Annotated in this window: 47 protein-coding genes (2 of these 47 cut by a window edge); 31 read left to right on the top strand and 16 right to left on the bottom strand. The window is 66.3% G+C overall.

Features of this window, described 5'->3' with window-relative positions; translation table 11 throughout:
* The 10 genes from GNK13_RS12955 to GNK13_RS12910 form a co-directional block, all read left to right on the top strand.
* Positions 1 to 741, top strand: partial view of a COX15/CtaA family protein gene (locus tag GNK13_RS12955; RefSeq protein WP_164102952.1) — the 3' portion only. It extends 336 nt beyond the left edge of the window; only the last 741 of its 1077 coding nucleotides appear in the window; its start codon lies beyond the left edge, outside the window; it ends in the stop codon at positions 739 to 741.
* Positions 738 to 1793: a heme o synthase gene (gene cyoE / locus GNK13_RS12950; protein WP_164102951.1), complete on the top strand. Its 1056-nt coding sequence runs from the start codon at positions 738 to 740 to the stop codon at positions 1791 to 1793. Before GNK13_RS12955 ends, cyoE begins: the two co-directional genes overlap by 4 nt.
* A gap of 158 nt (positions 1794 to 1951) precedes the next feature.
* Entirely contained in the window at positions 1952 to 2905 is a 954-nt protein-coding gene (locus GNK13_RS12945) for an ABC transporter ATP-binding protein (protein ID WP_235935112.1), read from the top strand.
* Positions 2905 to 3828, top strand: coding sequence for an ABC transporter permease (locus tag GNK13_RS12940; RefSeq protein ID WP_235935111.1), 924 nt, complete (start codon positions 2905 to 2907; stop codon positions 3826 to 3828). The genes GNK13_RS12945 and GNK13_RS12940 overlap by 1 nt, the downstream gene beginning before the upstream one ends.
* Complete coding sequence (locus GNK13_RS12935; RefSeq protein WP_164102949.1) at positions 3828 to 4553, top strand: SCO family protein; 726 nt, start codon at positions 3828 to 3830, stop codon at positions 4551 to 4553. The genes GNK13_RS12940 and GNK13_RS12935 overlap by 1 nt, the downstream gene beginning before the upstream one ends.
* Positions 4553 to 5014 carry a DUF420 domain-containing protein gene (locus GNK13_RS12930; RefSeq protein WP_315852987.1) on the top strand — a complete coding sequence of 154 codons (462 nt, stop codon included), beginning with the start codon at positions 4553 to 4555 and terminating at the stop codon, positions 5012 to 5014. The genes GNK13_RS12935 and GNK13_RS12930 overlap by 1 nt, the downstream gene beginning before the upstream one ends.
* A 283-nt stretch (positions 5015 to 5297) precedes the next feature.
* A complete protein-coding gene (locus tag GNK13_RS12925; protein WP_164102947.1) occupies positions 5298 to 8321 on the top strand; it encodes an outer membrane protein assembly factor BamB family protein in 3024 nt (1007 codons plus the stop codon).
* Positions 8318 to 9517 (top strand): AAA family ATPase, encoded by a 1200-nt coding sequence (locus tag GNK13_RS12920; protein ID WP_164102946.1) that lies wholly within the window; start codon positions 8318 to 8320, stop codon positions 9515 to 9517. The genes GNK13_RS12925 and GNK13_RS12920 overlap by 4 nt, the downstream gene beginning before the upstream one ends.
* Complete coding sequence (locus tag GNK13_RS12915) at positions 9471 to 10373, top strand: DUF58 domain-containing protein (protein ID WP_203545362.1); 903 nt, start codon at positions 9471 to 9473, stop codon at positions 10371 to 10373. The genes GNK13_RS12920 and GNK13_RS12915 overlap by 47 nt, the downstream gene beginning before the upstream one ends.
* Before the next feature lie 196 nt (positions 10374 to 10569).
* A complete protein-coding gene (locus tag GNK13_RS12910; protein ID WP_235935109.1) occupies positions 10570 to 10845 on the top strand; it encodes a GlsB/YeaQ/YmgE family stress response membrane protein in 276 nt (91 codons plus the stop codon).
* A 187-nt stretch (positions 10846 to 11032) separates the two neighbouring features.
* Here GNK13_RS12910 and GNK13_RS12905 read toward each other — a convergent pair whose 3' ends face one another.
* Positions 11033 to 12484 carry a DUF1501 domain-containing protein gene (locus tag GNK13_RS12905; RefSeq protein ID WP_164102943.1) on the bottom strand — a complete coding sequence of 484 codons (1452 nt, stop codon included), beginning with the start codon at positions 12482 to 12484 and terminating at the stop codon, positions 11033 to 11035.
* A 16-nt stretch (positions 12485 to 12500) separates the two neighbouring features.
* Positions 12501 to 14924, bottom strand: a complete 2424-nt coding sequence (locus GNK13_RS12900) for a PSD1 and planctomycete cytochrome C domain-containing protein (protein WP_164102942.1) — start codon at positions 14922 to 14924, stop codon at positions 12501 to 12503.
* A gap of 239 nt (positions 14925 to 15163) precedes the next feature.
* On the opposite strand from GNK13_RS12900, the gene GNK13_RS12895 reads away from it, so the two are divergent.
* Positions 15164 to 16060: a DUF4349 domain-containing protein gene (locus tag GNK13_RS12895; protein WP_164102941.1), complete on the top strand. Its 897-nt coding sequence runs from the start codon at positions 15164 to 15166 to the stop codon at positions 16058 to 16060.
* Between the two features lie 488 nt (positions 16061 to 16548).
* On the opposite strand, the gene GNK13_RS12890 is transcribed toward GNK13_RS12895, so the two are convergent.
* Positions 16549 to 17511 (bottom strand): PfkB family carbohydrate kinase, encoded by a 963-nt coding sequence (locus GNK13_RS12890; protein ID WP_164102940.1) that lies wholly within the window; start codon positions 17509 to 17511, stop codon positions 16549 to 16551.
* Between the two features lie 221 nt (positions 17512 to 17732).
* On the opposite strand from GNK13_RS12890, the gene GNK13_RS12885 reads away from it, so the two are divergent.
* Positions 17733 to 18950, top strand: a complete 1218-nt coding sequence (locus GNK13_RS12885) for a pseudouridine synthase (protein ID WP_164102939.1) — start codon at positions 17733 to 17735, stop codon at positions 18948 to 18950.
* Complete coding sequence (locus GNK13_RS12880; protein WP_164102938.1) at positions 18947 to 19852, top strand: dihydroorotate dehydrogenase electron transfer subunit; 906 nt, start codon at positions 18947 to 18949, stop codon at positions 19850 to 19852. Before GNK13_RS12885 ends, GNK13_RS12880 begins: the two co-directional genes overlap by 4 nt.
* Before the next feature lie 11 nt (positions 19853 to 19863).
* Here GNK13_RS12880 and GNK13_RS12875 read toward each other — a convergent pair whose 3' ends face one another.
* A complete protein-coding gene (locus tag GNK13_RS12875; RefSeq protein WP_164102937.1) occupies positions 19864 to 20979 on the bottom strand; it encodes a hypothetical protein in 1116 nt (371 codons plus the stop codon).
* 384 nt (positions 20980 to 21363) lie between these two features.
* On the opposite strand from GNK13_RS12875, the gene GNK13_RS12870 reads away from it, so the two are divergent.
* The 3 genes from GNK13_RS12870 to GNK13_RS12860 all read left to right on the top strand — a co-directional run bounded on the left by GNK13_RS12870 (position 21364) and on the right by GNK13_RS12860 (position 26599).
* Positions 21364 to 21621 (top strand): membrane or secreted protein, encoded by a 258-nt coding sequence (locus GNK13_RS12870; RefSeq protein WP_235935107.1) that lies wholly within the window; start codon positions 21364 to 21366, stop codon positions 21619 to 21621.
* Positions 21622 to 21761: 140 nt separating this feature from the next.
* Positions 21762 to 24185, top strand: coding sequence for a BatA domain-containing protein (locus GNK13_RS12865; RefSeq protein WP_164102936.1), 2424 nt, complete (start codon positions 21762 to 21764; stop codon positions 24183 to 24185).
* Positions 24182 to 26599 (top strand): vWA domain-containing protein, encoded by a 2418-nt coding sequence (locus GNK13_RS12860; protein WP_164102935.1) that lies wholly within the window; start codon positions 24182 to 24184, stop codon positions 26597 to 26599. Before GNK13_RS12865 ends, GNK13_RS12860 begins: the two co-directional genes overlap by 4 nt.
* 78 nt (positions 26600 to 26677) lie before the next feature.
* Here the strand turns inward: GNK13_RS12860 and GNK13_RS12855 are convergent, their stop codons facing one another.
* A complete protein-coding gene (locus GNK13_RS12855) occupies positions 26678 to 28372 on the bottom strand; it encodes a serine/threonine-protein kinase (protein ID WP_164102934.1) in 1695 nt (564 codons plus the stop codon).
* Between the two features lie 354 nt (positions 28373 to 28726).
* Here GNK13_RS12855 and flhA point away from each other — a divergent pair, with 354 nt between their 5' ends.
* The 4 genes from flhA to GNK13_RS12835 all read left to right on the top strand — a co-directional run bounded on the left by flhA (position 28727) and on the right by GNK13_RS12835 (position 33485).
* On the top strand, positions 28727 to 30790 hold the full coding sequence (gene flhA / locus GNK13_RS12850; RefSeq protein ID WP_164102933.1) for a flagellar biosynthesis protein FlhA: 2064 nt from the start codon (positions 28727 to 28729) through the stop codon (positions 30788 to 30790).
* Positions 30791 to 30847: 57 nt separating this feature from the next.
* Complete coding sequence (locus tag GNK13_RS12845; protein WP_164102932.1) at positions 30848 to 32008, top strand: flagellar biosynthesis protein FlhF; 1161 nt, start codon at positions 30848 to 30850, stop codon at positions 32006 to 32008.
* A 259-nt stretch (positions 32009 to 32267) separates the two neighbouring features.
* Positions 32268 to 32552 carry a hypothetical protein gene (locus tag GNK13_RS12840; RefSeq protein ID WP_164102931.1) on the top strand — a complete coding sequence of 95 codons (285 nt, stop codon included), beginning with the start codon at positions 32268 to 32270 and terminating at the stop codon, positions 32550 to 32552.
* Between the two features lie 147 nt (positions 32553 to 32699).
* Entirely contained in the window at positions 32700 to 33485 is a 786-nt protein-coding gene (locus GNK13_RS12835) for a FliA/WhiG family RNA polymerase sigma factor (RefSeq protein WP_164102930.1), read from the top strand.
* Between the two features lie 123 nt (positions 33486 to 33608).
* Here the strand turns inward: GNK13_RS12835 and GNK13_RS12830 are convergent, their stop codons facing one another.
* Entirely contained in the window at positions 33609 to 34547 is a 939-nt protein-coding gene (locus tag GNK13_RS12830) for a diacylglycerol/lipid kinase family protein (protein ID WP_164102929.1), read from the bottom strand.
* A gap of 8 nt (positions 34548 to 34555) precedes the next feature.
* Positions 34556 to 35392, bottom strand: coding sequence for a phosphatase PAP2 family protein (locus GNK13_RS12825; RefSeq protein WP_203329047.1), 837 nt, complete (start codon positions 35390 to 35392; stop codon positions 34556 to 34558).
* 133 nt (positions 35393 to 35525) lie between these two features.
* Here GNK13_RS12825 and GNK13_RS12820 point away from each other — a divergent pair, with 133 nt between their 5' ends.
* From GNK13_RS12820 to GNK13_RS12770, 11 genes are all read left to right on the top strand, one after another.
* Positions 35526 to 36362, top strand: coding sequence for an NYN domain-containing protein (locus GNK13_RS12820; protein WP_164102927.1), 837 nt, complete (start codon positions 35526 to 35528; stop codon positions 36360 to 36362).
* Positions 36363 to 36705: 343 nt separating this feature from the next.
* Positions 36706 to 38310 carry a glycine--tRNA ligase gene (locus tag GNK13_RS12815; RefSeq protein WP_164102926.1) on the top strand — a complete coding sequence of 535 codons (1605 nt, stop codon included), beginning with the start codon at positions 36706 to 36708 and terminating at the stop codon, positions 38308 to 38310.
* A 95-nt stretch (positions 38311 to 38405) separates the two neighbouring features.
* The gene (locus GNK13_RS12810; protein ID WP_164102925.1) at positions 38406 to 39032 is read left to right on the top strand and encodes a Na+/H+ antiporter subunit E; all 627 of its coding nucleotides are present in this window, start codon (positions 38406 to 38408) and stop codon (positions 39030 to 39032) included.
* A complete protein-coding gene (locus GNK13_RS12805; RefSeq protein ID WP_164102924.1) occupies positions 39029 to 39298 on the top strand; it encodes a monovalent cation/H+ antiporter complex subunit F in 270 nt (89 codons plus the stop codon). The genes GNK13_RS12810 and GNK13_RS12805 overlap by 4 nt, the downstream gene beginning before the upstream one ends.
* Positions 39295 to 39606: a monovalent cation/H(+) antiporter subunit G gene (gene mnhG, locus GNK13_RS12800; protein ID WP_164102923.1), complete on the top strand. Its 312-nt coding sequence runs from the start codon at positions 39295 to 39297 to the stop codon at positions 39604 to 39606. Before GNK13_RS12805 ends, mnhG begins: the two co-directional genes overlap by 4 nt.
* Before the next feature lie 108 nt (positions 39607 to 39714).
* Entirely contained in the window at positions 39715 to 40836 is a 1122-nt protein-coding gene (locus GNK13_RS12795) for a hydrogenase subunit MbhD domain-containing protein (RefSeq protein WP_164102922.1), read from the top strand.
* Positions 40833 to 41360, top strand: a complete 528-nt coding sequence (locus tag GNK13_RS21500) for a sodium:proton antiporter (protein ID WP_203329046.1) — start codon at positions 40833 to 40835, stop codon at positions 41358 to 41360. The genes GNK13_RS12795 and GNK13_RS21500 overlap by 4 nt, the downstream gene beginning before the upstream one ends.
* Positions 41345 to 42985 carry a complex I subunit 5 family protein gene (locus tag GNK13_RS12785; protein ID WP_164102921.1) on the top strand — a complete coding sequence of 547 codons (1641 nt, stop codon included), beginning with the start codon at positions 41345 to 41347 and terminating at the stop codon, positions 42983 to 42985. The genes GNK13_RS21500 and GNK13_RS12785 overlap by 16 nt, the downstream gene beginning before the upstream one ends.
* A complete protein-coding gene (locus GNK13_RS12780; RefSeq protein WP_164102920.1) occupies positions 42982 to 44478 on the top strand; it encodes a complex I subunit 5 family protein in 1497 nt (498 codons plus the stop codon). Before GNK13_RS12785 ends, GNK13_RS12780 begins: the two co-directional genes overlap by 4 nt.
* On the top strand, positions 44475 to 46310 hold the full coding sequence (locus GNK13_RS12775; RefSeq protein WP_164102919.1) for a complex I subunit 5 family protein: 1836 nt from the start codon (positions 44475 to 44477) through the stop codon (positions 46308 to 46310). Before GNK13_RS12780 ends, GNK13_RS12775 begins: the two co-directional genes overlap by 4 nt.
* Before the next feature lie 253 nt (positions 46311 to 46563).
* Complete coding sequence (locus tag GNK13_RS12770) at positions 46564 to 47565, top strand: c-type cytochrome domain-containing protein (protein WP_164102918.1); 1002 nt, start codon at positions 46564 to 46566, stop codon at positions 47563 to 47565.
* Here the strand turns inward: GNK13_RS12770 and GNK13_RS12765 are convergent.
* The 9 genes from GNK13_RS12765 to gcvT form a co-directional block, all read right to left on the bottom strand.
* Positions 47552 to 49957 (bottom strand): carboxylesterase family protein, encoded by a 2406-nt coding sequence (locus tag GNK13_RS12765; protein WP_164102917.1) that lies wholly within the window; start codon positions 49955 to 49957, stop codon positions 47552 to 47554. The genes GNK13_RS12770 and GNK13_RS12765 overlap by 14 nt on opposite strands.
* Positions 49958 to 50037: 80 nt before the next feature.
* Entirely contained in the window at positions 50038 to 50694 is a 657-nt protein-coding gene (locus GNK13_RS12760; RefSeq protein ID WP_164102916.1) for a hypothetical protein, read from the bottom strand.
* 4 nt (positions 50695 to 50698) lie between these two features.
* Positions 50699 to 51241 (bottom strand): RNA polymerase sigma factor, encoded by a 543-nt coding sequence (locus GNK13_RS12755; RefSeq protein ID WP_203329045.1) that lies wholly within the window; start codon positions 51239 to 51241, stop codon positions 50699 to 50701.
* Positions 51242 to 51247: 6 nt separating this feature from the next.
* Positions 51248 to 51952, bottom strand: coding sequence for an FHA domain-containing protein (locus tag GNK13_RS12750; protein ID WP_164102915.1), 705 nt, complete (start codon positions 51950 to 51952; stop codon positions 51248 to 51250).
* 455 nt (positions 51953 to 52407) lie between these two features.
* Positions 52408 to 53196 (bottom strand): lipoate--protein ligase family protein, encoded by a 789-nt coding sequence (locus tag GNK13_RS12745; protein WP_164102914.1) that lies wholly within the window; start codon positions 53194 to 53196, stop codon positions 52408 to 52410.
* Positions 53178 to 54635: an aminomethyl-transferring glycine dehydrogenase subunit GcvPB gene (gcvPB, locus tag GNK13_RS12740; RefSeq protein ID WP_164102913.1), complete on the bottom strand. Its 1458-nt coding sequence runs from the start codon at positions 54633 to 54635 to the stop codon at positions 53178 to 53180. Before gcvPB ends, GNK13_RS12745 begins: the two co-directional genes overlap by 19 nt.
* Positions 54628 to 56013, bottom strand: a complete 1386-nt coding sequence (gene gcvPA / locus GNK13_RS12735) for an aminomethyl-transferring glycine dehydrogenase subunit GcvPA (RefSeq protein ID WP_164102912.1) — start codon at positions 56011 to 56013, stop codon at positions 54628 to 54630. The genes gcvPB and gcvPA overlap by 8 nt, the downstream gene beginning before the upstream one ends.
* 74 nt (positions 56014 to 56087) lie before the next feature.
* Positions 56088 to 56483 carry a glycine cleavage system protein GcvH gene (gene gcvH, locus GNK13_RS12730; RefSeq protein ID WP_164102911.1) on the bottom strand — a complete coding sequence of 132 codons (396 nt, stop codon included), beginning with the start codon at positions 56481 to 56483 and terminating at the stop codon, positions 56088 to 56090.
* Positions 56484 to 56567: 84 nt separating this feature from the next.
* A protein-coding gene (gcvT, locus tag GNK13_RS12725; protein WP_164102910.1) for a glycine cleavage system aminomethyltransferase GcvT crosses the window boundary here: on the bottom strand, positions 56568 to 57671 show its 3' portion. It continues 30 nt past the right edge of the window; only the last 1104 of its 1134 coding nucleotides appear in the window; the start codon falls outside the window, past its right edge; the stop codon is at positions 56568 to 56570.

The raw sequence follows: 57671 nt of genomic DNA, 5'->3' as shown, positions 1-57671 counted from the left end.
ACGGCCGCGACGTTGGTGGCGGTGATTGCCCAAGGAGTGCTGGGCGGGCTGCGGGTCGTGCTGGATCAGCGGACTTTGGCGATGCTGCACGGTTGTCTCGGCCCCGCGTTTTTCGCCCTCTGCACGACGCTGGCCGTCGTCACCTCGCGGTGGTGGTGGCGAGTCGGGGAAGGCGAGCCGGGCGAAGCGGCGGCGAGGGGCCGCAATTCTGTGGGGCGCAATTCTGTCGGACGCAATTCTGTTGGACGGGGGATGGTGTGGGCGGTCGGGGTGCTGGCGGTGCTCTGTTATCTGCAGTTGCTGCTCGGGGCTCAGTTGCGGCATGTCCAGGCGACGACGTCTCCGGTGGGATTCAGCCACATTGTGACGACCCACGTGGCCACAGCCGGAATAGTTGCCCTGGTCAGCGTCGCTGTCGGCGTTCGGCTCGGGCGGTGCGACGATTTAGCGCTGTCGCGACCGGCCCGAGGGTTGATAGGATTGGTGGCGTTGCAGATTGGACTGGGGCTCTCGACGTGGGTGGTCAACTATGGATTTCCCTTTGGCAGCGATCGCTGGCCATGGGCGGCCCGGTATGTCATCCAGTCCAAGGGGTTTGCCGAGTCGCTGATCGTGACCGGGCACGTCGCGATCGGATCGCTACTGATTGCCTGCAGCGTAATGCTCTGGCTCCGCGTTTTGCGGCGGTTCCGCCACGGGCCGATCGAGTCGGCGGCGGGAATCAAACGGGTAATGATATGAGCGAAGACGCACTGGTACTCGATCGACCGCAGAATCGCTCGCTGAGGAAAGAATGCATGGCTAGCGTCGTCACATCCACCGTCACCACACCTCACCCCGCGGCGGCGCATGCGGTGAAGCCCGTTCAACTGGCAGTAAAGCCGGTCGAAGCGGCGGCGGAAACGGTCTCGGCCCGAAGTCACTGGGCGGCGGACTTGCTGGAGCTGACGAAGCCCCGGATCGTGACGATGATCCTGATCGTGACGACGATGGCCGCGGTCGTTGCGGCCGGTCGCGATCTGCAGTTCCTGCCGCTCCTGCATTTGATCCTGGGGACGGCGTTGGTTGCCGGCAGCGCCGGAGTGCTGAACCAGGTTTTGGAAAAGCAGCTCGACGGGAGCATGGCGCGGACGCGGTTTCGCCCGCTCCCGGACGAGCGGATGGGCCGCACGCTGGCCACTCTGTACGGAATGGCGCTGATCGTCGTCGGCACCGCCTATCTGAGCCTGACCGTGGGAGCGATTCCCGCGGCCTTGGGAGTGGCGACATGGCTTCTGTATGTCGCCGTCTACACGCCGCTGAAGACCCGGACTCCCTGGAACACGACCGTCGGGGCGATCGCTGGAGCATTGCCGATGCTGATGGGTTATACTGCGGCGGGCGGCTCGCTCGGCGACGTCCACGGGTGGTTGCTGTTCGGCGTCTTGCTGTGGTGGCAGTACCCGCACTTCATGGCGATTGCCTGGATGTACCGGTACGACTACGGAGCGGCCGGGCTGCGGATGACGTCGGTGGTCGACCCGAGTGGGCGGAGCTCTGGACGCCAAGCCGTGTGGGGCTCGGCGCTGCTGATGCTGACGCTCGTGGCGCTGGTCGTGCCGGTGACTTGGGGGCCGAGCGTGTGGGGCTGGATCGCCGCGGTGGCGATGGTCGCTGTGACCGCGAAGTTCCTGGTCACTTCCTGCCAGTTTGCTCGCCAGCCCGATGACATCACCGCGCGGCGCCTGTTGCGGGCTTCGCTGGTGCAACTTCCCGCCGCGATGATCGTCCTGGTCCTCACCGCGCTGGTTTAGAGTTTCATCCGCATCAACTGCTGATCGTGGCCGCGCACCGAAGCTCTCGCAGGCCCTCCCCGGCCCTGAGAGGCCGACCCTCCCGGGGGGAGGGTAACTGTCCCGCCTGAGCCGTCCCGCCTATCCCGCCGATACTGCCCCTCTCGGGTGATTCCTTCGTGACGCACGACCCTTCGATTCTGATTTCCGACGTCTCCCATCGATACGGTTCGCGCGAGGCGCTGGCTGGGATCGATCTGGAGATTCCCGCCGGCCGGATCTTCGCGCTGCTCGGACCCAACGGCAGTGGCAAGACGACGCTGTTCCGGCTGATCTCGACCTTGATGCCGCTGCAGAGCGGGCGGATCGTGGTCGCGGGAGCGGACGTAAGCGGCGATCCGCTGGAGGTTCGGAGGCGGATCGGGATCGTCTTCCAGGCCCCGAGCTTGGACAAGAAGCTGACGGTCGACGAGAACATCGCCTGCCAGGCTGCCTTGTACGGGCTCCGCGGCGAAGCGCTTCGCCAGCGTCGCGACGAGGTGCTGCGAGCGGTCGGGTTGGTGGATCGCCGCGGCGACCTCTGTCAGACGCTCTCGGGCGGGATGAAGCGCCGCGTCGAATTGGCCAAAGGGATGCTCCACCGCCCGCAGGTGTTGCTGCTCGACGAGCCGAGCACCGGGCTCGATCCGGCGGCCCGGCTCGATCTGTGGGAGTCGCTGACCGAGATGGCGCAGAGCGGGATGACCGTGCTGCTGACCACGCACCTGCTCGAGGAAGCCGACAAAGCCGACGCGATTGCGATCCTTTCTGGTGGCAAGGTGATCTCGACCGGGACGCCGGAGCAGCTGCGTGGCGAGCTCGGTGCGGGGCTGGTGACCGTCGTCAGCGACAATCCGGGCGAGACCGAGCGGATCGTCCGCGACGAACTGGGGCTGGCCGACGTGCAGCGGGTCCAGCAGCAAGTGCGGATCCGCAGCGAGTCGCCCGCGGCCCTCGTCCCGGCCCTGGCCGAACGGCTGGGCGAGGCGGCCACGACGATCAGCGTCGGCCGACCGAGCCTGGAGGACGTATTCATCGCCAAGACCGGTCACCGGTTCTGGGCAGCCGAAGCCGAAACGACAGAGGCTCACTGATGAGCACCACCGCAGAAAATGCTGACATGAGCGAACCCGCACTCCGCCCCGAGGCCCTTTCGCCCTCGGCCGCCGCAGCGGTCCCGGAGACCCGAGCGGCGAGCCCCGATCGCCCCAGCGGATTCGCCGCCGCCTGGATGCTCGCCCGCCGCGAGTGGGTCCGCTTCTTTCGCCAGAAGAACCGCGTCGTTTCAGCGGTCATCCAGCCGCTGCTGTTCTGGGTTCTCTTTGGAACCGGCCTCCGCGGCTCGTTCGAAGGGGCAGGGGAGCAAGGCTTTCTCGAGTACTTCCTGCCGGGCACCGTGGCGCTGATCGTGCTGTTCACCGCGATTTTTGCGACCATCTCGGTGATCGAGGACCGCCGCGAAGGATTCATGCAAGCGGTGCTGGTCGCTCCGGTGGGACGCTGGCCGATTCTGCTCGGCAAGATTCTCGGTGGAGCCGCGATCGCTTGGGTTCAAGCGATCGTGTTTCTCGCTTTGGCCTACGCGTTCGGGACGATCGAGCCGGCTTGGACGTTCCTTCCGCTGCTCGGGTTGCTGGCGATTCTGGCCCTCTCGATGTGCGCTCTGGGGATGATCGTCGCTTGGCCGATGGACAGCACCCAAGGATTCCACGCCGTGATGATGCTTGGGCTGATGCCGATGTGGCTGCTCAGCGGCGCCTTCTTTCCGATCCCCGCCCTCGGGCCCGAGGCGACGATCGGCCAGGTCGCGCTGAGCTGGGTGATGCGGCTCAATCCGCTCAGCTACACGCTGGCCGAAATGCGGCGGCTGCTCTACCCGGCGGTCGATTTTGCCAGCCGTGGTTGGGCTCCCACACCGACCCTTGCGTGGGCGGTGAGCGTAGGATTCCTGGTCGTCACTTTCCTACTCGCCGCGTACTTGATGCGGGGCAGCCGAAAAGCGGACTTGGTGGTCTGATGCGAACAGCACTCAACGTCGTGATCATTCTCGCGGTCGGGCTGGCGATCGGCCTCGGGATGCGGTTTTTCCAAACGCCGCTGCCGACTTCCGATCAGGCGGTTGCCGAAGGGGAAGCTTTGGAACGCGTGGTCGCGGTCGACGCGGCTGCATTCGATACGGCGGACGGGGAGGCGACTGACGGGGAGGCGACTGACGGGGACGCGCCGGCGTCGGCGAGCGATTCCCCAGCGACCGGCGAGAGCGAGTGGCTGACCAGTTTCACGTTGACCGAGCGGAGCGGCGAGCAGGTCTCGAGCGAGTCGCTCCAGGGCCAGCCCTACGTGGCGAGCTTCTTCTTCAGCACCTGCCCGAGCATCTGCGTGATGCAGAACCAGAAGATCCAGCAGCTGCAAACGGAGTTCGAGGATCAGGGAGTGCGGTTTGTCGGGATCTCGGTCGACCCCGAAACCGACACCCCGGAGACGCTCCGCGAGTACGCCAAGCGGTTTAAGGCGGATGAGGACCAGTGGCTGTTTTTGACTGGCGACTTGACCTACATCCGCCGCGTCGGTGCGGAAGTTTTCGAAGTCGCCGCCGAAGAGAAATTTCACACCGAGAAGCTGATCCTGGTCGACGAGAGCGGCGAGATCTCGGGCTACTACTCGTGGCGTGAGGATCGCGAGTTCGAGGAGCTGAAAGCGGAGATTCGCAAGATGCTTGCCCGCGGCAAGGGGACCTCTTGATGGAATGGTTGGCGGCCAACCTTCCGCATGCCACCGCTTCGCTCAACGCCGTAGCGACCGTGCTGCTCCTCGTCGGCTTGAGCAAGATTCGCCAAGGCCGCATCGCCGCGCATCGCAATCTGATGCTCGCCGCACTGGTTGTCAGCTCCGTGTTCTTGGGGCTGTATTTGCTGCACAAGGTCGCGCTGTTCGAGACGACCGGCTCGTACAACAAGCCGTTCCCCCGCGACCCGGCGATCGCCTCGGCGACCGCCCGCGGCGTCTACCTGGCGGTGCTGGCCACGCACATTCCGTTGGCGATGACCGTCCCGGTGCTGGCGATCTGGGCCGCCGTGTTGGGCTTCAAAGACCGCCGCGCCGCTCACCGCCGCGTCGTCCGGTTCGCTTTCCCAATCTGGCTGTACGTCTCAGTGACCGGAGTGATCGTGTACTTCATGCTCTACCAGCTGTACGCCACGTAGGCCGTGCGCAGCCTTTCCCCTCAATCGTACTCGTACTCGTACTCAGCGCAGCGGTACTCGTACTCGTACTCGATGCGCTGCGGTTAGAGTTGTGCTAGCTGCGAGTCCGGGAAAATCATCAGCCGCCACGCGCTAGCGTCCGGTTCTTGCGGCGTTTTCGAGAACCGGGGGCTAGCGCCCGGCGGCTGATAAATAGCTCGAGAACCGGGGGCTAGCGCCCGGTGGCTGATGCAATGGCCTTGTACGAGCACGATTGGGAACTCCAGATAGGGCAAAACACCACATGTCCGGCGAGCAATTGGTCACGATCCGTCGCTGCGGTCCGGTTTGGGAGGCCGAGATGCTCCGCGATCGGCTCGAGGCCGCCGGAATCCGCGCGTTTGTGCAAGGGGCGGAGACCGGGCGGAGCCTGAGTTACGTCGGCGTCGCCCTCGGAGGAGTCAAAGTCCAAGTGGCAGTCGACGACGTGGCGGCGGCGGAGCAGGTGCTGCTCGAGGACGAGCGGCAGCGAGCCACGGCCGGGCGGTGGCGGTGCCCGCGGTGCGACGAGATCAACGAGCCGGCGTTCGACGTCTGCTGGAGCTGTGCGATGCCGCGGGAGGAAGCTCTCGCGATCGAGGGTGAAAGCGTCGCGGAGCCGGAGGGGCCAGCCGACGAGCGCGCGGCCGGAGTCCCCGGAGATGTTTTCGCCACGCCGCAGGAGCGGCCCCGTGAGACGGCCAATCCGTATCAGGTGAGCGGTCCCTTTCGCTCGACTGTCGAAGAGCAAGAAGGGCGGAACGGACTGGGCGTCGTGGGGCTGCTGACGTTGCTGATCCTCGCTGCGGTGATCCTGTATCTCCTGCTGTTGCTTACTCCCCGGGCCGCCGCGGCGGAACCGCCAGCAGAAGTCGCGTCGCTGACTGCGGCCCAGCGGCTGGCGCTCGAACAGATCGACCAGCTGATCGCAGCCGATGCCGTCGACGAGGTCGTGCCGCTCGTCGTGCGGACGATCGACGAGGCCGAGGGGCGGATGGTGGCGACCGAGCCTGCTGAAGAGTTGGAGGCGGAGTTCGTCCGGTACGTCCCGCTCCAGCTGTTCCTCCAAGACCGGCTGCTCCGCTGGGGCCAGTCGCATCCGGCCGTGTTGGCCCGGTACCGCGAGCGGACCGATGCGGCGGCGCGGACGCGGCTCGACGCGGCTCGTAGCTCTCGTAGCCTCGAACAGGCAACACGGACAGCCGATGCGATTTTCGCCACCAGTTACGGCGACGAAGCGTTGCTGCTGGTCGCCGACCTGGCGCTCGAGCGAGGCTGGAACTGGACAGCGATCGGAGCGCTGCGGCGGATCGATGCTCGCTGGCAAGCCTGCGACACCGGCGAGCGAGCCTCCGAAGTGGCGGCCGTGGGATGGGAGATGTGGCTGCCGCGGATCGCCGAAGCGGATCTCGAAGCTCACGCCGCCGTGGTCGGCGAGCGGGTGGAGCAGCCCGGCGGCTGGCCGCTCGGATGCTATCACGGTTCGGACCTCCCGCACCCGGAGATCGGCTTGCGGCTAGTCGACGCCTATCTGCGGGCTGGCGAGCGACAGACGGCGGAACGTTTGGCTGCACTCGTCGGCGAGTGGTTTCCGGAGGAGCCAGTCGTGCTCGGCGGCGCCCGCTTGCCGCTGGTCGATGCCCTCGAGCGGCTGCTCGAAGCCCCTGCCGCGGTGTCCCCACGTGCCAGCGATCCGCTGGGCCAGCAGTGGCCGACCGTCGGCGGCGACGCGACCCGCGTCTACCAGAGCGAACCGCTCGTCGATGTGCCGATGCTGCCCACGTGGACGCGGCGGATCGGAGAGGAAGAGGCTGAGCAACGGGCAGCAGCGGTGCTTGAGCGTCGCCTGCTTCCCACGGAACCCCCGATCGGCGACTTGGCCAATCTCCCGGCGACGGCGCTACCGATCATCCACCGGAGTCTCGTCCTGCTGCCGAGCCGCAACGCGATCCATGCATATGACCTCGCGAGTGGACGCTCCTGGCCGGCGGCGGCAGTTCCGTCGGCTGCTCTCCCTGCTGAGCAGCCCTCCGCCGCGGCCGAGCCATCGGAAGCATTCGAAGTCGCGGCCTCGCCGATTTTCCGGGACACCGAGGGCGTCGACGCAGCGGTCCGGGCTGCACAGCTGCCGCTCGACGGGGAGCCCCGCTTTACGCTCTCGGCGGCCGAGGGACGGGTGGCCGGTCGGTTCGGGCCACCGGAATCGGGCTGGCTGGCGGTCGCTCGGCCACGCCAGCCCCAATCCCAAGTGGTGTTGGTCGATCTCGAGCGGGAGGGTCAACTCGTCGACGGCTATCCGTTGCGAGCCGCCGAGGTGGCTGCAGCTGGCGGACAGGCAGCTCCCGGGGGGGCCGAATCCACGAATTTTGAGTTCGAGGGAGCTCCGCTCGTCGTGGGACGGCGGATGTTTGTCGGCGTGGCCGAGCGGGATGACGCCACCTTGACCTCCTCGGTCCTCTGCATCGACGTGGCCAGCGGCGAGCCGTTGTATCGCACTCCGATCATCGGTTCGGCTCGCCCGATCGTCTCCGAGCCACGGAACCGCATCGGCCAGTGTCTGGTCAGCTACCGCGAAGGGATCGTCTACTATCACGGCGACAGCGGAGCGGTGGCGGGGATCGACTCCGAATCGGGCGCCCTCCGCTGGGTGATGCGTTACCCGCGCGGCGAGCTTCTTTCGGGAGGCTATCCGCGGCGGCGGCGGAGCGAGCGGATTCAGTTGAGTGGCACGGCGGTCCTCGGTCCGCTGGCGATCGTCTCGGCGGCCGACTGCGATTCGCTGTTCGCGGTCGATCCGCTCGACGGGCGCTTGCTCTGGGCGCTCCCTCCGGGCGAAGCCGACGACGTCGATCAGATTCTCGGACAGGTCGATGGAGCGGTCCTGGCCGGAGGCGATTCGCTTCACTGGATTGCCCGAGAGAGTGGTCGCCGGCTGGCTTCCTGGCCTGCCGGTGTTTCGCGGCAGCCAAGGGGCGGTTTGCCCCGGCCGCGGCGGACCGGGCGAGCGCTGCTGGCCGGGCGCGAAGTCTACTGGCCGACGGCCGACGCGATCTGGGTGTTTGACGCGGGGCTGGCTCCGCCTGCCGATCGGCTCGCCCCGCCTACCAATCGGCTCGCTCCGCCTACCGATCGGCTCGCCCCGCTCGTTCGCCCGCTTCGCCGCATCGATCTGCGGGCCGCCGGACTGCGGGGCGGGCACTTGGCGGCCGCCGGCGGGGTGCTGGTCATGGCTTCGGCCGACACGCTCTCCGCGTTCGTCGGCCGGATCGCTTACACTGGTTCACCATGAACGTCCCACATCCGTCGCACCCTGATCGCGAACCAGCCGAGCCTTTGGAACCCGCTGGGCCGCTCGATTCCGCTGGTCGTTCCCGCCCGCAACCGCCCACCGCTTCCGCAGCCGCTGCGGCCGGTGAGGGGTTGGCTGGTGAAGGTTTAGCTGGGGGGGATGTCGACAAGCTCGCTCGGTTGGCGGAGGTCTACCGCGAACTGTCGGACCAGTTGGCCAAGCGGATCGTGGGTCAGCGGGAGGTGATCGACCAAGTCCTGACGGCACTGGTCGCCGGCGGTCACTGCTTGCTGGTCGGCGTTCCGGGGCTGGCCAAGACGTTGCTCGTGCAGAGCTTGGCGGAGACGCTACGGCTCGACTTCCACCGCATTCAGTTCACGCCCGACCTGATGCCTTCGGACATCACCGGGACCGAAGTCCTGCAGGAGGACCGCCGCACCGGGGGCCGCGAGTTCCGCTTCATTCCCGGGCCGGTGTTTGCCAACATCGTGCTCGCTGACGAGATCAACCGGACGCCTCCCAAGACGCAGGCCGCGTTGCTCGAAGCGATGCAGGAGGGGCAGGTCACGGCGGCCGGTCAGAAGCACCGCCTGCCGCGGCCGTTCTTTGTGCTAGCGACGCAGAACCCGATCGAGCAGGAGGGGACGTATCCGCTTCCCGAAGCCCAGCTCGATCGGTTCATGTTCGACATCCGCGTCGACTATCCCGACGAGGAGGAGGAGCTGCGGGTGGTGATGGAGACCACGCGGAGCGTCGCGAGCGAGCTGAGCCATGTGACCGACGGAGCGGAGTTGCTCGATCTGGCGGCGGTCGTGCGGCGGGTGCCGCTGGCCGAGCCGGTCGCACGTTTTGCCGTCGCTCTGGTCCGCTCCACCCGGCCCGAGATCGCTGGGACGCCCGAGGAGATCGGTCGCTACGTGGCTTGGGGAGCGGGACCACGAGCCGGGCAGTTTCTGGCGCTCGGGGGGAAGGCCCGCGCCGCGCTCGACGGGCGGTACGTGGTCGAACGCCGCGATATCGAGGCGGTCGCGTTGCCTGTCTTGCGGCATCGGATCCGCACCAATTTTGCTGCCGGCGCCGAAGGGGTGACCGTCGACGAGATCGTCGCCCGGGTGATCGCCCACGTCCGCCAGCTGGAAAGGACATGGGATGATGGACGAGGTCTGGAAAAAGTATTTCGAACCCCGCACTCTTGAGCGACTGCGGGGGCTGCGGCTCGCTGCCAGACGCGCGGCCGAGGGAGCCTGGAGCGGAGCCCACCGCAATCCCCGCAGCGGCCGTGCGATCGAATTCTCCGAGTATCGGCCCTACACGACCGGAGACGATCTGCGGCAGGTCGACTGGAAAGTCTACGCCCGGACGAACAAGTTCTACCTCCGCCGCCGCGAGGACGAGACGACGCTCGACTGCCATTTTTTGGTCGACGCGAGCGGAAGCATGGGCTTTGCCAGTGAAGCGGCGGCGAGCAACAAGCTGGTCTGCGCCCTGCGAATCGCCGCTTCGCTCGCCTTCGTCGCTGCCGAAAACCACGACCGTGCTTCGCTGACCAGCGTTGGCGCAGCGGTCACTCCTCGGTTGCCCGCCGGCAGCGGGCCGGGACATCTGCTCGCGATGGCGACCGCGATGGACGCCATCGAATTGGAGCCGAACGTGCGGATCGCTTCGCAGCTGGCTGCCGCCGCCCAGTCGCTGCCGAGCCGCGGATTGGTGGTGATTCTCAGCGATCTGTTCGACGATGCCGAGTCGCTGCTGAAGACGATTCGCGGGATTCGCCAGTTAGCCGCCGAGGTGCTCGCGATCCAAGTCACCGATCCGGCCGAAGCGGAGTTTCCCTTCAGCGAGACCACGGAATTCGTCGGTTTGGAGGATCAGCTCGCGCTGACCGCCGATTCCCGCGGCATCGCGGCGGCCTACCGCGAGGAATTCGCTCGCCACCGCGGAGAGCTCGCCGCGGGCTGCCACGCCGCCGAAGTCACCTTCTGGAGCCTCTCGACCAGCGATCCGCTGCACGTCCGCCTGCCGCAGTTGTTGCAGTCAGCCGCCGCGCGGTAGCGTTCGGTCAGAAAACTGATTTTCACCATTACCCTCTCGGGGGGAGGGTGTCGTGGGGGTTTTCCGACAGTGGCTATCGCCCCCCGGCTGAGGAAGCGAATTGGCACGATGCTTGCAAATATGCAGCGACGCGGCCGGAGGCAACCACCCGCCGCGCTAGCTCCGACCCATCCACACTCTTTCGCGAGATCCACTTATGGACATGCTGCTGACCCTCATCGGCTGGGCCGTGTTCGGCCTGATCATCGGTGCCATCGCTCGTCTGCTCGTTCCGGGGCGGCAATCGATCGGCCTGCTCGCCACCATGGCCCTGGGCGTGGTTGGCTCGTTCGTGGGAGGTTTCTTGGCCTACCTCTTCTTTGGTGGTTCGCCCGTCCAGCCCAGCAACTGGATCGGTTCGATCATCGGGGGCGTGGTGGCGCTACTGATCGTCGTCTACATCAGCCGACGCCACGGCGTCGCAACGCACTAAAGCCTTCTCTCCAAGAGTCGCCTTTCGCTCCGCGAAAGCAGCGTAAATGCGCAACTTTCGCGGAGCGAAAGGCGACTATGTGTCGCGACGCACTAGGCGGTTCTCGAAGACCATGAGCCGACGGCGCTAGCCGCGGGTTCTGCAGCGGAAACAATGGGCTGCGAGGCCCGAGGCTAGCGCCTACGGCTCAGCTGATCAAATCGTGGAGGATTCGGCCGTGGACATCCGTCAGACGGAATTCCCGGCCCTGAAACCGATAGGTCAGCCGTTCATGGTCGAGCCCGAGCAGGTGCAGTAGCGTCGCCTGCAGATCGTGAACGTGCTTGGCTCCGGCGGTGGTTCCAAATCCCAGATCGTCGGTCTGGCCGTGGATGTAACCACGTTTGAAACCACCGCCAGCAGCCCACATCGAGTAGGCATCGATGTGATGGTCTCGCCCGGTGCTCTCGCGGATTTCTCCCATCGGCGTCCGTCCGAATTCGCCTCCCCAGACGACGATCGTTTCGTCCAGTAACCCCCGCTGTTTGAGATCCAGCACGAGGGCCGCCGAAGCCTGGTCGACCTCTTTGCAGATCTCCGGCAAATGCTTTTCGAGGTTCTCGGTGGGGCCGCCGTGGTGATCCCAATTGGTGTGATAGAGCTGGATGAACCGCACGCCGCGCTCGACCAGCCGCCGGGCGAGCAAGCAGTTGTTAGCGTACGAGGGTTTGCCGGGAACCGCTCCGTAGAGGTCCAGCGTCTGCTGCGATTCCTGAGCGATGTCCATCAGTTCCGGAGCGCTCGATTGCATCTGATACGCCATCTCGTAGGCGGCGATGCGGGTCGTGATTTCGGGGTCTCCCACCGCGCTGAGCCGCATCCGGTTCAGCTCCGTGACCGCGTCGACGAACCGCTGTTCGGCCGCTCGATCGCGTCCTGTCGGGCTGTTCAAATCGAGGATCGGCTCGGGCCCGCTGAGGAAGGGAACGCCTTGGTGGCTCGTCGGCAGAAAGCCGCTGGACCAGAGCGCCGATCCGCCGCGCGGCCCCCGTGGACCCGACTGCAGCACGACGAACCCCGGCAGATCTTCCGCTTCGCTCCCCAGCCCGTAGGTCGCCCATGAGCCCATGCTCGGACGCCCCGGCTGCGGCGATCCGGTGTTGACGAACAGCTTCGCCGGGCCATGGTTGAACACATCGGTGCTCAGCCCGTGCATCCAGCAGACTTCGTCAACGATTTTGCGATGGTGCGGCAATAGATCGCTCAGCTCCTGGCCGCACTGGCCGTAGCGGGCGAACTTCTGCGGGCTGCCGAGCAGCGTCTCGTTCCCTTTGAGGAAGGCGAACCTCTTGCCCTCGGTGTAGCTCTCCGGTGTCGGCTCGCCGTGGTACTTGCGGAGCACCGGTTTGTCGTTGAACAGATCGAGCTGGCTTGGTCCGCCGGCCATGAACAGGAAGATCACCGCCTTGGCTCGCGGCGCGTAATGCCCCGGCCGCGGCGCCATGGGCTGCGCGGGGAGCGAAGCGGCCTGTCCGCGATTCGTTCCGAGGAGCGAGCCGAGCGCCATCGCGCCGAGCCCGACTCCACACTGCTGGAACAGTTGGCGGCGGGTCGTGTGACGCAGCAGATCGCGGCTGTGGGGGTCGTGGGAGTCCGACATCACTTACAGATACCAATCATTCGCGGGTGATGAATTCGTCGAGATTCAGCAGGACGCGGGCCAGCGCCGTCCAAGCGGCCACCTCCGCCGCTGCGGCGTTTTTGGATTCGGCCGTTCCGTCATCGGGGACGGCAGCCGTTTGGCCGACGAACGCTTGAGCACTCTCCGGGTCCGCGGCGAAGCTGGCCCGTTCGTCGCGGAGGAAGCGGAGCAGCCGAGCTGCCTCCTCGGGGCTCGGCGAGCGGGCGAAGCAGAGCTGGAAGGCGAATTCGATCCGCGCTGCGTCATTCGCTTCGTAGCGAAGGAGCCGCGCGGCCAAACCGCGGGCGGTTTCGAGCATCGCTTCGCTGTTGGCCATCGTCAGCGACTGCAGCGGCGTGTTGCTGCGGACCCGGCGGGTGCAGGTCGTATTGAACCGCGGCGTATCGAAGGTCGTCAGCATCGGGTAGGGAGCGCTCCGCATGAAGAACGTGTACATCCCGCGGCGGTAGCGATCGCCGCCGCTGCTGGTCGGCCACGACGCGCCCCGCTGCGTGAACGCGTACACGCCGCTCGGCTGGGGCGGATGGACGCTCTTGCCGCCGAGGCGACGGTCGAGCAGCCCGCTGGCCGCCACCGCGATGTCGCGGACCGTCTCCGCCTCGACGCGGATCCGCACCTGGCGGCCGAGGAGTTTGTTCAGCGGATCGGCCAGTTTGGTTCGGCGATCGACGCGCGAGGATTGGCGGTAGGTGGCGGAGCTGAGGATCGTTCGCTGCAGACGCTTGATCGACCAATCGCCGTCGATCAGTTCCAGAGCGAGCCAGTCGAGCAACTCGGGATGCGTCGGCGGCGTCCCCTGCAGACCGAAGTCGTTCTCAGTTTCGACCAGCCCGGTTCCGAACAGCCGCATCCAGATTCGGTTGGCCGTGACGCGAGCGGTGAGCGGATTCTCGCCATCGACCAGCCAGCGGGCCAAGTCGAGGCGCGTCGCCGGAGCATCGCTCTCGGGTAGCGGCGGGAGCACCGCCGGTACGTCGGGCTCGACCCGGTCGCCGTGGCGGAGGAAGTCGCCGCGGATATGCACGAACGTCTCCCGCGGCGTTTCCAACTCCTCCATCACCATCGTCGTGGGGATCTGCTTGACGAACCGCTTCTTCGCCTCCTCCAGCTTCTTCTGCTCCGCCGCGTCTCCGGCTTTCTTCGCCGCGGCGATTTCGCGGTCGAGCTCGCTCAGCCGTTGCTTCTGCTCGGGCGACTCGAGACGCAGCGCCGGAGTGGTGCTGTTGGCATCGCGACTGCTGTTGAAGAACGCGAACAGCTGGTAGTACTCGTGATGCGTCAGCGGATCGAACTTGTGCGTGTGGCACTGGGCGCAGCCGACGGTCAGGCCGAGCCACACGGCGCCGGTCGTGTTCGTGCGATCGACCACCGCTTCATTGCGAAACTGCTCGCGATCCGAGCCCCCTTCCTGGTTGACCAGCGTGTTGCGATGGAACCCGGTGGCCACCCGCTGAGCCTCGGTGGCGTCGGGGAGCAGGTCGCCGGCGAGTTGCTCGATCGTGAACTGGTCAAAGGGCTGATCGGCGTTGATCGCGTCGATCACCCAATCGCGGTAGGGCCAGATCGATCGCTCCGAGTCGACCGTGTAGCCATTGGTGTCGGCGTAGCGGGCTCCGTCCAACCAGTGCCGCCCCCAGCGTTCGCCGTAGTGGGGATTGGCGAACGCCCGGTCGAGCATTCGCTGGTACGCACCCGGAGACCGGTCGCCGAGGAAGGCCTCGACCGCTTCGACACTTGGCGGCAGTCCCAGCAGATCGAGATAGACGCGGCGGATCTGCGTCGAGCGATCCGCTTCGGGCGCGGGCTCGAGTCCCTCCTGGCGAAGTCTCCGGAGGACGAACGCGTCGATCGGCTGGCGAACCCAAGCGGCCCGTTCGCCCAACTCCTCCCGCGGCACCGTGGGCCGCCGGATCGGCTGAAACGCCCAGTGCTGGTCGTAGTTTGCCCCCGAGGCGATCCACCGCTGCAGGACGTCGATCTGCTCGGGGGTCAGCGCCAGGTTGCTGTCCGCAGGCGGCATCAGCATGTCGGTGTCGGAGGTCGTGATCCGTTCGACCACCGCGCTTTCCTGCGGGGCGTGGGGGACGACCGCCTGGTAACCGCCGAGATCCTCGTACGCTCCTTCGGGCGTGTCGAGCCGCAGCCCCGCTTCCCGCGTTCCTTCATCCGGGCCGTGACAGGCGAAGCAGTGGTTCGACAGGATCGGCAGCACCTCGCGAGCAAAATCGACCTCCGCACCCTTCTCGGGCGGCGGCTGGCGAGACGCGTCCTCCGCCGTTGCGAGGGGAGCGGCAAGGAAAAACAGCGAGGCTGCCGCTCCGAAGAAATGGATGAGCCCAGAGAAACTAGCGGCAAGCGTCGGGCGAAGGGCGCTTGGGTGTCGGTTTCTCGGCCGCACAGTGGTCTGCCAGGGTGTTGCAAACAAGAGTCTGAAGCTTCGGGGGAAGCGGAGTGGAAGGAGGATCGCCCGAAGGCAGGCGGGACGTTTTTGCGGGGGTTTTATTCTACCAGATGACTGGCTTCTCTGGCCGAGAAATCTCCCGCCGGCTCGCGGGAGTGCGATCGCCATCGATCCGCGGCGGGGAGTACAATGGCAGCCACAATGGGTGCTCTTCTTCCGCGTTTTTCGAACCCACCATGCTCCGCCCGCTCTTTTCACCCGCTCTGCTCGCGAGCCTGTGGGTTGTCAGTTTGCTCGGCGTCAGTCTGCTCGGCTGCGGAGCAGAGCAGGAGAGTGCGTCGCGAGTGGGATTCGAACGCGACACCCAGTCCGCCGCCGATTCCGCGGCCCCAGGCGAGGCGGCCAGCCAAAGCGAAGGGGCGACCGACGGCAGCGACAGCGCCGCGGCGGCCCAGCAGGCCCGGCGGATCATCTACGACACGAGACTCAGCCTGGTCGTCGAGGATTATCAAGACTTCGAAACGCAGATCGTGCGTCTGGTCGAAGAGTACGGCGGCTTCGTCGCCCACAGTGAGACGAACCGCCGGTTTCGCGATCGCCAAAGCGGGACCTGGACCGTCCGCGTCCCGGTCGACGCCTACAGCGAATTCCTTACCGGCGTGACCTCGCTCGGGTTCGCCGAATCGCGGCGGGAAAATGCCCAGGACGTGACCGAGGAGTTCGTGGACATCGAAGCGCGGATCGGCAACAAACGCGAGCTGGAGCAGCGGATCCTGACCATGCTCGAGGAGCGGACCGGCAAGTTGACCGACGTGCTGGAGATCGAGCGGGAGCTGTCGCGGGTCCGCGAGGAGATCGAGCGGATGGAAGGCCGATTGCGGTACCTGTCCGATCGCACGAGCTTGGCCACGATCACCATCGACTGCCGCGAAGAGCAGGAGTACACGCCGCCGGCCGCTCCCACATTCGCCTCGCGGGTGACCCGAGCTTGGAATGGCTCGCTCGAGCTGCTGCGGATCGTCAGCGAAAATCTGCTGGTCGTGCTGGTCGCCGTCGCCCCGTGGTTGCTGGTCGCCGCCCTTCCAGCCCTGCTTGTCTGGGTCATCGTCCGCCGCCGCCGACGACGAGTCTAAATGTCACCCTCCTCCCGGGAGGACTAGGGTAGGCTGATGAAAATGCCCAGTTTTCGGCGAAGTGGAGAGGTTACAGGGATAAAAACGGCTACAGCTGGCGACGGCGTGGCATTCTGCTCAAGTCTTCCTGCCCCGCAGGGGCCTAAACAGTCCAGCCCAGGGCACAGCGCCGCGGCAACGCCGCAGAGCGACGCCCTGGGTCACGCGTGTCCCCCACACCCAACAGCCCTGAAAGGGCGAAACACACCTCCGCGCCACGCGTCCGAGCCTGGATCGCCCCTTCAGGGCTTCGCGCGCTGGTGCGCTCCGATACCCAGGGCGGCGCTGTGCGGCTGCGCCGCGACGCTGTGCCCTGGGCTGTTCTGTTTGAGCCCTTCGGGCTGACGGGGAAGTGCCACGCAGAACCGTCTGGCCTCCGAGATCATTTTCTTCAGCCCAGGGCTAAGAAACAGCACGACCTTCCTGGGATGACCGTTTTGTGGCGGTGGCTAATCTCCGGCGGTTAGCAACTCCATCACCGCTTGAGCATCGATTCTTGGCGTCGCTCCGCGGCGACTCGCGATGTAGGCTCCGGTGCGGTTGGCGGTGGTGACGATCCGCTGCGGCGGCCAATCGAGCACGAGGCCGAGCAGGCAAGCCGCTCCGCAGGCGTCACCGGCACCGACCGGATCGGCACCCTCTTCCGCCGGGAACCGGGGGACCGGAGCGGTGTAGCGACCGTCGGCGGTGACCAGCTCCGTGCCCCGCGAGCCATGCGTCAGCACGACGGCCCGCAATTCGAACGCTTGCCGAAAACGCTCCACCAGCTCCGACGTCGGCTCGTTGGCTCCGCCGAACTCCAACTGCTCGGCGACCACCTGCAGCTCGTCTCCATTGAGTTTGACCGCGTCGGCCAATTCGCAGCTCCGCCGGAGAACGTCGGGCGAGTAAAACGACTGCCGCAGGTTCACATCGAACATCCGCACCGCTGCGGTGGCCGACTCGAGGAATTGACGAATCGTTTCGCCGCTCGCCTCGGACCGCTGAGCGAGCGTCCCGAAGGTGATTCCGGCGACCGTGGGAGCGAGTTTCGCGAGCTCTTCGTTCCAGGCCAACCGATCCCAGGCGACGTTCTCGAGGATCTCGTAGTGCGGCTCGCCGTCAGCCATCTCGACCAGCACGCGACCGGTCGGAGCCGAATCGTCACGCTGGATCCACCGCGTCTCGAAGTCGCGCTGCCGCAGCGTCTCGAGCAGCCGATCGCCCAGCTCATCGCGGCCGACGCGGCTCACCATCGCGGCACCGAGACCAAACGTCGGCCCGAGCGCATGGGCGATCAAGGCAGCGTTCAGCGGCGCCCCACCCATCACGCTGCGGTCCTCGAAACAATCAAACAAGGCTTCGCCGATGCCGATGATGATTCGCGATTGCCGGTCGTCCAACACACTGTCGGGGGTTTGAGGAGCGAGCAAATTCTTCCGACGCGTCCGTCACCCCGATCATAGCCCATGGGCCAACCGGGCTCTGGGGGTGAGGGAACCAGTCCCAGGGGGCGCCGCAAATCAGGCGCCACCGTCGGCAGCGGCTCGATTCTCCGGCGGATCTCCGCTTCCGAAGCTGCGCCCCGTCTCGGTTTTGGAACCGGATGTGTTAATCTGAGTGGCATCTCCTCATTAAACCCGTGAGTCCCACCGTGCCACGCAAATCCGCTCCTAAACGTCCTCCCACAACTGGCAAGAAAGCGACGCCGAAGCGACCCGCCGGGAGAAAACCGTCGCCGCCAACGGCGGCCGGAAAGAAGCGGACCGGCGGCGGGGAGGGCGAAGGGAATCTGCAACGGTTGCAGCGCGTTCTCGCCTCGGCCGGCTACGGTAGTCGTCGCCAGTGCGAGGAGTTGATCGTCGAAGGCCGCGTCGAGGTCGACGGCCAAGCGGTCACCGAGCTGGGGACGCAGGTCGATCCCAAAACCTCGAAGATCTACGTCGACGGAACGCTGCTGAAGCGTGAAAAGCTCGCCTACTTCGTCGTCAACAAGCCGCCGGGCGTCGTCACGACCAACAGCGACCCGCAGGGCCGCACGCGGGTCATCGACTTGGTCCAAGAACGCCAGCGACTGTTTCCCGTCGGACGGCTCGACCGCAGCAGCGAAGGGTTGATCCTGCTGACCAACGACGGCGAGCTGGCCCAGCAGTTGGCCCACCCCCGCTACGGCGTCCGCAAGACGTATCGCGTCACGGTGGCGGGCAAAGTCGACAGCGAGAAGCTGGCGCAGATGAAACGGGGCATCTACATCGCCGAAGGACGCGTGGGGGTCGAAGGGGCAAAAATCCTTCGCCATCGGGGACAGTCGACCGAGCTCGAAATCCTGCTCCGCGAGGGCAAAAATCGCGAGATCCGTCGGATCCTCGCCCGGCTCGGCCACAAGGTGCTGACGCTCCAACGCATCGCCCTCGGCCCACTGCGACTCGGCGAGTTACCCCGCGGGGCCTATCGCCCGGTCAGCTCCGATGAACTCCGCCGGCTCCGCGACGAGGTCCGTATTCAATCGAAACAGGCCGCCGCGGGTTCGACCGAGGCGGACGATGAAGCGGCCCCCAAAGCCTCAAAGGCCAAACCCTCAAAGCCCAAAGCGGGCACGCCTCCCCGCGGCGGCGCCTCGCGACCCCCGAAAAGCCAGCGTCCCAAACCGCTCGAGGGTTCCAAGACGATCGGCACGGTGATCGGCGGCGAGCAGGATCTTGGCGGCGATCGAGAAACGAAATCGCGTCGAGCTCCCCAAGCCGGCAAAGCCCAGCGGCCAACCTCGAAGCGGCCAACCTCGAAGCGGCCAACCCAAAAAGGGCCGATTCAGAAGGGGCCGAAAAAGGATCTGGGTAAGGGACCCAAGAAGGATCGAGGAGAGCGTCGATGAGCGGTGCGCTGCATGCGCCTTTCTGTGCGGATCAAGCGGTCCAGGTGAAGACCGAGGTGCGGGAGATCGAACAGGTTGCCCGCGGGACCTATCGCATTCGCTTCGCCGCCCCTGAAATCGCCGAGCGGATCTTTCCTGGTCAATTCGTGATGCTGCGGATGGCCGGCACCAGCGATCCGCTGATCGGTCGAGCGCTGGCGATGTATGACGTCATCGAAGACGCCGCCGGGCGTCCCGAGGCGATCGACGTGATCTTCATCAAGAAAGGGAAGTTCACGACGGCGGTCGCCGAGGCGGGCCGCGGTGCGGCGCTGGATGTCTGGGGACCGCTGGGCAACGGGTTTTCGATCGCTGCGGCCGAGACGCTGCTGATCGCTGTTGGCGGCGTGGGCCAAACCCCGATGCTGGCGCTCGCCGCCGAGGCGCTGGGACGCCGCAGCTTTGGGCGGCCCAGCGGATATGCCCAGCGGGTGACGATGGTCTACGGGGCCCGCTCGGGTGATCTGCTCGCTTGCACCGCAGCGTTTCGCGCCGCCGGCATCGACCTGCGGTTGTGCACCGACGATGGATCAGCCGGTGAGCGGGCTCGAGTTCCGGAACTCGTCGAGCGGCTGATCGAAGCGTTGCCGCCACCGGCGGGAGATTCAGTCTCCGGCTCGGCGCAGGGCTCGACCGCGGTGCGGATCGTCTCCTGCGGTCCAGAGATCATGATGGAGAAGGTCGCCGCGGTCGCCGCCGATCGGTCGATTCCCTGCGAAGTCTCGCTGGAAACCCCGATGGCCTGTGGGATCGGGATCTGCTTTTCCTGTGTCGCTCGCGTCCGCCAAGACGACGGAGAGTGGGACTACAAGCGGACCTGCGTCGAAGGGCCGGTCTTCGACGCGGCCCGCATCGTGTGGTGAGCCGCGGCGCTCTAGCGGTACATCGACCCGGCCGGGGTCGTATAGGGAGTCGTCGGGTAGCTGGTTGCTCCCGAAGTGCTTCCCGGACGGTAGCCACCGGTTCCTCCCGCAGTGCTTGCGCCGCCGGAGGTGCTGCCGGCACTCGCTCCGCCAGCGGTGCTCACGCCAGTCGACCCATCGCTCGCGGTTCCGACGGCCGGCAGGGCATAGCCGCCGGCGTATTGACCGGCGGCCGAAGCGCCCGAGCTGGGGGCCGCGGAACTGCCGCTCGCCGAGCTGCCGGGCAGGGCGTAGTTGCTGGTGCCCGTGCTGCTAGAGCTCCCGTAGCTGGGCGATTGGCCGTAGCTGGGCGATTGAGCCGCGTCGGCGACTTGATAAACGCTCGAGCCGGGGGTCCCGTAGGGTGACGTGGCAGCGGAACTGGTTCCCGCTCCCGCAGTGGCGCCCGCTCCCGCAGCTCCGGCATAGCTTCCCGCGTAGGGGTTGGCGGCTCCGTAGCCCGGAGTGGACGACTGAGCGTAGGGCGAGGCGGTGGAGCCGCCATAGCCGGGAGCCGAGTAACTTGGGGCGGTTGCCGCGTAGCTTGGAGGGGCTGCCGCTCCGCTAGCACCCACACCGGCCGCAGCGGAGTAGCCACCCGCGGCGTAGCCCGGGGTGCCGGCGGTCGCTTGCCCGCTGCTGCTCGCATAGCCGTTGGCCGCGGCCGCTCCGGCGGGAATCGAAGTTCCCGGAATGGTGCTGCCGGCCGTCGTGCTGCCCATCGTCGAGCTGCCCATCGTCGAGCTGCCTGGGGTGGTCGACGCGGCGAGCGAACCACCAGCGGCGGTTCCGGGCGTCGTACCCTTGGCGGCGACCGAGGCTGCCGCATCGCCGCTCGGATCGGCCGTTCCGCCGGCTTGGGAAGCGATCGCCGTGGGCGAGTAGTTGGTGCTCGGTGGCGGCGGATAGGTCGTGCTCGGTCCGCTTCCGGCGAGCGTTTCGGCCGACGGTCCTTTATTCCAGCCAAACATCCCAGCGCCGGGAAACGCCGTTCCGCTCTGGCAGCCGGTGGAGCCGATCAAGGCCAGGGCACAACCGCCCACAGCTACGCGACGGGTGAGCGATCTCTTGGCGATTCGAAGAGGCATGGCAGTTTTCCTCGGGTCGCAGCTGCGATGGTGGTAGGGGTTATATGGTTCAAGTTCGACACATCCCCGGGATGACTTCACCCGATCCGGAAGATTCGCGCGTCCGGCGGTTCGCGCACTCGGTCGCATGTGCGGCGGACCGTAGAGCGGAGCTTTCCCCCCTGTCAAGAGAAGCTGGGTGGCCGACCCCAACGGAGCAATCGATGCGGCGGGTACAGCCCGCAGTGGGCCGAGGCGTTTTGCCGGGTGCGGCCGGTTTCGCGTGGGCTGCTGCGGCGGCGACCGCCGACGACAGCTCTGGAGTGACGAATGCTCTTGAGAGGGCGTCGCTCCTTGGCGTACCCTCGCCGATTCTCTCCCTGTTCCCCTTGCCGGAGTTCGGCCATGCATCGCTCCACGATCGGTCTGTTGCTCGTCGTGGTCGCTGCGGCGAGCGGATGTCGCTCGGGACACCCCTGGGGCTTCGCGCCGCAGGGGACGATCGCCCACCAGCAGAGCGACGCGATCGTCCACGATCCGTATCCGCTGAACGACATCGCCCCGGATGACCCCGCGGCTCGCCCCCGCGATTTCCAGCATCCGCTGCCCGAACCGGTCCGCAATCGAATCGTCCCCAGCACGCAGATCTGGACCGGCCAATAAATCAGGGACTTCGGCAAGAGGAGCCGAGGGCGGAGCCGAAGCCGCTCGCCCCTGTATGGCACCCCGCTGCGTTTGCGGTCAGACTGATTGCAGGAGGTTCGCCGCGCGGCGACTCCGGGGTGCCGTAAGCGGTCGAGGTCATGCTGGTTGGAACCGATTTGAGCGGGCTCGGTTCATTCGCGGGGGAGCCATTGGCGCTGGATCCGCTGGTGTGGGGTCCCTTGGCGTTGGGGCCCTTTGCCGCAGCTGGAATGCTCCTGTGGGGGCTCGTCGCGCTGCTGCCGATCCTTTTGCATTGGCTGCGGCGGCGTCGCACGCGGACCGTCCAGTGGGGAGCGATGCAGTTCTTGCAAGCGGCGATCGCTCGCCGGGCTCAGAAATTTCAGTTTTGGCGTTTGCTGCTGCTGTGCCTGCGGGTCGCCGCCGTGCTGCTTCTGGCCGCGGCCCTCGCGCGGCCCTTGCCCGAAGACGCTGCGACACAAGGGAAGCCGTGGAGTCGGCCGCCGACGCTACGAGTTTTGGTGCTCGATACTTCCTACTCGATGCAGACGCTCGTCGATCCGCAATCCGAGCGAGTGGTCGGAAGTGAGACTCCGCGAACTCGCTTCGCAGCCGCCCAAGCCGCAGCGATCGAAATCTGCCAAACGGCGGCTGCCAGCGACGGGTTCTTGTTGCTCGCGCTGAGCGATCCGCCGCGAGCGATCATTCCGACCGTGAGTGAACGGGCCGAGCAGACTGCCGCCGAGATCCGTCGCTTGAATGCCGGCGAAGGAACCGCCGATTTGCCGGCCACGCTCGCCGCGGTCAAAGCATCGATTCGCGAGGCCGTTCGCACCGGGTGGAGCGGCCCGGTCGACGTCATCCTGTTCAGCGACCTGCAGCAGGCGACCTGGCAATCCTTGCCCGACTCGCTCCCCCAGTTAGCTAGCGGCGAGGTGGAGAGCGGCGAGGTGGAGAGCGGCGAGGAAGAGATTGCGATTCGCTTTCTCGTCTGGGATGCCGCGGAGCGTCTGCCCGGTGCCAACGCGACGGTGGGGCCGCTCGAACGCGATCCTTCCGCTGCAGCCGTCGACGATTCGCAGGTCTGGCTCTCGCCGATCATCCACCACGGCGGCGAGGCGATTCGCGGTCGGCTGGCGCAGTTGCTCGTCGATGGCCAAGTCGAGCAATCGCAAACGTTCGATTTGAAACCGGGCGGCTCGCAAATGCTACTGTGGTCGACGCGGCTCGCCCCCGGCCGCCACGCGATCGAGGTTCGCATCGGGGACGATGCGCTGGCGGTCGATAACCGTAGTCGAGCGATTGCCGAAGTCTCGCCCGCACTCTCCGTAGCGGCCTTCGGTCCGGCGGCCTCCGACACCCGCTACTTTGCTCTGGCAGCCGCTCCAGGAGGAGCCGGGCCGGTGGAAGTCCGCTCGTTCCCGCTGAGCCAACTGCCGCAGACCGAACTCGGCCGCTTCGACGTCTGGGCGCTGTGCGATCCGGTCCCGCTCGGCGAGGCGGCCCGCCGACGGCTGGCCCAGCATCTGGAGCAGGGGGGAGGCGTCGTGTGGTGGCTGGGACCGAACTGGCGGAGCGGCCAAGCCGCCGATACCCCGCCGCTCGATACCCCGCCGCTCGATGCCCCCCCGCTCGATGCCCCGCCAGCGACCGGCTGGATTGCGCTCGAGCCCCGCGAGGTGGAGACGCCCGACATCGACCCGCTCGGCTACCGGAGCCGAATCGTCCAGCCCTTCGAAGCCTTTCCTGGCTCCGGGCTGCTCTCGCTCCCAGTGTTCCGGTACTGGACGCTCGAGCTCGGCAGCGGCTGGCAGCCGGCCGTGGCGATCGGCGAGGGCGATCCGCTGATCGCGTCCCTGGCGAGCGAGGGGAGCGGTCGCCAAGTGCTGATTGCCACCCCCCCCAGCCCTGGAGCGGGTAGCCCTGGAGCGGGTGGCCCTGAAGTGGGTGGCGGGCCTTGGAACGCGCTGATCGCCTGGCCCAGCTTCGTGCCGCTGGTCCAAGAGATCCTCCGCTGGGCCGATGCGGGCGAGCCGACTTCCCGCCAGTTTATCGTTGGCGAGCGGGTCGTCGGGCGATCGCCGGAGGCACGCTTTGCGGGTCAGCTCGCGAGCGAAGCGGGAGCGACGCTCGAAACCCACGTGCAGTCGCGCTCCGGGCCAACCGTGCGGTGGACCGCAGGCGTGGCGAGCCAAGCCGGTTTCTACTGGTGGAGCGCGTCGCCGCAGGCCGCCCCCGGCGACGAGGCCGCCCCATTACCAGCCGCCCCATTACCAGCAGCGCAGCCACCCGTGATCGCCGTGAACGTCGATCCCGGTGAAGGGCGATTGGAGAAGCTCGGCGAGCTACCGGCTCCTTGGCAGCGGCTCGGCGAGTCGACTCCCGATGCGGCAGCGACACCCGCGGCAGCGGCCGAGCGCTCCGCCGCTGCCCCCGCAGCGGACCCTCCCGCACTGGAATCTCCGGGAGCGGGGCGGGAGCTGTTTTGGGGGCTGCTGCTGGTCGCCTTGGGGCTGCTGGTCGCGGAATCGCTGGTGGTGAAGATCCTGGAGGGCCAGTTTTGAGCGTTCCAAGTGGGTCACCGCCGAAGGCTTTCACCCTCTGGGCCGACTCCGCGAGCGAGCGGAGCGGCCGCGGCATCGATTGGCAGCTCGAACCGCTGGGACCGGTTCCACTGTGGGGGCTGGGGCTCTTGGCCGTCGCGCTCCTCGGTTTGGTCGTTCTCTTCGAGTTCGTGCGCCTCCGGTCCGGGCCGTTTCAGCTCGGGCCCCTCGCTTCTCGTCGACAGGGAGCGGCCGGGCCTCCGCCCCTCGCGCTTCGCCGCCGGATCGTGCTGGTGGCCGTGCGGGCGGCGACGCTGGGAGTGATCGTGTGGATGCTCGGCGGCTGGTCGATCACTCGCTTCGAGACGGAATTGCCCGACTTGGTGGTGCTGGTCGACGCGTCGCAGAGCATGGGCCTGCCGCACAGCGATTCCGCCAGCGGCGAAGGGCTCACGCGGTGGGAATCGGTCCTGGGTCTGCTCGGTCACCGCGACGGCCGCCTGCTCCGGCAGCTCTCGGAGGATTATCGCTTGCGGATCCAGCTCATTGGCGCTCCGCTCACGACTGCAAGCGACGGGGATCTGGAGTCGCTGCTCGGCGAGTTGCGACGCCAATCGCCCTCGGCGGCGAGCAGTCCGCTCGGGGACGCGCTCACCGCGGCGGCCAGCGCCCAGCGGGGACGCTCGACCGCGGCGCTGGTGATGATCAGTGACGGAGTGGTGACCGAGGGAATTGCGCTGCCGGAAGCGGCCCGCGAGATCGCTGCCGGCCATGTGCCGGTCATCACCGTCAGCACTGGCAGCCAAAACCCGCCCCCGCAGGTCGAAGTTGCCGAGCTCGTCTCCGACACGGCGGCCATGGTCGGCGACCGCGTCACCGTCGTCGCCCGCATTCGCTGGACAGGCACCGAGGGGCGGCCGATCCGCTTGCGGTTGCTCGACGAAGCGGACGGAGCAGAGTTAGCCGCCGAGTCGATTCCGACCGGACGGGCTGCCGGAACGCGCACGGTCGAGCTCCATTTTTTGGCGACTGCGAGGGGCGTTCGGCGACTGCGTCTGGAGGCCGAGCCGCTGGCCGGGGAAGTCGCTCCGGAGGACAATTTTAAGGAAGCCGTCGTGGAGATTCGCGACGAGTCGTTTCGCGTCCTGCTGGTCGAAGGGGGACCGAGTTACGAGTTCCGCTTCCTCAAGCATCTGTTGGAGCGGGCGACCGACCAGGCGGGCGAGCGCCCATTGGTCGAGCTGATCAGCGTGCTGCAGCAAGGCGATCCGCGGTACGCCGACCAAGACCGCACCGCTCGCCGCCTTCCGCCGGTCGATGATGAAACGCTCGAGCGACTGGACCTGATCATCCTCAGCGATTGTGATCCGGCAGCGTTGGGAACGCGGCTGCAGTCCCGGATCGTCGATCTGGTCACCCGTGGGGGAGCCTCTTTGGTGGTCATCGCCGGTCCCAACCATCTGCCGCAGGCACTGGCCGGTACGCCGCTCGAACGTCTCCTGCCGCTCGAGCCGAGCCGCGTCACGGCGCCCCGCACCGCTTTGGATCCACTCCGCTGGGACATCACACCGCTCGGCCGCGCGATGCCGAATCTCCGCATCGAAGTCTCCCGCGATGCCTGGTCCACCGCTCCGCCGATTTACTGGCTGGCGGACGTGCCGAGCCTCGAGGGGGCCCTCCGCCCCGGGGCCCGCGTCTTGATCGAAACGCCCCAACGGTTGAGTGGTGGCCGTCCGGCGCCGATCGTCGTCAGTCAGTTGGCGGGACATGGACAAGTCTGGCTGCAGCTGACCGACGAATCGTTTCGATTGCGGCTGGCCGACCCCAATGCGGCCCTCTACGAACGCTACTGGTTGCAGCTGGTCCGCTCGTTGGCCAAGCGAAGCGGCCTGGGGGGTGGGGACCGCACGACGCTGACGATTCGCGGCGAGCGGTTTCCGGAAGGGCGGCCCGTTCCGTTTCGGGTCCAACTGGCCGAGGCGGCGATGGCCAGCGGCGACGTGGAGATTGCGGTGAGCGACCGGGAAGGGAGGACGGTGACGGTCCGCGGCAGCGAAGATCCGGCGGCGGGCGGCCAATTCCGCGGCGTCATCGAGGGGCTCGAGGCGGGGGCGTACCGGGCCGTCCTGACGCGTCCAGCCGGCGGGGATCAGCCACCCAGCGATTCCTTCGTCGTCGAAGCCGACCCGCTGGAAATGAAACGCCCCATGGCCGACCTCACGGCGCTCGGCGACGTTGCCGCAATCACCGGAGGATCGCTGCTGGGGATCGACGAGGCGGCCGAGCAGCTTATCGAGGCGATCCCACCCGGGCGAGAGGTCCGCATCCGCCCGCTGCCGGCGATTCCGGTCTGGAACCACCCGCTGGTCGCTCTGCTCCTGTTCGCCGGACTGGCCAGCGAATGGTTGCTGCGGAGGCGGTGGGGCTCGGTATAGCGCCCTCCCCGCTCGTTCCTCGCGACCCTCCCGGGGGGAGGGTGACGATGTAGCGTGGCCTCAGCCGCCGCCGCGGGCTCAGCAGCCAACGCGGAGGGTGATTGGCAGCGCCGCGGCGGTCTTCTGTGGGGTGAGCGAAGCGGCACGCTGGAGCTGAGCGACGTACTGGAGGCGAGCGGCGCGGCGGTCGGCCGTTCCGACGATCACCAGCGGCAGCGAGGGCATTTGCTGCACCAAGCGGACCAGCAACGGTTGGCTGGCCTGGTCGAGATGTTGCAGGTTATGGATTGCCAGCACCACCGTTCGTTCTTGAGCGATCGCCGTAAGCAATCGGACGATCGCTTCACAGCCCGCCTCACTCGCAGCCTCGCTCGCGGCCGGCAGGCCCCCAGCGGCCGGTCGCGGAGCTTCGGCTGCGGGCTCCAGGGCAGCGGCCAACGGGGGGCTGACCTGGGCGAGGGCCTCTCCGGCCGCTTGCCGCCAGCCGGTGCGTAGGTCGAGTGGGACCTGCTCGATCCACTCGGCGAGCTGGTCGAGGACGGAGTCAAAGCCCTGCAGCGGTGTGCATTCCTGGCGATCGCAACGTCCCGAGAGGAGCAACCGCGGCTCCTCCGAGCGCGCATCGCTCAGCAAGCCCTGCAGATCGAATGGTTCGCTCGGGCTGGTCTCGATCACCAGCATCGTCCCTTTGCCCGCGTCGGCCCGCTGCATCGCCAGCGAGGCCGCTGCAGCGACTTGCTTGGGAACCGGGGACGCGTGCGGCTTGGTGAGTGAACGGGTCTGGCCCGAAAGCTGGCAATGGACTTCGGCTGCCGTGGGGCGGGCGACCGGAGAAACATGCACCAGGTCGATGCAGAGATCGAGGAGCTCTCGGGGGACGTCGCGTGGCAGTTGCTGGCGGATGCGGGCCGCCGCGACCGCCGAGCCCAGTCCCGGATCCCAGCTCGGCAAGCGGCCACAGATCAGTTTCGAGAGCAGGCGACCGAAGCTGAACATGTCGGCCGGGGCGGCGATTGCTTCGCCGACAATCGCTTCGGGGGGCAGGTAGGCGAAGGTTCCCGCCACGTGCTCGGGAAGCGGCATCCAGAGGGGCCGCACGAAGGGGCTCGCCAAATCGAAGTCGAGCCACCGCGGTGTCCCTCCCGAAGTCATGCACACGTTGTCCGGTTTCACGTCGCCATGGATCCAGCCCGAGGCGTGGATATGCGCCAGCCCCGAGGCGAGCTGGGCGACGACGCGCCGCAAGCGGTCGAGCGGCGGGAGCTCTCCGGCGGGCAGATTGCCGCGGACGTAATCGATTAGCGAGGGGCCGCCGAGCCGATCCATCACCGCGGCGTACCGGTCCCCAACCGGCAGCAAGTGATGCATCCGGACCACGTGCCGATGGCGGAACTGCCGCCCGCCGCGGAAATCGGCTTTGATCCGCTTTACCGCCCCGCGGGTGTCCCCTTTGGGAACTTTGATCGCGACCCGTCGGCCGCTCTCGTGGTGGTGCGCCGCGTAGACGATCGAGCCCCCACCTTCGCCCAGCTTGTGATCCAGCTCGTACGGGCCGATCGACCGCGACGGTTGGCAGGCGGCCCGCAGCCGTGCGCTGGTCGCCTCGGCGACGCTCGCCAGATACGTCCGCTGATCGACCGCACGAGGCCCCCCGCGAAGCATCGGGAAAGTCGACCACCCCGTCCACGGGCCGACCGGCTTGGGGCCTGAAAAAGTTCCGGCGACTCGGTTGCGAATCGATAGGTGAGTCCGAATCGATGGATGGGGTCGCATGTCACCGTTTCCGCAATCACGAAGTCCCTGTCGCTGCCACCGGCGGAGCGTGCGTCTTACTGGGGAGCGGATGGAAAAAAGAACGAGCGAATGCGACAAAAAAACACACGAAAAGCGAAAAAAAGTTACTATCCCACTGATCCGGGGGGAGCGCGCGGGGGTGCGCTCCAGAGGGCGCACCCGAGCGGTAGGGGAGTGTTCTGCCAAAGGGGTGGATTGGCGGGAATGGTCTCAAGTTCCCGGCGGAGGGAACCGATATGGACCGGTTCGTCGGGGTTCGGCTAAGGTCTCGCCGAGAGAAGTGACCGGACAGCGATTGTCGGTCGTTGATGCGTGTCGTTCCGAGCCCCCACCGTGCAGCAGCTCACCCGCTACCGTGACCTGATCTTGCCGCTGGCGATCATCGGCAGCCTGGTCGTGATCCTGGTTCCCCTTCCGCCGCTGTTGATGGACTTGATGCTGGCGGCCAACATCACGGTCGGGGTGATCGTGTTGCTGACGACGATCTACGTCGGCAGTCCGATGGAGTTCAACATCTTCCCGACTCTGTTGCTGGCCACGACGCTCGCCCGCTTGGTGTTGAACGTCGCCACGACGCGGTTGATTCTGACCGAGGCAGGCAAATCGGGTGCGGTCGGGGGTGTGATCAGCGGGTTCGGCGAGTTCGTCGCCGGGGACCGCATCGAGATCGGCTTGATCATCTTCGTGATCATCGTCGTGATCCAGTTCGTCGTGATCACCAAAGGGGCGACGCGGATCAGTGAAGTCGCCGCGCGGTTCGCGCTCGACGGGATGCCGGGCCGGCAGATGGCGATCGACGCCGACCTCAACGCCGGGCTGATCGACGAAAAGGATGCCCAGCGGCGGCGCGAGGAAATTAGCCAGCAGGCCGATTTCTACGGAGCGATGGACGGTGCCAGCAAGTTCGTTCGCGGCGACGCGATCGCAGGCATCTTCATCATGATCATCAACATCGGCGGCGGCCTGTATATCGGCACGGTTCGCGACGGGATGCCCGTATCCGAGGCCGCCTCGCTGTTCACCAAGCTGACGATCGGCGACGGCCTGGTCAGCCAAGTCCCGGCGCTGCTGATCTCGCTCGCCGCCGGTCTGCTGGTCACGCGGAGCGCCAAGCAGTCGAACCTGCCGCACGAATTCCTCCAGCAACTGTTTGGCAACCCGCGAGCGATGGCCATCGCCGGGCTGTTCTTGTTCCTGCTGATGGTCACCGAACTCCCCGCGGTGCCGATGGCGACCCTCGGATCCGGGTGCCTCGGGCTGGCCGTGGTGATGACGCGGCAAACCCGTCGCGAGACCGCCGCGGCCGATCAGCAAGCCGAGAACGAACGAGCCGCTGCGGAGGCACCTCCGGCTAAACGTCCCGAAGATTTTTTGACCGTCGACCCGATGGAACTGTCGCTGGGGCTCGGGCTGCTCGCCCTGGCCGACCCGGCTCGCGGCGGCGATCTCATGGAGCGGATCACCGGCGTTCGCAACCAATTGGCCGGCGACATCGGAGTCGTGCTTCCTAAGGTCCGCGTCCGCGACAACATGGAGTTGGCCGAACACGAATACGAGGTCCGGATCGCCGGCAGCCGCGTCGCTCGCGGCGTCGTCCTGCCGGGTTACTTGTTGGCGATCGATTCGGGGATGACGACCGGCGTCATCGAAGGCCAACCGACCCGCGACCCCACGTTTGGCCAGCCCGCGGTCTGGATCGAGCCGGCGCGCCGCGAGCAAGCAGCCATCTACGGCTACACGACCGCCGAGCCCGGGGCGGTCGTCGCCACGCACCTCCAGCGAATCGCCACCCAGTACGCCGACGAGCTGCTCAACCGCGACGCCACCAAGCACCTGATCGATGAACTCAAGGAGCTCGCCCCAGCGGTTGTCGATGAGCTGATCCCAGGCCAAATGAAGTTGGCCGAGGTCCAGCAGGTGCTGCAGATGCTGCTTCGCGAAGACGTGCCGATCCGTCAGCTGGGGATCATCCTCGAGACGCTCGGCGATTACGCGCCGCGGACCAAGGATCCAGTGTGGTTGGTCGAGTACGTTCGCCACCGCTTGGCCCGCACGATCAGCACGCGGTATCGCGACGCCTCGGATCGCTTGCACGTCGTCGCCCTCGATCCGCAGCTGGAAGACCGAATCGCCGAAGGAGTCGAACACACCGAGCGGGGAATGATGGTCCGGATGACCCCGGCGGCCACCGAACAGCTCTGCAAACAGATCGGCGACGCCGTCCGCAAATTGATCGCCGTCGGCCATCCGCCGGTGGTTCTGGTCAACCCCCGGATCCGACCCGGTTTGAGACACCTGACGGCGACGACCCTGCCCGATCTGCGCGTCCTCTCCTACAACGAAATCACCCAGGATACGGCGATCGAATCGGTCGGGATCGTCGGCCCCGCAGCCTGATCGGCCCACTCCCTCGACTCGATCCATCGTCCCGACAACTCGCCACCCCCGCGATCCATGCACATCCGCACCTTTCGAGCCGCCAGTCTGAACGATGCGCTGGCCCTGATCCGCGAGCAGATGGGCCCTGAAGCCGCGGTGCTCCACACCCGCGAACTCCCCACGCCGCGACTGAACCCGTTCGGCCGCAAGCGGATCGAAGTCACCGCCGGCCTCAAGCCGCTGCGGTGCAGTCCTTCTGCGGCGACTACTTCTGCGGCCGAGCTTCGGGAAAGCGAGCAGCCCCTCCCCCAGCAGCCCCTCCCCGAACCGCCTGCCCCTGAGCCTCGGCCGTTGCCGGAGCCTCGGCCGTTGCCGGAGCTTCGCGACGCCCTGATCGACATCGGGCTGCCGCGGCGGATCGCGGCGGTGTGGGCCGCGCAGGCGGTCTCGGGCTCGCACTCAGGCTCGGGCTCGCACTCAGGCTCGGGCTCGGGCTCGGAGTTAGAACGGCCGCCAGCGGCGCTCGCCCAGTACCTCGCCCGTTCGCTGCGGATCGGCAATCCGATCGAAGCGGGACGGAGCGGCCGCCGCGTGGTGGCACTGGTCGGGCCGACCGGCGTGGGGAAGACGACGACGATTGCCAAACTGGCGGCCGGTCTCCAGCTGCGGCAGAGTGCCCGCGTCGCGCTGCTGACGCTCGATACGTTTCGCGCCGCGGCCGTCGAACAGCTCGACGCGTTTGCTCGCGCTCTCGGCGTTCCGCTGGCGGTCGTCCGCACGCCGCGGGAAGTCACCGCAGCGCTCGCTCAGTTCGGCGAGGTCGATCTCGTGCTGATCGATACGGTGGGGCAGGGCCCGGGGGGCGAAGAGAAAATTGCGGCGATGGGGCAACTGCTCGCCGCGGCCCGTCCCGACGAGACCCATTTGGTGGTCGACGCCAACGGCTCCTTTGGATCGGCGGCCGATGTCTGCGCGGCTTTCAAGCCGCTGCAGCCCACGGCGGCGATCCTCAGCAAGCTCGATGAAGCCCGGCGACCGGCCCCGGCGATCGCCGCGGTCCTCGAGGGAGCCCTGCAAATCAGCTATGTGACCGACGGCCAGCGGGTGCCGGAGGACATCGCCGCGGCCGATCGAGCGCGGTTGGCCGCCGCAGCCGCGAGTGGATTGGCTGGGGGTGGATTGGCTGGGGGTGAACTGGCCGCGAGTGATCTTGCAGCGGCCGGCTGGGGAGCGTAATCAGCACCCGCCGGAAGTGCATTGGCCGCTGCCGGATCCCCCACGGGGAGCGGCGGCCGAGAACGCCCCGGCGATGAGAAAAAAAGGGCTCAACGGAATAAAAGGATTCATCAACCGAGGACTGGATGACCGATAGCTAAGTTACGACGGTTTGCCGCTCCACGGCGGAGGATGTGAGGGCGGCGAAACGGTCACGGCGAGGCAGGGAGCTGAAGCGTTTTTTCCCTTTCACGAGCGGCGTTTTTTCGGATCGTTTCGCATGGCTGTGGCATTCGGGGTATCACTCGGTGCGATCGCGATGGCGACCGTGATCTTCCGAGGCGCCTTGGGAGGAGAATCCGCGGTCGGCGTGATGGCTTCCAGTTTGATGACTTGGGCTGTTTTTACCGCGCTTGGATACGCGGGCGGAGCCGCCATGGACATCTTGGTTCGCCAGGATTTAGAGGCACAGTTTCGTCGCCGTCTGAGTCGCTTCCGCGAGGAGGTCGAGTCGGTCGGCGGGGACTCAGGAGATCAAGGTCGGACGCCGAAGCAGGATGCTTGAGCGGCCGCCTTTTGCGGAGTTCCGTTAACCCGTTCGCGGGTCGACGCGACTCCACCGGTTCGCGCGGGGTCGGCACGGATGCCGCGGCCCCTACCGCGAGCCGCATAAAACAAGAATCAATGCGATCGCCCGATCACGGAGGATTGAATGGCTGCGACAATCACATCAACCGACGAAATCCAGCAAGTGTGGACCCAGTACCGCGCCGAGCCGGATAACAAAGAGCTCCGCAATCGGTTGGTGGAACGCTACATGCCATTGGTCCGCTACAACGGCGAACGCATCTGGCAACGGCTCCCCGATGGAGTCGAGCTGGATGACCTGATCAGCGCCGGCATCTTCGGTTTGATGGACGCCATCGACGCTTTCGATCTGAACCGTGGCGTCAAGTTCGAAACCTACTGCGTGCCCCGGATCCGCGGAGCGATGCTCGACGAGCTCCGCACGATGGACTGGGTTCCCCGCTTGGTCCGCAGCAAGGCCAGCAAGTTGGCCGAAGCGACCAAGGCGCTCGAAACCAAGCACGGTCGCCAGCCGACGCAGCAAGAGCTCTGCGAGCAGCTGAGCATCAGCCTCCAGGAATTGGAGAAGATGCAGAGCGAGGCGAACGCGGTCGGGTTGGTCTCGCTGAACAAGAAGTGGTACGAGACGGACAGCTACAAAGACGTCCGCGAGATCGATGTGCTCGAGGACAAAAAGGGGGAAGACCCCACTCGCCGAGTCCAAAAAACCGACCTGATGCGGCTGGTCACCAAGGGGCTCAACCGCAACGAACGGCTGATCATCATCCTCTACTACTACGAAGAGTTGACGATGAAGGAGATCGGCGCGACGCTCGATCTCTCCGAGTCGCGGGTCAGCCAAATGCACAGCTCGATCGTCAGCCGGCTGCAGCAACAGCTCGGCTATCGGCGGCCCGAATTCGGCACCTGAGCTGGATGATCCATCAGCCGCCGGGCGCTAGCCCACGGTTCCCCACATCCTCGGGGGAACCGGACGCTAGCGCGTTGCGGCTGATTCAAACAAGGTTCGGCCACTCCGCAGGAGTCATCCGGGCTAGACCCCGGGCCCTGGGGACGTGGCGGTGTACTCGGGGCCCACGACCATCTCGAGCGCTCCCGGCAGGGCGCGAAACAGCGTCGGCTGCTGCTCGACCGCTTCGCCATCGAACGAGTACCGCAGCGGCGGCTGAGAGTTGATCACGACTTGCCGCGCCTGGCGAAACAGGACCTGCGGTGAATCGAGGTAATCCGAGGCGATGAAGCGGGCCATCAGACCCGCCAAATCCTTCGTGGTCCCGTTGCGGATCAGGACGACGTCGAGCAACCCATCTTCGGGATTCGCCCGCGGGGCGACCATCAGGTGCCCGGCGTTGGTGCGCCCGTTGGCGATGATCACATTCCAGAGATCGATCTCGATCGGCTGGTCCTCTTCGTCGAACCGCACGCTCGCATGGTAGCTGGAGAGATCGCCGAGGATGTCGATCGCCCCGCGGATGTAGCAGAGTGCTCCCCAGCGCTCCTTCAGCTCGTCGTTCAAGCAGCGGGTCACTTGATCGCTGTTGCCTCCCGCGGCGACGTTCAGGAAGTAGCGGAGCGAGCTGCGGGTCTCGACTTCGACGACGTCGAGGCGGCGGGTGGAGTCCATCAAGCAGAGCTCGGCCGCGCGGGTCAAATCGTCGGGCATCGCCAGCGTCAGGGCAAAATCGTTGGCCGTTCCCATCGGGAGGATCGCCAGCGAGACGCTCGAACCGCTGGCGACGATGCTGCCGGCGATCGCATTGACCGTGCCGTCGCCGCCCGCGGCCACCACCCGCTCGAACCCTTCGTCGGCAGCCTCCGCCGCTCGAGCCGCTGCGTCGTCATTCGATGCGGCTTCATGGACGACGACGTTCCGCAGCGATTCGAGGAGCCGGCGAACGGACCCCGCCTCATGAGCCCGTCCGGCTCGAGGATTCCAAAGGACGAGAGTGCGGGGAGTTGAACTGATCGGCATGGAGGTTCCTACGATCCCGAAAGGTGCTCGCTGTGCTCGGCCTGCTCGATTTCCGCCGCGCGTTCCTCGCTCGAAACCCGCTCGAGCCGGCCGGCGCCGACGCGGTACCGCCACGTCGCCAGCAGGTAGCAAATCGCCGCCCAGGCCGATCCGGCAAGCCACCCGGCGAGCACATCGGTCGGCCAGTGCACGCCGAGATAAACCCGGCTGGCTCCGACCAGCAACGTGGTCAGCACGCACAGCGAGAACAAATAGTAGCGAACGACCAGCTGCCGCTGGATCCGGGTGAGCATCACGCCGATCGTTAAATAGATCGTCGCGGCCATCATCGAGTGCCCGCTGGGAAAGCTGCGGGTGTAGACGTACGACCCGTGGGGGACGAGATCGGGGCGGGGGCGATCGAATGCGTACTTGAGGGCCGTGTTGAGCAGGAGCGCGCCGATCGCGGCGGTAGCCATCACCAGAAACAGATCGTGCTGGCGGCGAAGGAGCAGATAGCCGCAGACCGCCAAGCTGAGCCCGGCCAGCACCGCCACTCCGCCGAGGGCGGTGAAGTCGCGAGCCGCCTCCTCGAACCAGCGTGGGCCCAGCGGATCGGCCGGATCTTCGGCCTCCCGCAGCATTAGCAGCATCTGCCGATCGACGTGTTGGAAACTCCCCTCGCGAACCTCCTCGGCCAACTCGACAAAGAACCAGATGCCGAGGCTGGTCAGAAACAGCGCCACCAGCACCGCCGCTTCCCGGACAATCCAGCCGCTCAGCCGAGGCCACTGGGTGAGCGCATGGCGGCCAGCCGACCTCAGCCGGCCGGTGCGTTTGGACCAGCTTTCGCGGTTTCTAAACACGGTATTTAACGATCTTGCCCAGTTTGCTTGCCCAGTTTGTCCGAGTTGTACGGGCGCCGCGTCGCACGGCCCCGAGCTCCAGGGCCGCGACGGTCCGAGGCCGCGACGCGAGCGACGCAAATCGAGTGCCGTCATGTTGCTGCTGATCGACGCCTACAACCTTTTGCACCACTCCGACGCGCTCGAGCGGGGCAGGGGAGTCGGCTGGTTGCAGCGGGCGCGGCGGCGGCTGGTCCACCAGATCGCCCTCCATATCGACTCGGCGCTAGCGGCCGAAACCTGCCTGGTCTTCGACGCCCAAGACCCTCCCCGCCATCTCCCTCACGATCTCCGCATCGAGTCGATCCGGGTGCAGTACGCGGTCGATTATCCCGAAGCGGACGATCTGATCGAAGAACTGATCGCTCGCCACCCCACTCCCCGGCGGCTAACGGTCGTCTCCTCGGACCACCGCATCCAGCGGGCAGCCGCACGCCGCGGAGCGACTTGCTTTGACGCCGACCAGTGGTACGACCGGCTGCGCAACGGCGGTCCCCAGTTGGCCATTCCCTGGCCGCCCGCCCCCCGAACTGCCGGTGGCGACGCCACTGCCGGTGGCGACGCCGCTGCCGGTGGCGACGCCGCTGCCGACGGCAAGTCCCTCGGTCAGGAAAAACCCGCCGCACCGGCCACCGCCGCCGAAATCGCCCAGTGGTACGACCACTTCGCGCTCGAGCCCCCCGCCTCGCTCAGCGATCCCACTCCCGAACCCGAGCCCGCTCCCAAAGCTCCCAAAGCCAAAGCTCCTCAAGCCAAGCCCAAGCCGGTCGCTCCATCGAAGCGCGGGGCGAAGCCCAGCAAGCGAGCCAGCAAAGCGGCCGTCCCCCGACCAACTCGCTCGCCGCCAGCCTCACCGGGGAACCCCAATCGCCAACTCGACCCCAACCAATCCAACCCGTTTCCGGAAGGCTATGGCGAGGAGCTGGAGTAGGTTTCAGGGAGCAGGATTCTCTTTCGTACTCGTACTCAGCGAAGCGGTACTCGTACTCAGCGAAGCGGTACTCGTACTCAGCGAAGCGGTACTCGTACTCGTACTCGAAACCGCTGCAGGACACCGCCCGAACGCGCGCTCCGGGGAATCGAGTACGAGTACGAGTACGAGTACGAATCGGAAACCGCTCCCTGCAACCTGCCACCTGCTCCCTGCCACCTGCTATACCTCCCGCGTCTCCTCTGGCCTAAACTTGCCGGCTCTCGCTCGGCTCGGTTTTTTTGGCCGCAGTTGACCTTGATTTTTCGTTCACGTTGCAAAGGCGAAGTTCGGCATGGCCTCGATGGATAAAATTGTTTCCCTGTGCAAGCGGCGGGGATTCCTGTTTCAGTCGAGCGAGATTTACGGCGGTCTGCAGGGGTTCTGGGATTACGGCCCGCTGGGGGTCGAACTGAAGCGGAACCATAAGGAAGCCTGGTGGCGGGATATGGTCACCAGCCACAACGAGTTGCTGAAGCCGGCCGCGGCTCCCTCGGCCTATGAAATGGTCGGACTCGATTCGACGATCATCATGCACCCGCAGGTCTGGAAGTGCAGCGGGCACTACGACCTGTTCCACGACTACATGGTCGACTGTCGGCAATCGAAGAAGCGGTACCGCTACGATCAGGTCCGCGGCCGCTGGGTCGAGTTCGCCGAGACGAAGATTTTCGTCGCCACGCTGGCCGAAGCGGAGACCGAAGCGGAAGAGGTGCAGCGGCGGGCGCTGAAGTTTTTCAAGCTCCGCGGCAAAGACGCCGATCGGCTGAGCTACGACGGCGACTTTACGAGCCTCGACACGATCCAGGAGCTCGACCGCGTGCTCGGACCCGATGCCAGCGAGCTGGGGACGCTGACCGAGCCGCGGGAATTCAACTTGATGTTCAAGACGACGATCGGGGCCCTCGGCGGGGCCGACGACGTGGCTTTCCTGCGGCCCGAAACGGCCCAAGGCATTTTTGTCAATTTCAAGAACGTGCTCGACAGCAGCCGGGTGCGGGTGCCTTTTGGAATCGCTCAGGTCGGCAAGAGCTTCCGCAACGAGATCACGCCCCGCAACTTCACCTTCCGCTCGCGCGAGTTCGAGCAGATGGAGATCGAGTTCTTCTGCCATCCCGAGCAGTCGCAGGAGTGGTACCGCTACTGGCGCGACCGGCGGATGAAGTGGTACACCGATCTCGGGCTCTCGAGCGACTCGCTGGTGCTCCGCGAGCACGATCCCGACGAACTCTCCCACTACAGCACCGGGACGGCCGACATCGAGTACGCCTTTCCCTTCCTGCCGGAGGGAGAATTCGGCGAGCTCGAAGGAATCGCCCACCGCGGCGACTTCGACTTGCGGAGTCACATGGAAGGCAAACTCGATCCGGCGACCCGTCCGCTGCAGCTGGAGTTGGACGAGCATGGCAAGCCGCGGCACCGGGGCAGCGGTCGCGACTTGACCTACCGCGACGACTTGAGCGGCGAGAAGTTCATCCCGCACGTGATCGAGCCTTCGGCCGGAGCCGACCGCGGAGTACTGGCGTTCCTCTGCGAAGCCTACACCGAGGACGAAGCGCCGGATGAGAACGGCAAGCTGCAGACGCGGACGGTGATGAAGTTCCATCCCCGCTTGGCCCCGATCAAAGCGGCCGTGTTTCCGCTGGTCAAGAAAGACGGGATGCCCGAAGTCGCCCGCGAACTCTACGGCGAACTGAAGGAAGAGATGACGGTCTTCTACGACGAGAAGGGAGCCGTCGGGCGCCGCTACCGCCGGCAGGACGAAGCGGGAACGCCCTACTGCATCACCGTCGACGGCCAGACGCTCGAGGATGGTACGGTCACCGTCCGCGACCGCGACTCGCTCGAACAATGGCGAGTCCCCCGCAAGGACTTGCAGGCCGAACTCAAAGCACGCATCCATCGCTAACGTACGTCAGGCTTTCCAGCCTGACCTTTTAGCAGGTGAAGAGATGTTAGCCTGGAAAGGCTGACGTACGGTGTCAGCCGATTGATGAGGCCGGGATGAACGACTCGCCGCAGCATCGTCCGAGCCGGTTGGTGATGGTGTGGCGCGTGGTGGCGTGGCGCGTGGTGGCGTGGCGCGTGGTGCTTGCGACGCTTCCTTGGGGCGGACTCTGGTGGCTGCTCACCGAAGGCCGCCGCGACTCGTGGTGGATCGGTCTGCCAGCGGTCGCCGCGGCGAGCTACCTTTCCTGGTCGCTCGCGCCCCAGTCGTCGCAGGGGCCCCAGTCGTCGCAGGGCCCCCAGTCGTCGCAGGGGCCGGAGTCGAGGTCGCCGGTCAGCATCGGCGGGTGGCTCCGGTTGCTGCCGCTGGTGGTTGCATGGATGCTGCTCGGAGCGATCGACGTGGCGTGGCGATCGCTGCATCCCCGCCTGCCGATCCGCCCCGGCTGGATCACCTATCCGATGCGGCTACCGGAAGGGCCCAGCCGAGTCTTCTTCATGAACGTGGTCAGCTTGTTGCCGGGCACGCTCAACGCCGACGTGGACCAGCACCTGCTGACGGTGCATGTGTTCGACACGCGGCAATCGGTCGCCTCGAAATTGGCTCAGCTCGAGCAGGCCATCGCGGGGGCCTTCGCCGTGCGGCTCGGATCAGCTCCCGCCACCGAAGAGGCTCGGCGATGAGTCTGATTCTGCTCTGGTTCGCAGTCCTGTTGGTCGCGAGTTTGCTCGGCGGGCTCGTTCGAATCTTGATCGGCCCGACGGCAACCGATCGGATGCTGGCCGCGCAGCTGCTGGGGACCAGCGGCGTGGGCGTGTTGTTGCTGCTGGCCGAAGCGCTCGAGCGACCGCCGCTTCGCGACGTGGCCCTGGTCTTTTCGCTGTTGGCCGCCGTCGGAGCCATCGGCTTCGTTCGCCTCGCGGCCGACCCAGTGGAGGGTCCACCATGACTCTCCTGGACGGGCTGTCCCTGCTATCGATTGCCAGCGGCTGTTTTTTCTTCGTGGCGGGCAGTGTAGGGATGCTCCGCTTGCCCGACGCGTTTACTCGCTTGCATGCGCTGACCAAGGCCGACAGCGCGGGGCTGGGGCTGCTGGTCCTCGGTCTAGGGCTGCAAGCCGACTCGTGGTGGACCGTGCTGCGGCTGTTGCTGATCTGGTTGCTGGTGCTGCTCTCGAGCGCGACCACGTGCCATTTGATCGCCCAATCTGCTCTGCGGCGGGGGGCAGCCCTGCGGCGGGGGGACAACGACGAATGATACGAATCAAACGAATGGATGCGTGGAGGGAGGAAGACCGCGGATCGCACGGAGAACACGGATGAAGGGATCCGCAGCAAGGCTTACTCCCACCGGGAAGTCTCGACGATGAGCCCCGTGCTCTGGATCCTCGACGCCCTGTTCTGCGCCAGTTTGCTGGGGCTCGCCTGGCAGACGCTCCGCACTCGCGATTTGTTCAAAGCAATCGTGCTGTACATCGTGTTCGGTTTGATGATGGCGATGGCGTGGGCGCGGCTCGATGCGCCGGATGTTGCCCTGGTCGAAGCGGCGATCGGGGCGGGAGTCACCGGCGTCCTGCTGCTCTCGACCCTGGGCACGCTCTCGGCGGCTCGAGGGGAGGGGAGTCAGCGAGGGGGAGCGTTCGCTTCGGCAGTTCCCGTCGCGGGGCTGGTTACGGGGCTGGTCGGGTGTCTGGTCGGGGTGCTTGCAGTCGCGGTGTGGCAGCTTCCGGTCGAGTCGCCGGGATTGTCCGCAGCGGTCGAAGCGCGGCAGGAGGAATCGGGGACTTCGAATCCCGTCACCGCCGTGCTGCTGAACTTTCGCGCTTACGATACGCTGCTCGAACTCACCGTGTTGCTGCTCGCGGTGCTCGGGGCGGAAGTTTTGGCGGGCAGCGAGGCGGCGGGCAGCGAGGCGGCGGAAGGTGGAGTCGCGGCGCAGGAGACGGCCCCTCGGCAGGAGACGGGCCCACGGCAGGAGACGGGCCCACGGCAGGAGACGGGCCCACGGCAGGAGACGGGCACACGGCAGGGGCCTGACGCACAGCAGGAGCGGCCGCCGGCTGCCGATCGCGATCCGGTTCTGCGAGGCTTTGTTCGCCTGGTGGCGCCGGCGATGATCGTGGTGGCTGGATACGTGTTGTGGATTGGCGGCGAGGCGCCGGGGGGAGCGTTTCCTAGCGGCGCGGTGTTGGCGGCGATGAGCTTCCTGCTGATGCTCGCGCGAGCGGAGGAGGGACCGCGGCTTTCTCGCCGGGGCGGTCGCTGGATCCTGGTGGCCGGGTTGATCGTGTTTTGGGGAGTCGGGATTGCGATGCTCGCCGCCGAACGCCGGTTTCTCGAATATCCAGTTCCTGCAGCCAAAGGTCTTGTGTTGTTGATCGAGGCGGTCGCCGCGGTCTCGATCGCCGCCACGCTGGTCGCTCTCTATCGCGGCGGACGGTTGGTGCGGAGGCCGCGCCGCACGGTTGACTCGGAGTTCCGCTCATGACGACCGGCACGCTCTACGCGCTCTGTGGCCTGGGGCTGTTCGGGATCGGCTTGGGCGGGATCATCCTGCGGACGCACTTGCTGCACAAAATCATCGCCACCAACGTGATCAGCTCGGGGGTCTTTCTGGTCCTGGTCGCGCTGGCCGATCGAACTCGCGGCGGCCGCCCCGATCCGGTTCCCCACGCGATGGTCCTGACGGGCATCGTGGTCGCCATCAGTGCCACCGCCCTGGCCCTGGGACTTCTTCGCCGCTTCTATCGGGAGACGGGCCGCTGCCGGTTGCCCGAACCCGGGAGTCTCGCACCCGGGAGTCTCGCACCCGGGAGTCTCGAGCGCTGGAGTCCCGAACGCCGGAGTGAAGGGGGGGACGCGGAGAAGGGCAACGCGGAAAAGGGCAACGGGGAAAAGGGCAACGCGGAGAAGGGCAACGCGGAGAAGGGCAACGCGGAGAAGGGCAACGCGGAGAAGGGCAACGGAGGTGAGGCGAGCGGGGGCAAGGGGGACGGATGCCGGACCTGGTAATCGTCGCTCCGATCCTCGTCCCCTTGGTCGCCGGCGTCGTGGCCTACGTGGCGGGCCGTCTGCGAAGAGGAGTGGCGATTGCCGTCGCCGTGCTGCAGTTGCCGCTTGCCTGCGGATTGGCCTGGGAGGTGCTCCGCCGAGGGCCGCTGCACTACGAGGTGGGCGGGTGGAGCGCGCCGCTGGGAATCCAGCTCTACGCCGACGGCCTGACCGCGCTGATGATCTGCATGGCGTCGATCGTCGAATTGGCTGTGGGGGTGTATGCCCTGGGGTACTTCGAGTGGACCGAGCGGGAGTCGCAGCCATCGGACCACACGCCACCGGGGCCTTCAGCAACGGGGCCTGCCGCAACCGGGACTACCACGAGCGAGTCCGCGAAGAGGAGCCGCGGCGGCTCGTTCTGGCCCCTTTCGTTGTTGCTGGCCGGGTCGCTCAACGGGCTCTTTCTTTCGGGCGACATCTTCAATCTGTACATCAGTCTGGAGCTGCTGACCCTCGCGGCGGTGGGCTTGATCGGGTTGGCGGCGAGCCTCGATGCCTTGGCGGCGGCGCTACGGTACCTCCTGATCGCGGTGGTCGGTTCGCTGTTTTACTTGCTGGGTGTGAGCTTCTTGTACAGCCTCTACGGCACGCTCGATTGGCAGCAGCTGGCGATGCGGTTTGAGTTCGACTTTGTCAGCCGCTGTGCGATCGTGTTGCTGGTCCTCGGTCTGCTCGTCAAAGCCGCGCTTTTTCCCCTTCACTTTTGGCTTCCGGCAGCCCACGGGAGCGCCCCGTCGCCGGCCAGCGCACTTCTTTCGGGGCTGGTTCTCAAAGCGGCTTTCTTTGTGATCTTGCGGTTGTGGTTTGAGGTGTTTCCGCATCCGCGGTTGGCGCTGGCGGGGCAGTTGCTTGGTGGGCTCGGGGCGGCGGCGATTCTGTGGGGATCGTTGCAAGCGATTCGGCAGCGCCGCTTGAAGCTGTTGGTCGCCTATTCCTCGGTCGCGCAGATCGGCTACCTGTTCCTGGTCTTCGCCCTCGCCTCGGATCCCGCAGTGGCGTGGAATGCGTGGAGCGGCACGGCCTATTTCATGCTCTCCCATGCCTGTGCCAAATCGGCCGCCTTTCTCGCTGTCGGCTCGCTGCAGTTGGCCGCTCGGGGAGGAGAGATCGAAGACGTTACCGGAGCCGCCGCGGATCATCCGGTGACGGTCTACGCCTTCGCGCTGGCGGGCGTGGGTTTGATGGGGTTGCCTCCCAGCGGCGGGTTTGTCGCCAAGTGGTTGCTGCTGCGGGCGGCCCTTGAGTCGCACCAGGTGGGGTTGGCGATCGTCATGCTCGCCGGTGGCGTGCTGGCCGTCGGCTACGTTTTCCGCGTGCTGGGGCGGGCTTTTGCGGCCACCGACGGAGCGCCCCAGAGGCCGATCCCTCGGCTCATGCAGTGGACGCCGCTCGTGCTGGCGCTCGTCTCGGTTGGGCTCGGCCTGGTCGCCCTCCAGCCCCTCGAGTTGCTCCGCATCGGCGCTCCCTTCGCCCCCAGTTCCAGCGCCCAGAGCGCGGGACTCAGCGAGCAGGCGGGACTCGGCGAGCAGGCGGGACTCGGCGAGCAGGCGGGACTCGGCGAGCAGGCGGGAGCGAATCCATGAGCTGGAGCATGCTCCTGCCGTTGTTGGTCGTCGCCAGCTCGCTGGTTCCGGGCTGCCTGATCTTTCTGCTCCGAGAGGATCGAGTTCGGACCCGTTCGGTGTTGAATCTCGCCGGCGCGGTGCTGAAGGTCGTGCTGGTCGCCGCGATGGTGTGGGGCGTTTCGCAGGGAGAGACGTTCCAGCTCAGCTATCCATTGCTGCCGGGAATTTCCTTTGGGCTCAACGCGGCTCCCTTTTCGCTGCTGTTCGTGACCCTCTCGGCGGTGTTGTGGTTGTTCACCACGATCTATGCGATGGGGTACTTGAAAGGCTCGCCGCAGCGGAGCCGCTTTTTTGGCTTCTTCAGCCTTTGCGTCAGCGCCACCGCAGGCATTGCGTTGGCGGCGAACCTGCTGACGTTTCTGATTTTTTACGAGATGCTGACACTGACGACCTATCCGTTGGTGGTCCATCGCGGCACTGAGCAAGCGCTCCGCGGCGGGCGGATCTATCTTGCGTACACGGTCTTGGGCGGAGCGATCCTGTTGCTGGCGATCGCCTGGTTGCAGACGACCGCTGGAACTTTGGAGTTCGTCGAGGGAGGATTCGCCGGTTCGCTCGCGGCCCCTCAGCACGCCGCCCTCCGTTGGATTTTTGCGCTGCTGGTCGTGGGGTTTGGGATCAAGGCAGCCCTGGTTCCGCTGCACAGTTGGCTGCCCCAAGCGATGGTCGCTCCGGCCCCGGTCAGCGCGCTGCTGCACGCGGTGGCTGTGGTGAAAGCGGGCGCGTTCGGCATCGTCCGCGTCATCTACGACGTGTTCGGAGTCGAGTTCTGCATTGAGTTGGGGGTCACCCAGCCGCTAGCCATCGCAGCGGCGATCACGATCTTGTATGGGTCGCTCCGAGCGCTGTTTCAGGACAATTTGAAACGTCGCCTCGCCTTCTCCACGATCAGCCAAGTCTCCTACATCGTGTTGGGAGCCGCCGTGCTGGGGCCGACCGCCACGATCGGCGGGACGGTGCACTTGGTACATCAGGGGATCATGAAGATCACTTTGTTTTTCGCTGCCGGCAATTTGGCCGAAACGTTGGGAGTGCAGAAAGTCAGCGAGATGGATGGCGTGGGGTGGCGGATGCCGGGGACGATGGCTTCGTTCACGATTGCCGCGCTGGGCATGATCGGGTTGCCGCCGATGGCTGGGTTTATCAGCAAGTGGTATTTGGCGAGCGGCGCGCTGGAGGCCGGGCAGACGTGGGTCGTGGGGGTGTTGCTGGCCAGTTCCGCATTGAACGCCCTGTACTTTCTACCGATCCTCTACGCCGCCTGGTTTCATCCACCGCGAGCCGATTGGCCGAAGTCCGCCGACCGGGGGCGTTTTGAAACGCGGCTCACGCTGCTCCTGCCACCGATGGCGACGGCCGCGGCAACGCTCCTGGCCGGGCTGTTCGCTCAGTTGCCCTTCAGCCCCTTGGACTGGGCGCGGTTCATCGTGGCTCGGGAGTATCCGCCGTGACCTCCGTGGCGCTCCTCCTGACGGTCCTCGTTCCACTCTCCTTGGCCGCCGCGTTTGCGATCCGCAGTTGGCGGCCGGCCATCGAGCGGGTGGCCGCGGCCGCTCCGATCCCGGCGGTATGGCTGGCGGTGGTCGGCGGAGAGTCGTCGCTTGAACTGCCGAGCGTGCTCCTGGGAGCGAGCTGGGGACTGGACCCGATCGGCCGTGCGTTCCTCGGCTTCACCGCCTTCTCATGGCTCGCCTCGGGACTGTTCGCGCAAGCCTACTTCGCCCGCGGCTCGAGTCCGGTGAGCCAGCCGAGCGGGAGGCGGTTCCACTTTTTCTTTCTGCTGACGATGGCGGGCAATTTCGGCGTCGTGCTCGCAGAGGATCTGGGGAGCTTTTTGCTGTTCTTTACGCTCACCAGCTTCGCCTCCTACGGGCTGATCACGCACGACCGCAAGCCGGCCAGCCTGCATGCCGGACGGATCTACATCGTCATGGTGGTCGTCGGCGAACTGCTGATTTTTTGGGGAATTCTGCTGGCGGCTCACGAGGCGGAATCGTTCCGATTGGACGCACTGGCGGCGGGGGTGGCGGAGTCGCCGCGGAAGGATTGGATCGTCGGTTCGGTGTTGGCCGGCTTTGGGATCAAGCTGGGGGTGATGCCGTTTCACTTCTGGTTGCCGTTGGCGCATCCGGCCGCGCCGACACCGGGCAGCGCCGTGCTGAGCGGAGCGATCATCAAAACTGGGCTGCTCGGGTGGCTGCGGTTTCTCCCCTTGGGAACGGCCGCTTTGCCCGAGTGGGGAATGCTCTGCGGCGGGGTCGGGCTCGCCACGGCCATGCTCGGGGTGCTCCTCGGGCTTCCCCAACGCCATCCCAAAGCGGTCCTGGCGTACTCGAGCGTCAGTCAGATGGGGCTGCTCGCCGTGGCGATCGGTGCCGCGATGCTGGCTCCGGCGGCATGGGGAACGATCGCCACGGTTCTCTTGCTGTACGCGGCTCATCATGCGGTCGTGAAAACCGCGCTCTTTCTCGGCGTCGGTGTGGCGGCGGCTCCACTCCCGCACGTTTGGCAGCGGCGGGCGGTGCAGGGGGGCTTGATCGTTGCGGCTTTCTCACTCGCCGGCCTGCCGTTGACGAGCGGCTTCGTGGCCAAATCGGCGCTGAAGGATGCTGTCGCCGCGGCGGAAAGTTGGCAAGGTTTTTGGCTGGAGATCCTCCCGCTGACGAGCGTGCTGACGGCACTTCTGATGCTGCGATACCTTGGGCTGCTCGGGCTTCTCGAGACTCCTAGGCTGCTGAGGTCTGCGAGCGACGAATCTTGCCAGCCGCTGGCGGAGGACCGTTCACAGCCGCCGTCGCGGGACTTTGGGTGGCCGCGAACGTGGGGTCTGCTCGCGCCTTGGGGGGCGTCGGCTCTGGGGACGGTGCTGTTGTTTTTCATTTGGCGCTCGCAGCCGGTAGGCAGCTCGAAGTGGTTTGCGCTCGACGCGGTCCATCTGAGCAGCGCCCTGTGGCCGATCCTGCTGGCCTGGGCTCTGGTGATTGGCGTTCGTGTGGGGCCGCCGGTGCTGCGGTTCGGGTGGCTCCGGGGCAAGGTTCCGGCGGGCGACCTCGCTGTGCCACTGGCGACGCTCACCCGCGTGACATCGCGCGCCGGGCGACGCCAACTGCTGGCGGTTCTCGCCGCGGCGACCGCCTCGGGGCGGCGCGTGGCTCGGCGGGTTTGGCGGATTCGGGCGCGGCGGCCCTGGGAGCGGGCCGTGCGGCTGTTGGAGAGCGATTTTTCGACGGGGCTAGCGCTCGGTCTACTCGCCCTCTTGCTACTGATCCTGCTAGCGCTGTGAACGTCCGTCCGCCGTTGTGAGTGAATGGCGTGGGCCCAGGTGGTGGAAAGCGGTGGCTCGGGCGCTGATAATCAGAAGAGGCGTCCGCACGGAGTCCTCGACTTCGGGGCGTCCACCGATCTTCCTCCACGCCATTTCCTGACCTCTGCCGCTGCCGGGACCTCTGCCGCTGCGCCGGGAGAGGTGAACGGAGTGGTCCCGCCTCCTGCCCCCCCTCCAGCTTCCTTCCTCCCGACGCCTCGGTTTGCTTCCAATGGATAAAGCAGTCTGCCTGAAAGCGATCGTGCTTTTGCTTGTCGCCCTTCCCGCCCGCGGGGATGAATTGCCGGCTTCACCCGTCGACGAGGAGGGCCGGATCGTGAGCTTCGAACGCGACATCGCACCGCTGCTCGAGGCCCACTGCCTGGAATGCCACGGGGCGGAGAATCCCAAAGCCGACTTCCGCGTCGACGATCCCGAGATCTTCCTGCAGTACGTGGAGCCGGAAGATATCGAGGCGAGCACGCTGTACCTCGATTATCTGCTCTCGGAAGATCCCGACATGCTGATGCCTCCGCCGGCCCACGGCGGCCCCTTGAGCCCGGCCGACTTGGCGCTCGTCCGCGTCTGGATTGAGGAAGGGGCGGATTGGCCCGAAGGAGCGAGGGTGCAATCGGAGACGACCGAGCACGTGGAGACCGAGCACACCGAGGAGGTGGCGGTCCTGACGTCCAACGCTCCCTGGTCGGAACGGATCTGGGCCTTTCAAGGCTATTTCCACCCGGCCACCGTCCACTTTCCGATCGCGCTCCTGATCCTCGGCGGGCTGTTCGTCGTGCTCGGGATGAAGTGGGACGCCCTGGGCACGCAAGTCCCGCTCGTCTGCCTGCTGCTCGGCGCCGCCACGGCCGTGGTCTCGTGCATCATGGGGTGGTCGTTTGCCACCGAGCGAGGCTTTCCGAGCTACACCGCGGGCTTTGATGCGGAGGTCAACTCCCACCGCTGGTCGGGGATCGCCGTTGCCGTGGCTTCGGTCGTTTTGTCGGTGATCGCCGTGATCGCGGTGCGGCGGGAGAGCGTCGCGCTGAATCGCGTCTGGAAGGTCGGCTTGTTGTTGGTCGCACTCGCTGTCGGCTTGGTCGGCCACCAGGGAGGTGAGCTGACCTACGGCACCGGGTTCTATCCCAAAGCCTTCGAGCGTCTCTTCGGCGTCACCCCGGAAGAGGTCAGCGAGTCGATCCAGGAAAACCTCGAGCCCGAAGCTACGGCACGCTGACTTTGTCCCAGAAGACGTGCTGGCGATCGGCTCGCTGGCGGGCGTCTTCGAGCATCACCTGCAGTCCGCCGTCGAATTGATGCGTCGTGTTGCGGCTGCCCGAGCGGATGGTGATCGGCTGGCTGATGTCGAGGCCCATCTCCGGGGTCAGATAGACGTCGTAGCGATGGGCCGGGCCCTGGGTGATCTTGATCGCGTTACCCTCAGCGACGCGAGCTTCGACCTTGGCCGCGCGGAGGCGTTGGGCTTGGTCGTAGAGGATCGGGTTGATAGCGACGTTTTCGAGCATCTCGGGAAATTCGAGCCACCAGAAAAATTGGTCCCCTTCGCGCATCGAAACCGCTTCGATTTCCCGCGGCATCGGTGGTCGGCGATGGGAGCTGACCCGCATCCAGTCGAACAGGGTATTGATCTCTTCATAGAATCGTTCGTCGCCCCGTCCTCGGTAGAGCACGACCATCGCGTCATAGCCCGGGGCCATGTAACCATCGAGGACCGCTCCGTTGCGGATCAGCGGCGCCGGGGCACCGGCGATATCGCCGGTCAAAAAATACATCGGCAAGGTCTTGCCATTCGGTCCGTAGTGCAGCACGTACTTGCCGGCGTCGGCTCCAATCGCGATCAACCCGGCCCAGAGATCGGGATGCGCCAAACCGATGTCCCAGGCGGCCGAGCCCCCTTCGCGATGTCCCGAGAGATAGACCCGGTCGCTATCGATCGAGACCCGCCGCATCGCGTCCCGGAGCGACGCCAGCACGCGATGGTGTTCGATCGGCGTGTACTCGTAAGCCGTCTGACTCGAGCGGGACCACAGCGGAGCAATCACCACGTAGCCCTGCCGAGCCGCTTGCCCGGTTCGCATTTGCATTGCCGGATCGTACCGTCCGGCCCACCAGTCGATCTGCGCCGCGGAGGGTTCGCCGAGCGGGTGCAGCGAAACGATCGCCGGGTACTTTCGCAGCGGATGGTACTCCAGCGGCAATTGAACGGCGTACTGAACCGGTCCCCGCGAGGTCTCGACGGTCAGTTCGTAGTAACCCGGAACGCGCGTCTCGGCAGGCTCGGCCTCCGCCTCCACCGCGGAAACCGGTTCCGGGAGCGGCAGGGGAGGGGGGAGCAGGGCGAGCACTTGGGCGACGTACTGGGGCTGCCCCCCTTCGAGCTCGTTGAGTTCCTCGAGGATCGCCGTCCGCCGCTGAGGATCTTCGGTCGCGAGGTATTCGCCCACGAGCTCGCGGACGGTGATCAGCGAGCGCGCGATGGCCAAGTTCTGCAGGCCGCTCCCGGAGCCGAGCAACCAGCCCCCCAAAGCTAGCGCGACGCGGTTCTCGAGCGGCAGCGATGCATCGTCGCCGAGCCGCTCGTAGTCGCTCAGCCGCGGAAGCGTGTCGGGAGTCATCTCGGCTCGCATCGTTTCGACCCACTCGAGCAAGCCCTCACGCTGCGCGGCCGGCAACTCCTCGATCTGAGCGGCTAATTTTTTCAGCAGCTGCTCGGCCCGTCGCCCGTGGGCGAGCATTTCGTCGAGTCGGTCCTGAGCCTCGATGCGGGTCACGCGAGCCACGCCGTCGGCGGGAAAATTCTGCAGCATCGTCATCGCCAGCGAGTATTGGCCGGCGTCGCGGCGGACGAGCGCTTCGTCGAGGATCTGGCGAGCCTGCCGTTGGGTCAGCGCTTTGAGCTGCGGAGGGAGTTGCTCGGCGTCGGGGAAATCGCGAATCGTCTCCTTCAGCTCCCGCCGCGCGTCGGCAAAACGTTCCGCTTCGATGAAGAAGCTGACCACGTCCAGCCGCCGGTCGAGATCGTCGCGGGGAATCAGGTTCTCGAAGATCTCGCGGAGCTTCTCCGAGGGAAGCGAGCTCGTGCTGACGCGCATGTCCCAGTTGTAGGAGACCTTCGTCTGCAAACCGCGGATCTGCACGTAGCGGGCATTGATTTCGGTGATCCCCTGCAGGATCGACAGCGGACCGTTGGGGGTGATGATCGTGACCCACCGACGGCCGTAGGCATTGAACGGAGTCGCAGAAATCGCCGCCCCGAGCGCGGCGACTTCATTGCTGCCTCGCGAAACTTGCTGCCAGATCGGAATCCGCCGAGCCAGATCGGGGGCTTCGCTGACCTCGGCCACCATTCCCCGGTTGTAGACGAACGTCCGCTTCAGCCCATCGTCGATGACCACGACCGGAAAGGCTGCCGCCTCGGCGCCGGCTGCCGCGGCGGCGAAGGAGTTCTGGTTGAGCGAGACGATCTTCATCGTCGCCCCGCGGACGATCAAACCGTTCCGCAATCGGACTGCCGATTCCGCTCGGGCCGCCAGTGGTCCGGCCGCCGGGGCGAGCGTGAGCCAGCCGAGCAGTGCGATCAGCCAGAGGAAGCGTCGAGAAACAAACATGAGGCGACGTGCTGCGAAGGAACGGAGCGCAAGGGGGAGCGATGGCGCGAGCCCGCTATTACCAGCCTAGCTCCCAATCGCTACACCAGCCTGGGCGGAGCGACCGCGAGCCCGACATTGGCGTCCTCGGGCAACGGCGAAGGAACGCCGCTGCCGGGAATCGCCGCGCCCCCGGCCCGCGGGGTGAGCAGCTCCAAGGCGGTCTGCAAGGAATTGGTCAGCGGCCGAAAGCCCTCCGCTAGCGGATCGACCGGCTCCCACGCGGCCCGCACAACCGAACCCCACCACTCGGGCTGAGCCACCCGCGAACCGAGCTGCTCGATCGAAGCGAGCTGCGGAGTCGCGGACGGCGCGGCGGGCGTCGCCTGGCCGGCGACAGCGGCCGGCTGGCGGTCGCGGTCCCCACCGGCGAACCAGACTCCCCCGAGCAGGCTCGCCGCCAGCGTGGCGGCCAGAGCCGCGGGCCGCCAGCTCGCCGCTGGGGAATTGGCCGCTGGGGAATTGGCCGCTGGGAAGCTGGCCGCTGAAGTGGGGGGGCTGGGCGTGCGGTTGGGAGAACCGGAGGAGGATTCGAGCCGGGGCTCCGCAAAGAAGTCCTCGACGCGGAGCCAATCCTCCAGGGTCCGCTGGCACCTGTGGCACTCGGCGGCGTGCTCGAGCAGCTGCGGATCGCCCGCGGGCTCCTGGCGGAGATCGAGCAGTTCATGAAAGCGCTGGTCAAATCGTTCGCATCGCATGTCGCTACTCCGCCAGGACCTCGCGTTGCCGGAGCTGCCGGATCAAATCCACCCGCGCTCGATGAACCCACGTTTTGACGGTGCCGACTGGACACTCCATCCGCTCGGCGATTTCCGCGTAACTCAGCTCGGAGCGGTGAAAGAGGAGGAACGCCTGCCGGTGCTGGGGGCGGAGTCCCGCGAGGGCGACGTGGACCTCTTCCTCGAGTTGTTCCGCTTGCCGCTCCGCCTCGGTGGCATCGCTCGCTGGCTCGGCGGCAGCCAACAGCGGGAGCGTCAACCGTCGCCGCGAGAGCAGCGTGCGGCAGCGATTCCCGGCGATCGCCAGCAACCACGGCTCGATCGGCCGCCCCGCGTCCCAGCCGCGGAGATGGCGGGCCACCCGCGTGAAGGTCTCCTGCGTCGCATCCTCGGCATCCTGGCGATGCCCGAGCATTCGAAAGCAGAGCCGAAACACGCGGTCCTGGTACCGCCCGACCAGTTGGGCGAAGGCCGACGGATCGTCATCGAGGTAGCGGCGGACGAGGAACGGGGTCGAGTCGCTCACGGAGAATCACCCGCGTCCGCCGAAGAAGCGTTTTAGCGCCGCATCGGCCGCTTGTCGCGAATCGGCCGTGTCGGCGGTCGGCTTCCGCTTGGGAAGTTTCCCCACCGGGCGTTTCTCGGGGCGTTTGAAACCGCCACTGCTCGGTTCGTCCTTCGAGTCTTCGTCGAGCGCTATTTCCTGGCTGTCGCTCGAAGGCTGGTCGCTGGTGGCTTGGCCGCCGTGCGTCTCGTCCAATTTCAGCTGCCGCGTGTCGGGGTCGCTGGTCTTGCGGACGCGGTCGATCTGATCCGCCTCGTCCAGCCACGAGCTGATGTCGACATCCTCAAAGCGGCTGTCGGTCGCCCCTTCCACCGTCCGCGTCGCGGCGTCCTTGACGTCCCGCACCTGCGGCTTCTTGGGGCCTCCGATGGGGACCTTGATGACGATCTCGAATTCCAGCTTCCCGACTTTCAGGATGTCCCCCGGCTTGAGCACTTTGGCTCGATCCGGAGGCAAGCGTTTGTCGTTGACGATCGTCCCGTTGCGGCTTTTCAAATCCTGCACCAGAACCCGACCGTCGCGGACGGCCAGGACGCAGTGTCGTCGGCTGATGGAATCGCTCTTGGGGCGGAGTTGGCAATCGTCGCCACGACCGATCAGAAACTTTTCCGAGGCGATCGCGATCTCTTTTCCTGCATGACTTCCCGTCACCACTTTCAGAAAAACCTGCATGCCACACCTAGTTCCTTGTTTTGCGTACCTACCAGGAACCGCGCCGCAGTCGTCGAGGGCCGGGGCTCTCGAGCGAGGGCTGAGCACCGTTCGTCCACATGCCCGAGTTCAGGCGATACCCGAGTTCAGGCGATACCCGAGTTCAGGCGATACCCGAGTTCAGGCGATACCCGAGTTCAGGCTCCCGGCGGGAAAAAATAAAAACGCCGGGCCGTTACAACTCCGCCCGCCGGGGGCTTACGCAAATTTCGCCCCCCGCAGACCTACCGCAAGGAATGACTGAAAAGCATCGAATGAATAAGGAGCGATTTTTTTCGCCGTATCTATTCTAACCGCAGGGAAGCCGCAGGGTGTTACTCGGGGGTGCGAATATTTTCCCGATTTGCCTAGATTGGTGAGTTCAATCCGCCGCCACGCTTCTTGCGCCCGGCGAATCAACCGGGCTCGCCAAGGTGTCAGCGCCGCAGGTTCCAGCTGTCGGCAGCGAATCGTTCGGCGACGATTTCGGCTGCCCGGTCGCGGGCTCGGGCGGAAAGAGGAAGTGCATTCCAAACTGCCGAGAGCTCCTGCCCGGCGTGGTGGGCGATCCGCGAGGCCAGGGCATCGAACGCGAGGTTGGCGGAGCTCAGTTGGCGGATTCCCGGCAGTTGGGGAGCGAGTCGGCTGGCCGAGAGCAGCACGCTGCCGTGCTGGAGGACCGCGGCGGCAGCCCGCCGCTGGGCGCTGCCGGCGATCTTGTAGCCGGCCAGGATCAGGTCCTCGTCGGTGCGGCGCTGAAAGCAGAGGAACGGCTCGGCCCCACCTGGCGGCCCCTCTGGCAGCGGGGCGGCCGAATCGGCAAACCGCTGGACCCGCACGCCAAAATCGGCTAGCGCCGCGGTGATCGAGCGGTGCATCGAGTCGTAGACCGTGCGGACCTCGGCGCTGGCCCGGTCGCGGATCGGCACGCAGAGGCTGTAGGTGAGTTCGACGTCATGCAGGATCGCTCCGCCGCCGGTCGCGCGGCGAACGAGTGCCGCCGAACCGCTTTCCCGGTGCTCGCTCCGCGCCTCGGCCCGCTGGAAATAGCCGAGCGAGAGCGTCGGCTCGTCCCAAGCGTAGAAGCGGAGCGTCGCCGGGCCTCCGCCGTCGACCTCTTCGAGCAATGCCTGGTCGACCGCCATGTTCCAGTCGCCCGGGGCGGGGGAATCGACGATCAGGCGCCCCTCGATCCTGCCCCCCTGCGTCATGACTCGGGGGTCCACCGCATGATCGGCTTCCGCGCCGCCTGGACTTCGTCGGGGCGGCTGATGCGAGTCGAGTGCGGCGCCTCGTGGACCAGATCCTGGGCTTCGTCGGTGATCCGGAACAGAGCTTCCGCGAATGCGTCGAGCGTCTCCTTGCTCTCGGTCTCGGTCGGCTCGACCATCACCGACTCGGGCACGATCATCGGGAAGTATACCGTGGGCGCGTGGAAGCCGTAATCGAGCAGCCGTTTCGCAAGGTCCATCGCCGTCAGTCCCCGCTCCTTCTTCAGCCGCGAGGCCGAGGCGACGAACTCGTGCATGCAGAATTCGCCGAATGGGACATCGAGGATGTGCTGGACGCGGCTCCGCAGGTAGTTTGCTCCGAGGATCGCGTCCTCGCTGACCCGCCGCAGCCCTTCGCCGCCGTGCGAGCGGATGTAGAAGTAAGCCCGCAGCAGCACGCCCACGTTGCCAAAGAAGCTCCGCACCCGGCCGATCGAGAGCGGCCGGTCGTAATCGAGGCGGTAGGCGTCGTCTTCTTTGACCACGACCGGTGCGGGGAGGAACTCGGTCAGAAAATCGCGAACGCAGATCGGGCCTGCGCCGGGGCCGCCCCCGCCGTGTGGACCGCTGAACGTCTTGTGGGGATTGAAGTGCATCAAGTCGGCGCCGAAATCGCCTGGCCGAGCGATCCCCAGGATCGCGTTCATGTTCGCTCCGTCGAGATAGATCAATCCGCCCTGGTCGTGGACCGCGCGGGTGATCTCGAGGATCTGCGAGTCGAATAGGCCGAGCGTGTTGGGGTTGGTCAGCATGAACACGCCGGTGCGGCGGTCGAGCTGCCGTTTGAGGTCCTCCAGATCGACCAGTCCCTGCCGGTTGCTCTTGACCGTGTTCGTTTGCATCCCCGCCATCCGGGCGCTGGCCGGGTTGGTCCCGTGGGCCGAGTCGGCGGTCAGGACCACCGGGCGGTCTTCCCCTTGGCGGCGGAAGTAGGCGGCTGCGACCATCAGCGCCGCCAACTCGCCGTGAGCCCCGGCGGCAGGCTGCAACGAGACGCCCGGCAGCCCGCTGATCTCGGCCAACATCTGCTGCAGCTCGAACAGCATCTGCAGCAGACCCTGGATGCTCGCGTCCTCCTGCAGCGGATGCACGTCGACCAACCCGGAGAGCGACGCCAGCCGCTCGTTCCGCTTCGGGTTGTACTTCATCGTGCACGAACCGAGCGGATAGAAATGCGTGTCGACGCTCATGTTCAGCGTGGACAGGTTGGTAAAGTGCCGGACCACGTCCCCTTCGGCCAGCTCCGGGAGGGGCGGCGGGGCGTCGGCCAGGGCCTCGCTCGGCAGCAGGCTCTCGAGCGGTTCGGCGGGAACGTCGAGCGGCGGCAAGCGATGGGCGCGACGCCCGGGACGCGAGAGTTCGAACAGCAGCTTGGTGTGTTGTTGATTACGCACCGGCGGCGACTCCGGAAGCTGAGGCCAGGGAACGGGGGGCCGAGGAGAGGGTCGAGACGAGCGAATCGATTTCGCTCCGCGTCCGCCGCTCGGTCACGGCGACAAGAAAACAATCGGCCAGCTCCGGATACCAACGCTCCAGCGGGACGCCAGCCAAAAATCCTGCTTCGGTCGCATGCCGCAGCGCTCCAGCCACGTCTCCGGAGGTGTCGCGGACGACGAACTCCTTGAACGTCGCCGACTCGTGCAGGACTTCAAACCGCTCGCTGGCGGCGAATTGGCGGCGGGCGTAAGCCGCTTTCTGCAGGCACTGCTCGGCCGTCTCGCGGAGTCCCTCGGGCCCGAGCAAGGCGAGGTGGATCGTCGACCGCAGGGCGAGCAGCGTTTGGTTTGAACAGATGTTGCTGGTCGCCTTCTCGCGGCGAATGTGCTGCTCGCGCGTCTGCAGCGTGAGCACCCAACACCGCTTGCCGCGGCGGTCGGTGGTCTGTCCGGCGATCCGCCCGGGGAGCCGGCGGACCAGTTCTTGGCGACAGGCCATGATTCCCAAGTACGGACCGCCGAAAGCGAGCGGATTGCCGATCCCTTGCCCTTCGGCGACGGCGATGTCGGCACCGAGTTCGCCCGGCCGCCGCAGGACCCCGAGGCTGACCGGGTCGAAGACCTGGATCAGCAGCGCTCCGGCAGCGTGAGCCGCCTCGGCGATCTGCTCGACTTGCTCGAGCCGCCCAAAGAAGTTCGGGTGCTGGATCAAGACGCACGACGTCTGCTCGTCGATCCGCGAAATCAGATCCGCCGCGGTGCCGTCGGGGCCGACCTCGGCCGTGACCACTTCGGCGTCGATCTCCTCGAGGTAGGTCGCCAGCGCCTGGCGGTACTCGGGGTGGACCGTGCCGGCGGTCACCACCCGCGAGCGGTCGGAGGTGATCGCCAGCGCCATCAGGACTGCTTCGACCGCCGCCGATCCGCCGTCGTAGAGGCTGGCATTGGAGACGTCGAGCCCGGTCAGCTGGGCGACCAGCGTCTCGTACTCGAACATCACCTGCAGATTGCCTTGGCTGACTTCGGCCTGGTAGGGCGTGTAGGAGGTGTAGAACTCACCCCGCGAGGCGATCGCGTCGACCGCCGCCGGGACGAAGTGGTCGTAGGCGCCGCCGCCGAGAAAACAGACGTGCGAGGCGGGCGAGAGATTCGCCGCCGCCAACCGCCGGACTTCCCGCTCGAGCTCGATCTCGCTCGCGGCCGGGCCGAGTTCGAGCGGGCGGTTCATCCGCACCTCGGCGGGAACCTGAGCGTCGATGATCGCCTCGACCGAATCGGCACCGATCGCCGCGAGCATCTGCCGGCGGTCTTCGTCGGTGTGAAAAAAATAAGCCATGGGTTCCAATATGCAGAGACGTGAATCGATTCGCCCACGAGACCGTGCGCCGCTGTCGCTTAGCCCGCTGTCGCTTAGCCCTCGGCGGCGCACTGTTTTTGATAAGCCGCGTGGTCCATCAGCTTGCCGAGCGCCGCGTCGTCGTCGAGGCGAACTTTGATGACCCAGCCGCTGCCGTACGGATCTTCGCCGAGCCGCTCGAGGTGATCGGGCAGCTCGCTGTTGACCGCCACGATCTCGCCATCGACCGGACTGTACAAAGGACTGACCGCTTTGACCGACTCGACTTCACCGAACTCCTCACCGGAGGAGACTTTTTTTCCCGCCTCCGGAAGGTCCATGTAGACCAGGTCGTTCAGCTGCTCGACCGCGAACGCGCTGATCCCCACCGTGGCGACCTTCTGGCCCTCTTCCTCGGCGACGTGCACCCACTCGTGCGACTCCGCATACAGCAGCTCTTCAGGTTTCATCGGTCGGTTCTCCGGGAAAGAGAGGTAGCAGGTTTCAGGAAGCAGGGGATTTTCGTACTCGATTTCTGAGTACTGAGTACTGTTTCACGCCTTCGCTGCGGCTTTTTCGCGGCGGTAGAAGGGCAGGGGGGTGACGACCGCCGGTTGCGATTTGCCGCGGATATCGATTGCCACGCGAGTCCCGGCCGCGGCGTGCTCGGCGGCAACATATCCCATCGCGATCGGATAGCCGAGGGTCGGCGAGGCGGTCCCGCTGGTCACCCGCCCAATTGGCTCGGCATCGGCGGCCAGGATCGGGCATCCCTCGCGGGCCGGGCGGCGGCCCTCGGGACGCAAGCCCACGCGGACCGTCTTCGGCCCCGAGTCGCGGATCGAGCGGAGAGCCGCGTCGCCATTGAACTCCCGCCCGTCCAGGTTGCATGCGAACGCCAAGCCAGCCGAGAGGGGATCGATCTGCTCGTCCAGCTCGTGGCCGTAAAGCGGCATCCCGGCTTCGAGCCGCAGCGTATCGCGGGCTCCGAGGCCAGCGGGAACAAATCCCGCGTCGCGGCCAGCCAGCAGCAGGTTCTCCCACACGCGGCTCGCTTCCTCGGCCCGCACGATCAGCTCCACGCCGTCCTCGCCGGTGTACCCGGTGCGGCTGACGATCACCGGCTTGCCGAGCTGTTCGGTGATCACCGCGCGGTAATACTTCAGCTGCCGCGGATCGCTGCGAAAGAGCCGCCCGACCGCTTCCATCACGGCTGGCCCCTGCACGGCGATCATCGCCGTCAGCTCCGTGCGATCGCTCATCGTTACCTGCGGGAAATCGGCCAGCTGCGGCGTGATCCAGCGGATCATCTTCTCGCGGTTCGAGGCGTTGACGACCATCAGGTGGTACCGCGTCCCCGACGGGGTCTCGAGATGCGAGACCAGCACGTCGTCCAGCACGCCGCCGTCGTCGTTGCAGACCAGCCCGTAGCGGACGCCTCCGACCGGCAGATCGGTCACGCGGCGGGTCAGCAGGCGATCGAGCAGGGCGGCCGAACCGTCACCGTCGAACCGCAACCGGCCCATGTGCGAAACGTCGAACAACACGCCCCGCTGGCGACATGCCTGGTGCTCGTCGACAATCGAGCCGTAGTGGATCGGCATCTCGTAGCCGGCGAAGGGCGCCAGCGTCGCCCCCGCGGTCTTGTGCCAACGGGT

The organism is Candidatus Laterigemmans baculatus, from assembly GCF_010367455.1.
GTDB classification, from domain to species: domain Bacteria; phylum Planctomycetota; class Planctomycetia; order Pirellulales; family Pirellulaceae; genus Laterigemmans; species Laterigemmans baculatus.
This window is presented reverse-complemented; position numbering and strand designations above follow the sequence as displayed.

Bases quoted from the DNA above. Each gene is read 5' to 3' on its own strand.
- cyoE (WP_164102951.1), top strand. From the start codon at position 738: ATGAGCGAAGACGCACTGGTACTCGATCGACCGCAGAATCGCTCGCTG.
- GNK13_RS12940 (WP_235935111.1), top strand. From the start codon at position 2,905: ATGAGCACCACCGCAGAAAATGCTGACATGAGCGAACCCGCACTCCGC.
- GNK13_RS12935 (WP_164102949.1), top strand. From the start codon at position 3,828: ATGCGAACAGCACTCAACGTCGTGATCATTCTCGCGGTCGGGCTGGCG.
- GNK13_RS12930 (WP_315852987.1), top strand. From the start codon at position 4,553: ATGGAATGGTTGGCGGCCAACCTTCCGCATGCCACCGCTTCGCTCAAC.
- GNK13_RS12925 (WP_164102947.1), top strand. From the start codon at position 5,298: ATGTCCGGCGAGCAATTGGTCACGATCCGTCGCTGCGGTCCGGTTTGG.
- GNK13_RS12920 (WP_164102946.1), top strand. From the start codon at position 8,318: ATGAACGTCCCACATCCGTCGCACCCTGATCGCGAACCAGCCGAGCCT.
- GNK13_RS12915 (WP_203545362.1), top strand. From the start codon at position 9,471: ATGATGGACGAGGTCTGGAAAAAGTATTTCGAACCCCGCACTCTTGAG.
- GNK13_RS12910 (WP_235935109.1), top strand. From the start codon at position 10,570: ATGGACATGCTGCTGACCCTCATCGGCTGGGCCGTGTTCGGCCTGATC.
- GNK13_RS12905 (WP_164102943.1), bottom strand. From the start codon at position 12,484: ATGTCGGACTCCCACGACCCCCACAGCCGCGATCTGCTGCGTCACACG.
- GNK13_RS12895 (WP_164102941.1), top strand. From the start codon at position 15,164: ATGCTCCGCCCGCTCTTTTCACCCGCTCTGCTCGCGAGCCTGTGGGTT.
- GNK13_RS12880 (WP_164102938.1), top strand. From the start codon at position 18,947: ATGAGCGGTGCGCTGCATGCGCCTTTCTGTGCGGATCAAGCGGTCCAG.
- GNK13_RS12875 (WP_164102937.1), bottom strand. From the start codon at position 20,979: ATGCCTCTTCGAATCGCCAAGAGATCGCTCACCCGTCGCGTAGCTGTG.
- GNK13_RS12870 (WP_235935107.1), top strand. From the start codon at position 21,364: ATGCATCGCTCCACGATCGGTCTGTTGCTCGTCGTGGTCGCTGCGGCG.
- GNK13_RS12865 (WP_164102936.1), top strand. From the start codon at position 21,762: ATGCTGGTTGGAACCGATTTGAGCGGGCTCGGTTCATTCGCGGGGGAG.
- GNK13_RS12855 (WP_164102934.1), bottom strand. From the start codon at position 28,372: ATGCGACCCCATCCATCGATTCGGACTCACCTATCGATTCGCAACCGA.
- GNK13_RS12845 (WP_164102932.1), top strand. From the start codon at position 30,848: ATGCACATCCGCACCTTTCGAGCCGCCAGTCTGAACGATGCGCTGGCC.
- GNK13_RS12840 (WP_164102931.1), top strand. From the start codon at position 32,268: ATGGCTGTGGCATTCGGGGTATCACTCGGTGCGATCGCGATGGCGACC.
- GNK13_RS12835 (WP_164102930.1), top strand. From the start codon at position 32,700: ATGGCTGCGACAATCACATCAACCGACGAAATCCAGCAAGTGTGGACC.
- GNK13_RS12830 (WP_164102929.1), bottom strand. From the start codon at position 34,547: ATGCCGATCAGTTCAACTCCCCGCACTCTCGTCCTTTGGAATCCTCGA.
- GNK13_RS12820 (WP_164102927.1), top strand. From the start codon at position 35,526: ATGTTGCTGCTGATCGACGCCTACAACCTTTTGCACCACTCCGACGCG.
- GNK13_RS12815 (WP_164102926.1), top strand. From the start codon at position 36,706: ATGGATAAAATTGTTTCCCTGTGCAAGCGGCGGGGATTCCTGTTTCAG.
- GNK13_RS12810 (WP_164102925.1), top strand. From the start codon at position 38,406: ATGAACGACTCGCCGCAGCATCGTCCGAGCCGGTTGGTGATGGTGTGG.
- GNK13_RS12805 (WP_164102924.1), top strand. From the start codon at position 39,029: ATGAGTCTGATTCTGCTCTGGTTCGCAGTCCTGTTGGTCGCGAGTTTG.
- mnhG (WP_164102923.1), top strand. From the start codon at position 39,295: ATGACTCTCCTGGACGGGCTGTCCCTGCTATCGATTGCCAGCGGCTGT.
- GNK13_RS12795 (WP_164102922.1), top strand. From the start codon at position 39,715: ATGAGCCCCGTGCTCTGGATCCTCGACGCCCTGTTCTGCGCCAGTTTG.
- GNK13_RS21500 (WP_203329046.1), top strand. From the start codon at position 40,833: ATGACGACCGGCACGCTCTACGCGCTCTGTGGCCTGGGGCTGTTCGGG.
- GNK13_RS12785 (WP_164102921.1), top strand. From the start codon at position 41,345: ATGCCGGACCTGGTAATCGTCGCTCCGATCCTCGTCCCCTTGGTCGCC.
- GNK13_RS12780 (WP_164102920.1), top strand. From the start codon at position 42,982: ATGAGCTGGAGCATGCTCCTGCCGTTGTTGGTCGTCGCCAGCTCGCTG.
- GNK13_RS12770 (WP_164102918.1), top strand. From the start codon at position 46,564: ATGGATAAAGCAGTCTGCCTGAAAGCGATCGTGCTTTTGCTTGTCGCC.
- GNK13_RS12765 (WP_164102917.1), bottom strand. From the start codon at position 49,957: ATGTTTGTTTCTCGACGCTTCCTCTGGCTGATCGCACTGCTCGGCTGG.
- GNK13_RS12760 (WP_164102916.1), bottom strand. From the start codon at position 50,694: ATGCGATGCGAACGATTTGACCAGCGCTTTCATGAACTGCTCGATCTC.
- GNK13_RS12750 (WP_164102915.1), bottom strand. From the start codon at position 51,952: ATGCAGGTTTTTCTGAAAGTGGTGACGGGAAGTCATGCAGGAAAAGAG.
- gcvPA (WP_164102912.1), bottom strand. From the start codon at position 56,013: ATGGCTTATTTTTTTCACACCGACGAAGACCGCCGGCAGATGCTCGCG.
- gcvH (WP_164102911.1), bottom strand. From the start codon at position 56,483: ATGAAACCTGAAGAGCTGCTGTATGCGGAGTCGCACGAGTGGGTGCAC.